This is a genomic window from Amycolatopsis sp. cmx-11-12 (assembly GCF_046269425.1).
In the GTDB taxonomy this organism is placed as follows: Bacteria; Actinomycetota; Actinomycetes; order Mycobacteriales; family Pseudonocardiaceae; genus Amycolatopsis.
Map to the genome: position 1 here is coordinate 1 of NZ_JADNQM010000015.1, position 55,304 is coordinate 55,304.

60 protein-coding genes (1 of these 60 running past the window's edge) are annotated in these 55,304 nt (G+C 68.4%); 30 read left to right on the forward strand and 30 right to left on the reverse strand.

Annotation, left to right across the window (positions count from 1 at the left end; all coding sequences use genetic code 11):
* The coding region (locus tag ACLARN_RS21100; protein ID WP_409493162.1) for an HNH endonuclease signature motif containing protein at window positions 1-377 on the forward strand (377 nt) is incomplete at its 5' end.
* Between the two features lie 273 nt (window positions 378-650).
* Here ACLARN_RS21100 and ACLARN_RS21105 read toward each other — a convergent pair.
* Window positions 651-1,019: a nuclear transport factor 2 family protein gene (locus ACLARN_RS21105; RefSeq protein ID WP_409493163.1), complete on the reverse strand. Its 369-nt coding sequence runs from the start codon at window positions 1,017-1,019 to the stop codon at window positions 651-653.
* Window positions 1,020-1,114: 95 nt separating this feature from the next.
* Here ACLARN_RS21105 and ACLARN_RS21110 point away from each other — a divergent pair, with 95 nt between their 5' ends.
* Window positions 1,115-2,017, forward strand: coding sequence for an RNA polymerase subunit sigma-70 (locus ACLARN_RS21110; protein WP_409493164.1), 903 nt, complete (start codon window positions 1,115-1,117; stop codon window positions 2,015-2,017).
* Here the strand turns inward: ACLARN_RS21110 and ACLARN_RS21115 are convergent.
* The 5 genes from ACLARN_RS21115 to ACLARN_RS21135 are packed head-to-tail and all read right to left on the reverse strand — an operon-like array spanning window position 1,987 to window position 7,331.
* Entirely contained in the window at window positions 1,987-2,955 is a 969-nt protein-coding gene (locus ACLARN_RS21115) for an acyl-CoA dehydrogenase family protein (protein WP_409493165.1), read from the reverse strand. The genes ACLARN_RS21110 and ACLARN_RS21115 overlap by 31 nt on opposite strands.
* Entirely contained in the window at window positions 2,952-3,881 is a 930-nt protein-coding gene (locus ACLARN_RS21120; protein ID WP_409493166.1) for an acyl-CoA dehydrogenase family protein, read from the reverse strand. The genes ACLARN_RS21115 and ACLARN_RS21120 overlap by 4 nt, the downstream gene beginning before the upstream one ends.
* A complete protein-coding gene (locus ACLARN_RS21125; protein WP_409493167.1) occupies window positions 3,878-5,011 on the reverse strand; it encodes an acyl-CoA dehydrogenase family protein in 1,134 nt (377 codons plus the stop codon). The genes ACLARN_RS21120 and ACLARN_RS21125 overlap by 4 nt, the downstream gene beginning before the upstream one ends.
* Window positions 5,011-5,844: an enoyl-CoA hydratase gene (locus ACLARN_RS21130; protein ID WP_034317229.1), complete on the reverse strand. Its 834-nt coding sequence runs from the start codon at window positions 5,842-5,844 to the stop codon at window positions 5,011-5,013. Before ACLARN_RS21130 ends, ACLARN_RS21125 begins: the two co-directional genes overlap by 1 nt.
* Window positions 5,841-7,331, reverse strand: a complete 1,491-nt coding sequence (locus tag ACLARN_RS21135; RefSeq protein ID WP_409493168.1) for a FadD3 family acyl-CoA ligase — start codon at window positions 7,329-7,331, stop codon at window positions 5,841-5,843. Before ACLARN_RS21135 ends, ACLARN_RS21130 begins: the two co-directional genes overlap by 4 nt.
* 71 nt (window positions 7,332-7,402) lie before the next feature.
* Here ACLARN_RS21135 and ACLARN_RS21140 point away from each other — a divergent pair, with 71 nt between their 5' ends.
* The 4 genes from ACLARN_RS21140 to ACLARN_RS21155 are packed head-to-tail and all read left to right on the forward strand — an operon-like array spanning window position 7,403 to window position 11,081.
* Window positions 7,403-8,521, forward strand: a complete 1,119-nt coding sequence (locus ACLARN_RS21140) for an acyl-CoA dehydrogenase family protein (RefSeq protein WP_409493169.1) — start codon at window positions 7,403-7,405, stop codon at window positions 8,519-8,521.
* Window positions 8,518-9,285, forward strand: a complete 768-nt coding sequence (locus ACLARN_RS21145; RefSeq protein WP_409493170.1) for an SDR family oxidoreductase — start codon at window positions 8,518-8,520, stop codon at window positions 9,283-9,285. The genes ACLARN_RS21140 and ACLARN_RS21145 overlap by 4 nt, the downstream gene beginning before the upstream one ends.
* Window positions 9,286-9,292: 7 nt before the next feature.
* Window positions 9,293-9,898: a TetR/AcrR family transcriptional regulator gene (locus ACLARN_RS21150; RefSeq protein WP_409493171.1), complete on the forward strand. Its 606-nt coding sequence runs from the start codon at window positions 9,293-9,295 to the stop codon at window positions 9,896-9,898.
* Between the two features lie 4 nt (window positions 9,899-9,902).
* Complete coding sequence (locus ACLARN_RS21155; protein WP_409493328.1) at window positions 9,903-11,081, forward strand: acetyl-CoA C-acetyltransferase; 1,179 nt, start codon at window positions 9,903-9,905, stop codon at window positions 11,079-11,081.
* Here the strand turns inward: ACLARN_RS21155 and ACLARN_RS21160 are convergent.
* Together ACLARN_RS21160 and ACLARN_RS21165 are read right to left on the reverse strand one after the other, a co-directional pair.
* Entirely contained in the window at window positions 11,065-11,658 is a 594-nt protein-coding gene (locus ACLARN_RS21160) for an MFS transporter (RefSeq protein ID WP_409493172.1), read from the reverse strand. The genes ACLARN_RS21155 and ACLARN_RS21160 overlap by 17 nt on opposite strands.
* Complete coding sequence (locus ACLARN_RS21165; RefSeq protein ID WP_409493173.1) at window positions 11,655-12,218, reverse strand: MFS transporter; 564 nt, start codon at window positions 12,216-12,218, stop codon at window positions 11,655-11,657. Before ACLARN_RS21165 ends, ACLARN_RS21160 begins: the two co-directional genes overlap by 4 nt.
* 68 nt (window positions 12,219-12,286) lie before the next feature.
* Between ACLARN_RS21165 and ACLARN_RS21170 the strand changes: the two genes are divergently transcribed.
* A complete protein-coding gene (locus tag ACLARN_RS21170) occupies window positions 12,287-12,736 on the forward strand; it encodes a winged helix-turn-helix transcriptional regulator (protein WP_409493174.1) in 450 nt (149 codons plus the stop codon).
* A gap of 215 nt (window positions 12,737-12,951) precedes the next feature.
* On the opposite strand, the gene ACLARN_RS21175 is transcribed toward ACLARN_RS21170, so the two are convergent.
* Genes ACLARN_RS21175 through ACLARN_RS21195 form a run of 5 tightly spaced genes read right to left on the reverse strand, consistent with a single transcriptional unit; the run spans window position 12,952 to window position 16,448 of the window.
* A complete protein-coding gene (locus tag ACLARN_RS21175; RefSeq protein WP_409493175.1) occupies window positions 12,952-14,274 on the reverse strand; it encodes an NAD(P)/FAD-dependent oxidoreductase in 1,323 nt (440 codons plus the stop codon).
* Window positions 14,267-14,503 (reverse strand): ferredoxin, encoded by a 237-nt coding sequence (locus ACLARN_RS21180; protein ID WP_005164337.1) that lies wholly within the window; start codon window positions 14,501-14,503, stop codon window positions 14,267-14,269. Before ACLARN_RS21180 ends, ACLARN_RS21175 begins: the two co-directional genes overlap by 8 nt.
* Window positions 14,504-14,535: 32 nt before the next feature.
* Window positions 14,536-15,141, reverse strand: a complete 606-nt coding sequence (locus ACLARN_RS21185; RefSeq protein WP_409493176.1) for a ferric reductase-like transmembrane domain-containing protein — start codon at window positions 15,139-15,141, stop codon at window positions 14,536-14,538.
* Window positions 15,134-15,877, reverse strand: a complete 744-nt coding sequence (locus ACLARN_RS21190) for a DUF4142 domain-containing protein (protein WP_409493177.1) — start codon at window positions 15,875-15,877, stop codon at window positions 15,134-15,136. The genes ACLARN_RS21185 and ACLARN_RS21190 overlap by 8 nt, the downstream gene beginning before the upstream one ends.
* 10 nt (window positions 15,878-15,887) lie before the next feature.
* Complete coding sequence (locus tag ACLARN_RS21195; RefSeq protein WP_409493178.1) at window positions 15,888-16,448, reverse strand: hypothetical protein; 561 nt, start codon at window positions 16,446-16,448, stop codon at window positions 15,888-15,890.
* Window positions 16,449-16,707: 259 nt separating this feature from the next.
* Between ACLARN_RS21195 and ACLARN_RS21200 the strand changes: the two genes are divergently transcribed.
* The 4 genes from ACLARN_RS21200 to ACLARN_RS21215 all read left to right on the forward strand — a co-directional run bounded on the left by ACLARN_RS21200 (window position 16,708) and on the right by ACLARN_RS21215 (window position 20,233).
* Window positions 16,708-17,259 (forward strand): sigma-70 family RNA polymerase sigma factor, encoded by a 552-nt coding sequence (locus ACLARN_RS21200; RefSeq protein WP_039919256.1) that lies wholly within the window; start codon window positions 16,708-16,710, stop codon window positions 17,257-17,259.
* A complete protein-coding gene (locus ACLARN_RS21205; protein WP_409493179.1) occupies window positions 17,256-18,002 on the forward strand; it encodes an anti-sigma factor family protein in 747 nt (248 codons plus the stop codon). The genes ACLARN_RS21200 and ACLARN_RS21205 overlap by 4 nt, the downstream gene beginning before the upstream one ends.
* A 205-nt stretch (window positions 18,003-18,207) precedes the next feature.
* A complete protein-coding gene (locus tag ACLARN_RS21210) occupies window positions 18,208-19,350 on the forward strand; it encodes a DUF1996 domain-containing protein (protein ID WP_409493180.1) in 1,143 nt (380 codons plus the stop codon).
* Window positions 19,351-19,675: 325 nt separating this feature from the next.
* A complete protein-coding gene (locus ACLARN_RS21215; protein ID WP_409493181.1) occupies window positions 19,676-20,233 on the forward strand; it encodes a sugar O-acetyltransferase in 558 nt (185 codons plus the stop codon).
* Window positions 20,234-20,386: 153 nt separating this feature from the next.
* Here the strand turns inward: ACLARN_RS21215 and ACLARN_RS21220 are convergent, their stop codons facing one another.
* Genes ACLARN_RS21220 through ACLARN_RS21240 form a run of 5 tightly spaced genes read right to left on the reverse strand, consistent with a single transcriptional unit; the run spans window position 20,387 to window position 24,584 of the window.
* Window positions 20,387-21,178 carry an alpha/beta fold hydrolase gene (locus ACLARN_RS21220; RefSeq protein WP_409493182.1) on the reverse strand — a complete coding sequence of 264 codons (792 nt, stop codon included), beginning with the start codon at window positions 21,176-21,178 and terminating at the stop codon, window positions 20,387-20,389.
* 31 nt (window positions 21,179-21,209) lie between these two features.
* On the reverse strand, window positions 21,210-22,256 hold the full coding sequence (locus tag ACLARN_RS21225) for an NAD(P)H-dependent flavin oxidoreductase (RefSeq protein ID WP_409493183.1): 1,047 nt from the start codon (window positions 22,254-22,256) through the stop codon (window positions 21,210-21,212).
* Complete coding sequence (locus ACLARN_RS21230; protein WP_409493184.1) at window positions 22,253-22,978, reverse strand: CoA-transferase subunit beta; 726 nt, start codon at window positions 22,976-22,978, stop codon at window positions 22,253-22,255. Before ACLARN_RS21230 ends, ACLARN_RS21225 begins: the two co-directional genes overlap by 4 nt.
* Window positions 22,975-23,835 (reverse strand): CoA transferase subunit A, encoded by an 861-nt coding sequence (locus ACLARN_RS21235; protein WP_409493185.1) that lies wholly within the window; start codon window positions 23,833-23,835, stop codon window positions 22,975-22,977. The genes ACLARN_RS21230 and ACLARN_RS21235 overlap by 4 nt, the downstream gene beginning before the upstream one ends.
* Complete coding sequence (locus ACLARN_RS21240) at window positions 23,835-24,584, reverse strand: enoyl-CoA hydratase family protein (RefSeq protein ID WP_409493186.1); 750 nt, start codon at window positions 24,582-24,584, stop codon at window positions 23,835-23,837. The genes ACLARN_RS21235 and ACLARN_RS21240 overlap by 1 nt, the downstream gene beginning before the upstream one ends.
* 89 nt (window positions 24,585-24,673) lie before the next feature.
* Here ACLARN_RS21240 and ACLARN_RS21245 point away from each other — a divergent pair, with 89 nt between their 5' ends.
* Window positions 24,674-25,471, forward strand: a complete 798-nt coding sequence (locus ACLARN_RS21245) for an SDR family oxidoreductase (protein ID WP_409493187.1) — start codon at window positions 24,674-24,676, stop codon at window positions 25,469-25,471.
* A complete protein-coding gene (locus ACLARN_RS21250; RefSeq protein ID WP_409493188.1) occupies window positions 25,468-26,373 on the forward strand; it encodes an SDR family oxidoreductase in 906 nt (301 codons plus the stop codon). The genes ACLARN_RS21245 and ACLARN_RS21250 overlap by 4 nt, the downstream gene beginning before the upstream one ends.
* On the opposite strand, the gene ACLARN_RS21255 is transcribed toward ACLARN_RS21250, so the two are convergent.
* Window positions 26,370-27,236: a GNAT family N-acetyltransferase gene (locus ACLARN_RS21255; RefSeq protein WP_409493189.1), complete on the reverse strand. Its 867-nt coding sequence runs from the start codon at window positions 27,234-27,236 to the stop codon at window positions 26,370-26,372. The two genes, ACLARN_RS21250 and ACLARN_RS21255, sit on opposite strands and share 4 nt — an antisense overlap.
* 66 nt (window positions 27,237-27,302) lie before the next feature.
* Between ACLARN_RS21255 and ACLARN_RS21260 the strand changes: the two genes are divergently transcribed.
* Both ACLARN_RS21260 and ACLARN_RS21265 read left to right on the forward strand, forming a co-directional pair.
* On the forward strand, window positions 27,303-28,148 hold the full coding sequence (locus ACLARN_RS21260; protein ID WP_409493190.1) for an SCO6745 family protein: 846 nt from the start codon (window positions 27,303-27,305) through the stop codon (window positions 28,146-28,148).
* A 40-nt stretch (window positions 28,149-28,188) separates the two neighbouring features.
* Window positions 28,189-28,674, forward strand: a complete 486-nt coding sequence (locus tag ACLARN_RS21265) for a pyridoxamine 5'-phosphate oxidase family protein (RefSeq protein WP_409493191.1) — start codon at window positions 28,189-28,191, stop codon at window positions 28,672-28,674.
* Here ACLARN_RS21265 and ACLARN_RS21270 read toward each other — a convergent pair.
* Entirely contained in the window at window positions 28,671-29,834 is a 1,164-nt protein-coding gene (locus tag ACLARN_RS21270; protein WP_409493192.1) for a steroid 3-ketoacyl-CoA thiolase, read from the reverse strand. The two genes, ACLARN_RS21265 and ACLARN_RS21270, sit on opposite strands and share 4 nt — an antisense overlap.
* Before the next feature lie 243 nt (window positions 29,835-30,077).
* On the opposite strand from ACLARN_RS21270, the gene ACLARN_RS21275 reads away from it, so the two are divergent.
* Genes ACLARN_RS21275 through ACLARN_RS21285 form a run of 3 tightly spaced genes read left to right on the forward strand, consistent with a single transcriptional unit; the run spans window position 30,078 to window position 33,197 of the window.
* Window positions 30,078-31,304 (forward strand): cytochrome P450, encoded by a 1,227-nt coding sequence (locus ACLARN_RS21275; protein ID WP_409493193.1) that lies wholly within the window; start codon window positions 30,078-30,080, stop codon window positions 31,302-31,304.
* 33 nt (window positions 31,305-31,337) lie between these two features.
* Complete coding sequence (locus tag ACLARN_RS21280; protein WP_409493194.1) at window positions 31,338-32,126, forward strand: transglutaminase-like domain-containing protein; 789 nt, start codon at window positions 31,338-31,340, stop codon at window positions 32,124-32,126.
* A 48-nt stretch (window positions 32,127-32,174) separates the two neighbouring features.
* A complete protein-coding gene (locus ACLARN_RS21285) occupies window positions 32,175-33,197 on the forward strand; it encodes a YhjD/YihY/BrkB family envelope integrity protein (RefSeq protein WP_409493195.1) in 1,023 nt (340 codons plus the stop codon).
* Here the strand turns inward: ACLARN_RS21285 and ACLARN_RS21290 are convergent.
* The 3 genes from ACLARN_RS21290 to ACLARN_RS21300 are packed head-to-tail and all read right to left on the reverse strand — an operon-like array spanning window position 33,194 to window position 36,397.
* Window positions 33,194-34,354 carry a thiolase domain-containing protein gene (locus tag ACLARN_RS21290; RefSeq protein ID WP_409493196.1) on the reverse strand — a complete coding sequence of 387 codons (1,161 nt, stop codon included), beginning with the start codon at window positions 34,352-34,354 and terminating at the stop codon, window positions 33,194-33,196. The genes ACLARN_RS21285 and ACLARN_RS21290 overlap by 4 nt on opposite strands.
* A complete protein-coding gene (locus ACLARN_RS21295; protein WP_409493197.1) occupies window positions 34,351-35,406 on the reverse strand; it encodes a thiolase domain-containing protein in 1,056 nt (351 codons plus the stop codon). Before ACLARN_RS21295 ends, ACLARN_RS21290 begins: the two co-directional genes overlap by 4 nt.
* Before the next feature lie 7 nt (window positions 35,407-35,413).
* Window positions 35,414-36,397: a Zn-ribbon domain-containing OB-fold protein gene (locus ACLARN_RS21300; RefSeq protein WP_409493198.1), complete on the reverse strand. Its 984-nt coding sequence runs from the start codon at window positions 36,395-36,397 to the stop codon at window positions 35,414-35,416.
* Between the two features lie 98 nt (window positions 36,398-36,495).
* On the opposite strand from ACLARN_RS21300, the gene ACLARN_RS21305 reads away from it, so the two are divergent.
* The gene (locus ACLARN_RS21305) at window positions 36,496-38,055 is read left to right on the forward strand and encodes an acyl-CoA synthetase (protein WP_409493199.1); all 1,560 of its coding nucleotides are present in this window, start codon (window positions 36,496-36,498) and stop codon (window positions 38,053-38,055) included.
* A 105-nt stretch (window positions 38,056-38,160) separates the two neighbouring features.
* On the opposite strand, the gene ACLARN_RS21310 is transcribed toward ACLARN_RS21305, so the two are convergent.
* The gene (locus ACLARN_RS21310; RefSeq protein WP_409493329.1) at window positions 38,161-38,949 is read right to left on the reverse strand and encodes a crotonase/enoyl-CoA hydratase family protein; all 789 of its coding nucleotides are present in this window, start codon (window positions 38,947-38,949) and stop codon (window positions 38,161-38,163) included.
* A gap of 58 nt (window positions 38,950-39,007) precedes the next feature.
* On the opposite strand from ACLARN_RS21310, the gene ACLARN_RS21315 reads away from it, so the two are divergent.
* Together ACLARN_RS21315 and ACLARN_RS21320 are read left to right on the forward strand one after the other, a co-directional pair.
* Window positions 39,008-40,621, forward strand: coding sequence for an acyl-CoA synthetase (locus ACLARN_RS21315; protein ID WP_409493200.1), 1,614 nt, complete (start codon window positions 39,008-39,010; stop codon window positions 40,619-40,621).
* 24 nt (window positions 40,622-40,645) lie between these two features.
* Window positions 40,646-41,752 carry an NAD(P)H-dependent flavin oxidoreductase gene (locus ACLARN_RS21320; RefSeq protein ID WP_409493330.1) on the forward strand — a complete coding sequence of 369 codons (1,107 nt, stop codon included), beginning with the start codon at window positions 40,646-40,648 and terminating at the stop codon, window positions 41,750-41,752.
* Between the two features lie 87 nt (window positions 41,753-41,839).
* Here the strand turns inward: ACLARN_RS21320 and ACLARN_RS21325 are convergent, their stop codons facing one another.
* Both ACLARN_RS21325 and ACLARN_RS21330 read right to left on the reverse strand, forming a co-directional pair.
* Window positions 41,840-42,646, reverse strand: a complete 807-nt coding sequence (locus ACLARN_RS21325) for a S1 family peptidase (RefSeq protein WP_409493201.1) — start codon at window positions 42,644-42,646, stop codon at window positions 41,840-41,842.
* A gap of 124 nt (window positions 42,647-42,770) precedes the next feature.
* Window positions 42,771-42,944, reverse strand: coding sequence for a hypothetical protein (locus ACLARN_RS21330; RefSeq protein WP_409493202.1), 174 nt, complete (start codon window positions 42,942-42,944; stop codon window positions 42,771-42,773).
* Window positions 42,945-43,102: 158 nt separating this feature from the next.
* Here ACLARN_RS21330 and ACLARN_RS21335 point away from each other — a divergent pair, with 158 nt between their 5' ends.
* The 9 genes from ACLARN_RS21335 to ACLARN_RS21375 all read left to right on the forward strand — a co-directional run bounded on the left by ACLARN_RS21335 (window position 43,103) and on the right by ACLARN_RS21375 (window position 50,637).
* Window positions 43,103-43,879 (forward strand): GntR family transcriptional regulator, encoded by a 777-nt coding sequence (locus ACLARN_RS21335; RefSeq protein WP_409493203.1) that lies wholly within the window; start codon window positions 43,103-43,105, stop codon window positions 43,877-43,879.
* Window positions 43,880-44,061: 182 nt separating this feature from the next.
* Window positions 44,062-45,174, forward strand: a complete 1,113-nt coding sequence (locus ACLARN_RS21340) for a TIGR03364 family FAD-dependent oxidoreductase (RefSeq protein ID WP_409493204.1) — start codon at window positions 44,062-44,064, stop codon at window positions 45,172-45,174.
* Window positions 45,168-45,842: a phosphonatase-like hydrolase gene (locus ACLARN_RS21345; protein ID WP_409493205.1), complete on the forward strand. Its 675-nt coding sequence runs from the start codon at window positions 45,168-45,170 to the stop codon at window positions 45,840-45,842. Before ACLARN_RS21340 ends, ACLARN_RS21345 begins: the two co-directional genes overlap by 7 nt.
* Window positions 45,843-45,857: 15 nt before the next feature.
* Entirely contained in the window at window positions 45,858-46,877 is a 1,020-nt protein-coding gene (locus tag ACLARN_RS21350; protein WP_409493206.1) for a 2-aminoethylphosphonate ABC transporter substrate-binding protein, read from the forward strand.
* The gene (locus ACLARN_RS21355) at window positions 46,874-47,935 is read left to right on the forward strand and encodes an ABC transporter ATP-binding protein (protein WP_409493207.1); all 1,062 of its coding nucleotides are present in this window, start codon (window positions 46,874-46,876) and stop codon (window positions 47,933-47,935) included. The genes ACLARN_RS21350 and ACLARN_RS21355 overlap by 4 nt, the downstream gene beginning before the upstream one ends.
* Window positions 47,932-48,786 carry a 2-aminoethylphosphonate ABC transporter permease subunit gene (locus ACLARN_RS21360; protein WP_409493208.1) on the forward strand — a complete coding sequence of 285 codons (855 nt, stop codon included), beginning with the start codon at window positions 47,932-47,934 and terminating at the stop codon, window positions 48,784-48,786. The genes ACLARN_RS21355 and ACLARN_RS21360 overlap by 4 nt, the downstream gene beginning before the upstream one ends.
* The gene (locus tag ACLARN_RS21365) at window positions 48,764-49,561 is read left to right on the forward strand and encodes an ABC transporter permease (RefSeq protein ID WP_409493209.1); all 798 of its coding nucleotides are present in this window, start codon (window positions 48,764-48,766) and stop codon (window positions 49,559-49,561) included. The genes ACLARN_RS21360 and ACLARN_RS21365 overlap by 23 nt, the downstream gene beginning before the upstream one ends.
* Window positions 49,562-49,598: 37 nt before the next feature.
* Entirely contained in the window at window positions 49,599-50,078 is a 480-nt protein-coding gene (locus ACLARN_RS21370; RefSeq protein ID WP_409493210.1) for a hypothetical protein, read from the forward strand.
* 163 nt (window positions 50,079-50,241) lie between these two features.
* The gene (locus ACLARN_RS21375; protein ID WP_409493211.1) at window positions 50,242-50,637 is read left to right on the forward strand and encodes a hypothetical protein; all 396 of its coding nucleotides are present in this window, start codon (window positions 50,242-50,244) and stop codon (window positions 50,635-50,637) included.
* Between the two features lie 30 nt (window positions 50,638-50,667).
* Here the strand turns inward: ACLARN_RS21375 and ACLARN_RS21380 are convergent, their stop codons facing one another.
* The 4 genes from ACLARN_RS21380 to dtd all read right to left on the reverse strand — a co-directional run.
* Window positions 50,668-52,008, reverse strand: coding sequence for an alpha/beta hydrolase family protein (locus tag ACLARN_RS21380; RefSeq protein ID WP_409493212.1), 1,341 nt, complete (start codon window positions 52,006-52,008; stop codon window positions 50,668-50,670).
* Between the two features lie 73 nt (window positions 52,009-52,081).
* Window positions 52,082-53,740: a fumarate hydratase gene (locus ACLARN_RS21385; RefSeq protein ID WP_409493213.1), complete on the reverse strand. Its 1,659-nt coding sequence runs from the start codon at window positions 53,738-53,740 to the stop codon at window positions 52,082-52,084.
* 224 nt (window positions 53,741-53,964) lie between these two features.
* Complete coding sequence (locus ACLARN_RS21390; protein WP_409493214.1) at window positions 53,965-55,002, reverse strand: sigma-70 family RNA polymerase sigma factor; 1,038 nt, start codon at window positions 55,000-55,002, stop codon at window positions 53,965-53,967.
* A gap of 247 nt (window positions 55,003-55,249) precedes the next feature.
* A protein-coding gene (gene dtd / locus ACLARN_RS21395; protein WP_409493215.1) for a D-aminoacyl-tRNA deacylase crosses the window boundary here: on the reverse strand, window positions 55,250-55,304 show its 3' end. Its footprint extends 371 nt past the window's final position; 55 of the gene's 426 nt are visible here — the last part of the coding sequence; its start codon lies beyond the right edge, outside the window; the stop codon is at window positions 55,250-55,252.

Sequence of the window (55,304 nt, forward strand, 5' to 3'; positions counted from 1 at the left end):
ACAGCCCAACAAGCATAACTACATGGAGAGCCCGTTGCGGCGAGAGTCGCACGGCGGGTTCGGCGGGCGGCCTCTGGGAAACGCACCCGAGGAAACTCGGGCGGCGCGCCCAGGGCCGACCCATCTGTCATCGTCCGGCGGAGTTCTCCGAGATCGACCACATCACCGGCTGGGCCCGCAACGGCACCACCGACCACCACAACTGCCACGGCTCCTGCAAGATCCACAACCTGCTCAAAGAAGAACCCGGCTGGCACGCCGACCCCACCGGACACGGCGGCATGACCATCACCACCCCAAGCGGACACACCTACAAAACGGCACCCGAACCACTCCACGACCCACGCACGGAGGAGGAGGACAACCCACCCTTCTGACTCGGCAGCACCGAGCACGCCGCAATCGGTCGCCTGCTCGCGGCGAGCGACCACAAGTAGATGACCGAACGCGGTCTGGGGTCGCAGGTGGGCGAGTGTGGATTCGCCGGGTGGATTTCGGGTCATCCAACGCGCCGAAGTCCACGCAGTGAGAGATGCGGCCCCACGCCCGGACACGCCGCCTTTGCCTTACCCCTCAATAAGTCCCACGCGGGCGCCGTGCGTCTGAGGGACATGCCCTCGACCCACCCATGCTCTACGACCCACCGTGCCCTACGACCCCACCGCCGCCTCCCGAGCCGCGTCGAAAGGAGCCCGATCGAACACGATCCGCATCTCCACGATCTTCCCCTCCCGCACGGTCACCAACTCGGCCCCGGGCGCGCTCGCCACCGGCAGGGTCGCGGTGTCGTACATCAGCAACGCCGTCGTCTCGTCCCCGAACGCCGAAAGCAGCGTCGAGCCGGTCAGGATCTGGGTGAAGGGCCCCATGAACCCGCGAAACGCTTCCGCGCCTTCCAGGCGTCCGGACGGCGCGTGACACACGATGCCGTCGGCGACGTAGGTCATCGCCTTCTCGAAGTCCTTGCCGGTCCAGGCCCGGTGGTAGGAGAGCGCGACGTCCAAAGCTGGGCTGGTCATGACGGTTCCTTTCGTCGACGGTCACCAGGTTGGACACCGTCCCTGCCCGAAACGGAACGGTGCGCGGCGAAAAAGGTCGTGACAAGATCGGCCACGTGAGCGAGGAGATCGAGGCCTACCGTCACGAGCTGCACCTGCACTGCTACCGCATCCTCGGCTCCCTCACCGACGCCGAAGACGCCGTCCAGGAGACACTGCTCGCCGCCTGGCGCGGCCTTGACGGGTTCGAGGGCCGTTCGTCGCTTCGCACCTGGCTGTACCGCATCGCCACCAACCGCTGCCTCAACGCCCTGCGCGACGCGGGCCGCCGTCGCCCGCCCGAGCCGGTGCCACCGTTCGACCCGCCGGAGCCCACCCGTCGGGGCGAGATCACCTGGCTACAGGCGTACCCGGACGAACTCATCGAGGACAGCGAGCCTGGGCCCGAAGCGCGCTACAGCACCCGTGAGGCTGTCGAGCTCGCGTTCATCACCGGCCTCCAGCTCCTCCCGCCGAGACAGGCCGCCACCCTGGTCCTGCGGGACGTCCTGTGCTTCCCCGCCGACGAGGTCGCGAGCATGCTCGGCACCACCGAGACCGCGATCAAGGGCATGCTCCAACGCGCCCGCGCCTCGCTCGACAAGCACCGAGCCCACGCGGCACACCGCCCGTCATCGCAGGAGCGCGCGCTGACCAGGCGATTCGCCGACGCGTTCACCGCAGGCGACCTCGACGGCGTCATCCGCCTGCTCACCGACGACGCGTGGCTCGCCATGCCGCCGGCGCCACACGAGTACCACGGCCTCGAAGCGATCGCCGGCTTCCTGCGCGTCACGATGGCCGTGCCGGTCCCGCAGGGCTTCAGCATGACGCCGACCCGGGCCAACAACCAGCCCGCCTTCCACTGCCACCATGGCGACAGTCCGGCCGGGCTGATGGTCCTCACCCTCGACGGCGACCGGATCCGGGCCATCACCCGGTTCCTGGATCAGACGGCGCCGCGCACCCGGCCGAGGTGATCGCCGGGTGAGCCGAAAAGGTGAGCCGCGCCGTGCGCTCGCTTGAAGTAGCGGTGCGCCGGATGTTCCCAGGTGATCGCGATCCCGCCGTGCAGCTGGATCATCTCGCCCGCCACCGTCGCCAGCGCCTCCGAGCAGTGGACCTTCGCCGCCGCGGCCAGCCTGCTCGACTCCGGAGCCGCGTAGGCCGCGGAACGCGCGGTCTCCACCAGGACGAAGAGGTCCGCCATCCGGTGCTTCAACGCCTGGAACCCGCCGATCGGCCTGCCGAACTGGTGCCGCTGCTTGCTGTACTCCACCGTCAGCTCGAACGCGCGTGCCGCGGCCCCGGCTTGCTCGGCGGCGAGCACCGCGCACGCGACGTCTCGCAGCGCACCGAGGTCGACCGGGCCGATCAGCCGGGCGGTCACGCCGTCGAACGTCACGCGAGCCAGCCGCCGGGACTCGTCCATCGCCGGGGTCCGGACGCGAGGGGTATCGGAGACCTCGTACAGCGAGTCCCCGGCGAGCACCAGCAGAATCTCGGCCTCGTCACCGTGCAGGACATAGTGTGCCTCACCCTCCACAGTGGACCCATTCGCACGGCAGGCAGGTACGTCCCATCGGCCATCGGCACCGGTCCAGGCCACCGCGCCGACGGCACCTTCGGCGAGCCGGGGGAGCAGGCGTTCGCAGGCCTCGTCATTGCCGGTGGCCAGCAGAGCGTGCACGGCGAGCACGGCGGAACCGAGGAACGGGACGTCGGCGAGTACTCGGCCCAGTTCCTCGGCGACGACCTGTAGTTCCGCCACCCCGGCACCGAGACCGCCGAACCGTTCGGGGACGGCCAACGCCGCCACGCCGATCTGTTCGCACAGCTCCGGCCACGGATCCGCTTCCCGGTCCAGCAGCTTCCGGACGCTGTCGCGGAGCGCGTCCTGCTCAGCGGTGAACGTCATGACAGCACCCGCTCCCGGTGAAACCGTGGCGTGCCCCAAGCGCCGACCAGGGCACGGACGCGGGTCAGCCGCAGGCCGAGCGCGTGTTCCGCGGTGTAGCCGATCGCGCCGTGAACCTGTAGCCCCGTCCGGGCGGCCAGGTGCGCGGCGTCGCCGCACGCCACCTTGGCCGCGGAGATGTCACGCCGGTCCAGGGTGACGGCCGCGCCGAACAGCAGCGGTTCGGCCAGCGCGAGCCCGGTCGCGACGTCGGCGAGCAGGTGTTTGACCGCCTGGTACCCGCCGATCTCCCGGCCGTACTGCTTGCGTTGCGCGGCATACGCGACGGACGTGTCGAGCAGCCACCGTCCCGCGCCGAGGAGATGCGCGGCCGTGGCGAGACAGCCCAGTTCGAATGCGAGATCCGCGTCGAGTGCCGTGCCGAGATCGTCGCCCGCTACCGGCGGGAACAACCGCCGTGAACCGTCTACAGAGGACAAAAGAGTGCCGGGAGTGAACGCGCGCAGCCTGCCGTTCTCGACCGCGAGACGTGCGTCGGCGACGTCGGAATCCAAGGCGTACGGCACGTGTGGCGCGAACGCTACCGACGCCAGGGTTTCGCCCGAAGCGACCGAGGTCAGCAGTTCGTCGTCCAGCAACGACGGCAGTACGGCCACGGTGTCGGTCCACGGGCCGGGAACGCAGTGGTAACCCAGCCGTTCGAAGCCGACGGCCAGATCGACCGGGGTGGCACCGAGCCCGTCATACCGTTCGGGGACCGCCAGGGCGGTCACTCCCACCTCCGCCAGCCGTCGCCAGATCTTGAGGCCCGGGCCCGGATCGCCCGCCGCCCAGGACCGGTTGGCCGAGTCGGTGTCCAAACCGGACAGAAGATCGTGCAGGCTGCGGGAGAACTGCTCCTGCTCACCGGACAGCGCGAACCTCATCGAGCCCCCTTCGGCAGGCCGAGCAACCGTTCGGCGACGATGGACCGCTGGATCTGGTCGGTGCCGCCGTAGATCGGGCCCGCCAGGGAGAACAGCCAGCCGTCGCTCCACCGGCCGCGCAGTTCGGCGTCCGGGCCGAGGACGTCGAGCGCGGTTTCGTGCAGGGCGACGTCGAGGTGGGACCAGAACAGCTTGTTGACACTCGATTCCGGCCCGAGCTCGGCGCCGTCCGCGAGGCGGGTGACCGTGCCCAAGGTGTACAGCTGGTAGGCCCGCGCGCCGATCCACGCGTCGGCGACCCGGTCGGCCGTATGGGCGGGACGTCCGGCATCGTTCCACAGCGAGACCAACCTGTCGGCCGCGGCGAGGAACCGGCCGGGGCTGCGCAAGGACAGCCCGCGTTCGTTATTCGCCGTCGTCATCGCGACCCGCCAGCCCTCGCCCGGCGCGCCGATCACGTCCTCGTCGGGGACGAAGACGTCGTCGAAGAAGATCTCCGCGAACCCCGGTTCACCGCCCAGTTGGGGGATCGGCCGGACAGTGACCCCCTCGGACCGCAGATTCACCATCAGATAGGTGAGGCCCTTGTGCCGCACCGAATCCCGATCGCTGCGGAAGAGTCCGAAGGCCCGGTCGGCGAACGTCGCCCGTGAACTCCAGGTCTTCTGTCCGCTGACCCGCCAGCCACCGTCGCAGCGGGTCGCGGTGCTCCGGAGCGCGGCGATATCGCTGCCCGCCTCGGGTTCCGACCATGCCTGAGCCCAGACTTCTTCGGAGCGCGCCATCTTCGGCAGGATGCGGCGTTGCTGTTCGTCCGTGCCATGGGAGAACAGTGTGGGCGCGAGCATGAAGATGCCGTTCTGGTTGACCCGCAGGGGCGCGCCTGCCGCGTAGTACTCCTCCTCGAACAGCACCCATTCCAGGAGACTCGCGTCTCGCCCGCCGTATTCGCGTGGCCACGAGACCACCGACCAGCGGGCGTCGGCCAGTTTGGCTTCCCACTCCCGGTGCTGCGCGAACCCCTCGGTGGTGTCGAACGACTTCAGCGGCTCGGCGGGAACATTCGCGGCGAGCCAGGAGCGTGCTTCGTCACGGAAAGCGAGTGTCTGCTCGTCCAGGTCGAGGTTCATCACGAACTCGCGTCCCGCATCGAGCGCGCGTCCTGGCCGCCCAGGGAATCCCCGCCGGACACTTCGGCGTTGTGCGCGTGCGCGAAATGGTGCAGGCCGAACACGGAGTCCATTCCGGACCGCAGCCCCATCAGATCCTCGGCCTGGTTGACGGCCTTCTTGGCGAGTGCGAGGCCCATCCGCGGCATCACCGCGATCTTCTCCGCCAGCGCCATCGTCTCGGTTTCGAGGTCGGCGCGGGGGACGACGCGGTTCAGCATGCCCCACTCCTTGGCCTGCTGCGCGGTGAAGCGTTCACCGGTGAACAACACTTCCTTGGCCGCACGCGGACCGAGGACCCAGGGGTGCGCGAAGTACTCGACACCGGGAATCCCCATGCGCACCACGGGATCGGCGAAGAACGCGTCATCGGAGGCGACGATCATGTCGCACACCCACGCCAGCATGAGCGCGCCCGCGATGCACGCACCCTGCACACTCGCGATGGTCGGCTTCGGGATCTCGCGCCACCGGCGGCACATGCCGAGGTAGACCTCCGACTCGCGGGCGAACCGCTGGTCGCCGCCCTCGGCACCGACATGGTCCCACCACAGGACCGCCTTGCGCTCGAAGGAGACGTCCACGTCGCGTTCCGGGGTCCCGATGTCGTGCCCGGCGGAGAAATGCTTGCCCGCCCCGGCAAGCACGATCACCTTGACCTCGGGATCGTCGACAGCGCGGGTGAACGCGGCGTCGAGCGCGTAGGTCATCGCCGAGTTCTGCGCGTTCCGGTACTCCGGCCGGTTCATCGTGACGACGGCCACCGGCCCGCGTCGCTCGTACTCGACGGTCATCCGTTCTCCTCCCGCAACACGCGTTTCAGCACCTTCCCCGACAGATTGCGCGGAAGTTCCGCCACGAAATCGACAAATCGAGGAATCTTGTAGTTGGCCAATTCGCCCTCGCAGTGCGCGAGGACGTCCTCCGTGGACAGTTCGGAACCAGGGCGCAGGACGACGAACGCCTTGCCGACTTCGCCGAGCCGCTGATCCGGCACGCCGACGACGGCCGACTCCGCGACGCCGTCCAGCCTGCTGAGCACCTGCTCGATCTCGGCCGGGTACACGTTGAACCCACCGCAGACGTACATGTCCTTGATCCGGTCCACGATCTTCAGATAGCCACGCTCGTTCAATACGCCGACATCGCCGGTGTGCAACCAGCCTTCGGCGTCGATGGCCTTCGCGGTGGCGTCCGGATCGTCGAGATAGCCGAGCATGACGTTGGGCCCGCGCAACAGGACTTCGTCGTGCTCGCCGAGTTTCACCTCGAACCCCGCCGTCGCGCGGCCGGAGAAGTTCGCGACCAGCTTCGCGTCATCGCCGGGGCGGGACATCGTCGCCACCACGGCTTCGGTGAGGCCGTAGGCGGTGAGCACGGTCTCGAAGCTCAGTTCGGTTTGCATCCGTTCGACCAGCGCGACCGGCACGGTGGCGGCACCGGTGACCGCGAGCCGCAGACTGGACAGATCGTGGTTCGCGCGCTCGGGCGCGTCGAGCAGCACCTGGTGGATCGTCGGCGCACCGGGCAGGACCGTGACGCGCTCGGTTTCGATGAGCCGCAAGGTTTCCCGGACGTCGAAAGTGCGCTGCGGCAGTATCGTCGCCCCGCGCAGCACGGCGGCGACGATGCCCGCTTTGTAGCCGAAGCTGTGGAAGAACGGGTTGATCACCAGGTAGCGGTCCTGCTCGGTCAGGTCACCGCAGTCCGCCCAGGCCTCGGCGACGCTCAACACCTGCCGGTGGCTGCTCATCGCGCCCTTGCTGCGGCCGGTGGTCCCGGAGGTGAACAGGATGTCGCTGACGCCGTCCGGTTTCGCGGGACTGACGAAATCGCTGTCGAGACGGGTGAGCGCGTCCCATTCCGTGACGCCGTCGACCGGTTCTTCGACGCCTTCGACAGGGATGCGCAATACGGTGGCGGGGCGAGCGGAGCCGAGGTCCGCCAGCCGATCCGTGCCGAGGAACGTGCCGGTGATCGCCAGCGCGGAAGCCCGCGCGCGCTCGAGGACGTCGATGGTCTCGCGAGCGGTGAAGCGGGTGTTGACCGGGATGAGCGTCGCCCCGGCGAGCAGCGCGCCGAGCCCGGCGACAACCCAGTGCCAGGTGTTGGGGGAACAGATCGCGACCCGTTCGTGGCCCTCGAAGAACCGCGCCGCCTGCCGCACCCGCCGCGCCAGTTCGGCATAGGTGAGCCGGACTTCACCGTCGACGAGTGCTTCTCGCCCGGCGAAGCGTTCCGCGGCCCGGTCGAGCGCCGCCGGGATGGTCCCTTCCGACATCGAGCCTCCCTAGCAAGTGCTTGGTAGGGTAGCCTACGCAGCAGGCTCTGGTTTGGCTAGAGGAGGCATGCGTGACCCAGGACGGCTTTCGTGACCGTGCGCGCACCTGGCTGGCGGACAACCTGCCGCCGGAATTGCGCGGTCTGGGCGGTCCCGGCCGGGAGCACGAGGCGTTCGACGAACGTGTCGAATGGGAACGCAGTCTCGCCGCGGCGGGCTGGACCTGCGTCGGCTGGCCGGTCGAGCACGGCGGGCAGGGCGCGACGCTGGAGCAGCAGGTCGTCTTCCACGAGGAGTACGCGCGGGCCGGTGCGCCGGCGAGGGTGAGCCACCTGGCCCAGGAACTCCTGGGCCCCACCTTGATCGCGTTCGGCACGCCGGAGCAGCGAAAGCGGTTCCTGCCACCGATCGTGGCCGTCGAGGAACTGTGGTGCCAGGGCTATTCCGAACCCGGCGCCGGTTCCGACCTCGCCGCGGTGTCGACCACCGCGACCCTCGAAGGCGACGAGTGGGTGCTCAGCGGCCAAAAGGTGTGGACGTCGCTCGCGCACGTGGCCGACTGGTGTTTCGTCCTCGCCCGCACCGAACCCGGCTCGAAGCGCCACAAAGGACTGTCCTATTTGCTCGTCCCGATGCGACAGCCCGGGGTCGAGGTCCGCCCGATCCAGCAGCTCACCGGGACGTCGGAGTTCAACGAGGTCTTCTTCTCCCGTGCCCGCACGGCGAAGGATCTGGTCGTCGGCGAACCCGGTGACGGCTGGCGGGTGGCGATGGGCACGCTCGCCTTCGAGCGCGGCGTCGCGACGCTCGGGCAACAGGTCGGTTTCCGCCGGGAACTCGAGGAACTCACCAGGATCGCGCCGGACGATCCGGTCGTCGCCGAGCGGATCGACCGCGCCTGGGTCGGCCTGGAGGTCATGCGGGCGCACGCGATCCGCACTCTCGGCGACTCCTCGCCCGGTGTGGCCGAAGTGTCCAAACTGGTCTGGGCGAACTGGCATCGGGACCTGGGAGAGCTGGCGATGCTCGTCCGCGGCGCGCGGGGCATGCTCGCGGAAGACGGCCTCGACGCCTGGCAGCGGCTCTTCCTCTTCGCTCGCGCCGACACGATCTACGGTGGCTCCAACGAAATCCAGCGCAACGTCATAGCCGAGCGAGTGCTCGGGCTTCCCCGGGAGGTACGACCGTGATTCCGGTTCCGAAATACCCCGAAGGCGCCAACCTCCTGCGGGACAAGGTGGTCGTGGTGACGGCGGCGGCCGGTACCGGGATCGGTTCCGCGGTGGCGAAACGCGCCAAGGAGGAGGGCGCCCGAATCGTGATCAGCGACTGGCACGAACGGCGCCTCGCGGAAAAGGCCGCCGAACTCGGCGATGTCCACGCGATCCCCTGCGACGTCACGCAAGAAGCACAGGTCCAAGCGCTCATCGACGGTGCGGCCGAGCGCTACGGCCGGATCGACGTGCTCATCAACAACGCGGGCCTCGGCGGCACCAAGTCCATAGTGGACATGTCGGACGACGAGTGGTCTCGGGTCATCGACGTCACTCTCAACGGGACGTTCCGCGCGACGAGGGCCGCGGTGAACCGGTTCATCGCCCAGGGTGACGGCGGGGTGATCGTCAACAACGCTTCGGTGATCGGCTGGCGCGCACAAGCCGGGCAGGCGCACTACGCGGCGGCGAAGGCGGGGGTCATGGCGCTCACCCGCTGCGCGGCCGTCGACGTCGCCGAGCACGGCATCCGCGTCAACGCCGTCGCGCCGAGCCTGGCGATGCATCCGTTCCTGGCCAAGGTGACCAGCGAGGAACTGCTCTCCGAACTCACCGCGCGCGAGGTCTCGGGGAGGGCGGCGGAACCCTGGGAAGTGGCGAATGTGATGGTGTTCCTCGCCAGTGAGTACTCGTCGTACCTCACCGGCGAGGTCGTCTCTGTCAGCTCCCAGCATGCGTGAGGTACCGATGAAGCCCAGTCCAGGTTCCCGCCGAGCCGAACTGCTCGCCCTGGCGGCGAAACTGTTCGCCGAGCGGGGTTACGTCTCCACTACGGTGCGGGACATCGCGGACGCGGCCGGGATCCTTTCGGGCAGCCTCTACCACCATTTCGATTCGAAGGAGTCGATGGCGGACGAGATCCTGACCGGATTCCTCGACGAACTCTTCGGTGCGTACGCCGAGATCGTCGCGGAAGGCAGAGGACCGCGGGAAACCCTCGAAGCCGTTGTCGTGGCGTCGTTCGAATCCATTCACCGGCGGCCCGCCGAGGTGGCGATCTACCAGTCCGAGGCGAAGCATCTGATGCAGTTGCCTCGTTTCGACTACCTCACCGATCGCAATACCGAATTCCGCAAGCTGTGGAACGGGATCCTCACCGACGGCATCGCGGCGGGCGTCTTCCGCGCCGACCTCGACGTCGAACTCACCTACCGGTTCATCCGCGACACCGTCTGGGTCGCGGTGCGCTGGTACAACCCCGACGGCTCGCTGAGCGCGGACGACGTCGCGCAGCAGTACCTCGGGATCCTTTTGGACGGAATCGCAACGGCGAAAAGGAGGCGGCGTGGCTGAATCGATGAGCCCTCGGCGGGAAAACGTGCCTCGGGCTGAAGCTTACGTACTGGACGCGGTCCGGACCCCGGTCGGCAAACGCGGGGGAGCGCTCAGCGGCGTCCACTCCGCCGACCTCGGCGCCCACGTCATCCAGGCCGTCGTCGAACGAGCGGGGGTCGACGCCGATCTAGTCGACGACGTCATCCTCGGCTGCACCGACACGCTCGGGCCGCAGTCCGGGAACATCGCGCGGACGGCGTGGCTCGCGGCGGGATTCGGGCATCACGTGCCGGGCGTGACCATCGACCGGCAGTGCGGTTCGAGCCAGCAGGCCGTGCACTTCGCCGCACAGGCGGTGTTGTCCGGCACGATGGACCTCGTGCTCGCCGGCGGCGTGCAGAACATGAGCGCGATCCCGATCAGCGCGGCGATGCTGGCCGGGCGGGAGTACGGCTTCGATGATCCTTTTTCCGGCTCGAAGGGCTGGCAGGAGCGCTACGGCAGCGTCGAGGTTTCGCAGTTCCGCAGTGCCGACATGATCGCCGAGCACTGGGATCTGACCCGCGAAGCGATGGAGGAGTACGCCTTCCGCAGTCATCAGCGCGCGCTCGCGGCCATCGGCGAGGGGCGGTTCGCCGCCGAGATCGCGCCGTTCGCCGGTGTCGGCCTGGACGAGGGGCCCAGGCGTGACACCACTTTGGCGCGGATGGCCGGGCTGAAGCCGCTGAGCGAGGGATCGCGCATCACCGCGGCCGTGGCCAGCCAGATCTCGGACGGCGCCAGCGCGACGCTCATCGCGTCGGAGAAGTTCGTCGAGGAACACGGTCTCACCCCGCGCGCCAGGATCCATCACCTTTCGGTGCGGGCGGCCGATCCGGTGTGGATGCTGACCGGGCCGATCCCGGCGACCGCGCACGCGCTGCGGAAAACCGGGCTGAGCATCGAAGATATCGACCTGTTCGAGGTCAACGAGGCGTTCGCAAGCGTCGTCCTGGCGTGGATCGAGGAGACGGGCGCCGATCCGGACCGCGTCAACGTCAACGGCGGCGGTATCGCGCTCGGTCATCCCATCGGGGCGACCGGGACGAAACTGTTCGCGACGCTGCTGCACGAACTCGAACGGCGGGGCGGCCGCTACGGATTGCAGACGATGTGTGAAGGCGGCGGGACGGCGAACGTCACGATCATCGAGCGGCTCTGACGCGCTGCGCACCCCATACGGCGAGCGCGAGCGCGCTGAAACCCGCGCCCAGCAGGCAAACCCCGGTCCAGCCCGCGACGGCATAGATGGCCGTGGAGCCGATGGCGCCTATCCCGCTGCCGACCGAGTAGAAGATCATGTACCCGCCGATCAGCCTGCTGCCGGCGTCCGGCCGGAGCGGGTAGATCAGCGTCTGGCTCGTGACGTGCACGGCCTGGACAGCGAGGTCGAGCAGGACGGCGCCCACCACCAAGGCCCACAGTGACGTACGCGTGAAACCCAGCGGCACCCACGAAAGCAGGAGCAGGCCCAGCGCCATCCCGGTCGTCCACTGTGCCCGGCCGCGATCCGCGAGCCGTCCGGCGGGTGCCGCCGCCAGCGCGCCCGCCGCCCCGGCCAGCCCGAACGCGCCGATGACCGTATGCGACAGGCCGTCCTCGCTGAGCGGTAAGGCGACGGAACTCCAGAGGGTGCCGAAAGCGGCGAAGATCAGCAGAGCGAGTGTTCCGCGCATCCGGAAGACCCGTTCCTCGACGAAGAGGGACAACGTGGACCGCAGCAGCCGCCCGTAGCTCATACCCGCTCCGGAGGGGACCGAGCGGGAAGCACGCGGTACAGCACGACCGCGATCAGCACCGTCACCCCGGCGGACACGACGTACACCGCGCGCCAGCCGGCGATGTCGGCCAGCGTGCCGGAAACCGTGCGCGCGAGCAGGATCCCGAGGACGACGCCGGTCGTCACGAGACCGACCACGCGCCCGCGTTCGGCCGGGGCGGCCAGCGACGCCGCGAACGCGACGAGGAGTTGCGTGACCACCGCGAGTACGCCGATCGCCACCATCCCTGCGAGCAGCACGACACCGTTCGCGGCCGTCGCGGCGACCAGTTCGGCGATCGCCAGCAACGCCAGCAGCCCGACGACAAGCCTCCGCCGGTCGAGCAGGTCACCGAGCGGTACCAGGAGGAACAGGCCAAGGCCGTAGCCGAGCTGGGTGAGCGTGACGATGCCGCCCACGGTCGACGCGGCGATCCCGAGATCGGCGCCCATGGTGACGAGCAACGGCTGGGCGAAGTAGATCGTGGCGACGGCCGTCCCGGCGGCCACGGCGAACAGCAGGACGACACCGCGGTGCACAGACCCTCCAAATGGTTTCAACTTGCTACCACTCGGACGGTAGAGCACTGAGGTTGTAAGATGCAACCATGGTGAAGCGGACCACGTTCGACGAAGCTTCTTGCCCGGTGGCGCGGTCGGTCGACACGATCGGCGACTGGTGGTCACTCCTGATCGTGCGCGACGCCTTCGACGGCGTCCGCCGCTTCGGTGAGTTCCAGCGCAGCTTGGGCGTCGCGAAGAACATCCTCTCCGCGAGGCTGCGGGCGCTCGTCGGGCACGGGGTGCTCGACGTCGTCCCGGCTTCGGACGGGAGCTCGTACAGCGAGTACGTCCTGACGGCGAAGGGCCGCGACCTGTTCCCGGTGATCGTCGCGCTGCGGCAATGGGGTGAGGCGCATTTCTTCAGCGCGGGCGAATCGCGGTCGGAGCTGGTGGACCGCGTCGATCAGCGTCCGCTGCCGGCGTTGGAGGTCCATGCCGCGGATGGGCGCGTCGTCGGGCCGGAGGACACCGTGGTGGTGAAAGCCGGTGCGTAGATCGGGGCCCTTCCAGGTGAGTCAAGCCTGGAAGGGCCCCGACCGGATGCGGGGAGCCCGGAGGGCGGTTCCCGACGGAGCCCGAATCACCGTCGGTCCCGGATCCTCCCGGCGTCCCCAAGCGGTGGCGGTGGGTGCGGAGGCCCAGCGACCCACCGCCACCTGAGGGGACCGCGGCCGCCGCGCGCGGCCCCGGTCCCTGTCGCGTACCCGGGTCACCCGGCGGGAACGCGAGCCCAGGGCATCCTTTCCGGCGCGGGAACGGCCTCGGTCGGGGTGTCGGACAGGAAGTCCCGCTCGAACGGGGCCAAGATGTCCTCCCCGATCGGTGTCGCCGCCAACGACGGTTCAGCGGGAGCGGGAAACACCGGCTCGGGCACCGGCAGCCGCCGGTCGAGTTCGGCGGTCCAGTGGATCATCGCCTTCGGCCGGTCCCAGCCCGCCGCGCCGATGAGCCTGCCGTCCCGGACGAAACCGGTGACCCCGTCGGACAGTTCGATCGTGTCCTTGCCCAGCGACGGCATCCCGACCGTCTGCAGCCGCGCGTCGTAGAGCGACGACCAGGCACGGGGGAGCGGCGTGTACGGCCGCGCGTTGCCCCGGCCCAGCATCAGGCTTTCCGCCGCCGCGCGCCCGGATTCGACGCCGTTCATCCAGTGCTCGACCCGTCGCGGGGTCTCGTCGATCCGCAGATTCGGCCATTTCGCGACGTCACCGGCGACCACGACGTCCTCCGCCCCGACGGCGAACAGGGTCGATTCGCACAGGACACCGTCGTCGATGGTCAGTTCCGAGCCGCGGAGCCAGTCCACGGCGGGCACACTGCCGATCGAGAGCACCACGCAACTGGCCACCAGGAACTGGTTGTTGGTCAGATGCAGCCCGACCGTCTCCTTGGTGCTGATCCAGTTCCGCACCTCGGTGTTCATCGCCAGCTTGGCGCGGTGGTGCTGGTGTTCCTTGGTGAGCGCCGACGCGATCCGCTCCCCGAAGCGGTGCAACGGCGCCTTCGCGTGGCCGATGAGCGTGACGTCCCGGCCCATGTACCGCATCGACGCGGCGAACTCGTTCCCGATCAGGCCGCTGCCGATCACCACGACGGCTTTGTTGCTGTTCCCCAAGGCTCGCCGGACGGCGAGGGAATCCTCCACGGTGCGCAGCACCCGGACCCGGGGGTCGTGGCGCGGCGAGCCGGGGAGATGCCGGGGGTAGACGCCGGTCGCGACGATCAGGCCGTCGTACCAAAGGGATTCCCCGCCCGGCAGGTGCACCGTGCGTTCCTTGGTGTCGAGCCAGGTCGCGCGGGTGCCGAGCCGCCAATGGACGTCCAGGTCGAGGTACGGCTCCAGGCTCGCCGCCACCGGTTTCACCCCGCCGGTGATGAGTTCCTTCGACACCATCGGCCGGTGGTACGGCTTCCGCGGCTCGTCGCCGACCAGCACGATCTCGCCGTCGAAACCGAGTTCCCGCAGGCGTTCCGCGGAGCGGAGCCCGGAGACGCCCGCACCGACGATGACGATCCGATCTCCGTCACTCATCGTCGTACGCTCCTTCTCCCTTGACTCTGATGGCTTGTTTCGGGCAGAGCCGGGCGGCGGAAATGGCCTGGTCCAGACCGTCCCGGTCGACCATCCGGCGGATGCGGAGCTTGCCGTCCGGCCCGATCTTGAACGTCGCCGGCGCCTCCATCTCGCAGAAGCCGAAGATCTCGCACCGCTCGTTGTCGACGCTGACGCGGGTGCCGCGCCGGACACTTCCGAAGATCATTTTTCCGTTCCTCCAAAGTCGTTTCGCGCTCGTCAGACGAGTTCCTCGACCAGACCAAGCCGTTCCAGGTACCGGGTCGGCATGAACCGCAGCGCGGTCAGCACCACGACGGGGACCAGCAGGGTGATCCCGCCGAACCACAGGAGGCCGAGGTGCCCGTTGGCCATGGCACCGAAGAACGCGTGCAGCGCCGTGATCGCGACCGCCGGATAGGCGAGCCGGTGGATCCACAGGAAGCGCCGGTAGGAACTGAACCGGCTGATGCCGCCGGTCAGCGCGACGGCGATCATGACCTCGAGCCCGATGACGCCCAGTTCGTGCCGCGCCAGCGTGCCCGGCAGGAGCGGGATCGTGACCTGCGCCAGGGTGAAACCGTCGGGCAGGAACAGGAACGACATCGCGTGCACGACGCCGAACGACAGTGTCAGGATGCCGAGCACCATATGCGAGTTGCGCAGGGCCTTCCGCCCGGTCAGCGACTTGATCCAGCCGGTCGCGGTGAACACGCCCCAGCACAGGGTGAGGCACATGAAGCCGTAAGAGATCCGGGCGGAGGTCTGCGCCATGCCCTTGATGCCGGGGTCCGTGTCCGACTTCTGGGTCAGGACGATCACCACCTCGGACCACTGGTCATACATTGATCTCTCCTGGGGCGCTGGGAACCGGTTCCGGTTCGGCGGCGGTCGCGCGGTCGCGGGTCCGGATGTTCTTGCTGCGCAGGGTCCGGAGGCCGAAGAACAGCCCGCCACCGAGCACCACCGCGAGCAGCAGGCCGAGGCCGAAGTCGCCATAGCCGACGTCCATCGCGGCGTTGGCCGAATTCGACTGCGGCACCGGCGCTTCCGGCAGCAGCGACTGGTCGACGACGCCGGTGCTCTCCAGCAAGGTCATATGCCGCAGCACCGCCTGGTTGGCCGTGGTGGCGTAGTCGCGCACGACGTCGTTGCGGGTACCGGCCCTGACCTGGGCGATGACGGGGAACAGCACCCCGTGCGCGTACCGGAGCCGGTTGGCGAAGACGCGGTCGAACTCGCTGTCGTCTCGGGCGGCTTTCATCTCGCCGAGCCACGCCGACTGCTGGTCCGACGGTTCACTGGGCAGTGCGATCCCGAACCGGTCGGCGATGGCGTGCGTCGCGGTGTCGAGCCTGCCGTGGTCGATCATCAGCGTCCGGCCGACTTCGCGGGTCCGCTGGCTCTTTCCGCGTTCCTGCGCCCACATCCCGGCAGGCATTTCCCACAACCCGGCCAGTTTGACGTTGACGATCAGGTTCTTGTCCGCCGCGGACAGTTCTTGGGCGTGCGCGTCGCCAACGGGGCCGAGCAGCGTCACCGCGGCCGTCGTCAGCAGGACAAGGAACAAGCGGGAGAGCACACCAGGGGGGTCAGATGCCGAGGTCATCGGCCTGCCAGGTGTCCGCGGTGAGCAGCACTTTCGTGCCGTCCGGCTTGACCGGGAACCACGCGTCGTCGACACCCTGTCCGCCGGTGTTGCCGGGCATCGCGTCCTTCGCGTTGCGGTACAGCGGCCAGCCCGCGAGCGTGACCTGGTCCGTGCCGTCGTCCCTGGTCACGGTGCCGACGAGGGCGCGGTCGATCCCCGTCACCACGAGGTCGCCGTCGGCCTTGGCGGGAATCCAGGTCCGCGAGCAGGTTTCGGCGCAATTCGACCTGGGCGGGTCGATCGTGTCCTTGTCGTAGCGGTAAAGCGTGAATCCGTTGGTGTCGGTGACGATCGGTCCGAGGTCGAACAGAATCGCCGCCGTGACACCGGGGGCCGCTTCCGCGGCGGGGTCGGGCATTCCGGGGATTTTCGCCGCGCCGGCGGCGGAGGCCGCGCCCGGAGAGCCGTTCGGTCCCGCGGTACCGGTGGTGCAGGCCGAGGTCAACGCGACCGTGGCCAAGGCGAGGGTCAGAGGTATGACCGAGCGTGACACGGGGTTCACGGAAATCCTCCTGTCGGGGCCAGAGGAGAACGCCATCGCCGCGGGGAGATGGTGTGCAGGCAGGTTCAAGTCCACTGTGGACACTTGTGATCCACAGTGGATTCGGCGGTGCGGGGGACAGCGCCGGGTCGGGGGGTCTTCGGTAGGGGATACGGTCACGAAGCGGAAACGGTTCAAAAAACTTTCACGGGCGCCAGAACCGGGACAGAACGGTTTTGGTACTGGACTTATCGCCCCTGAGCGCACAAAGATGTGCCGCGTGGGACGCCACTCTCGGATACTGCAGCCAATAGTCGATCATGAACCCGTGTCGAACGGGCATGACGACCTCATCAGGGCGTTGTACCAGGAGTTCGGGTCGAGCCTGATGGCGTTCGTGCTGAAACTGACCGGACACGATCGCCAGTGGGCCGAGGACGTGGTCCAGGAGACGCTCATCAAGGCGTGGCGCAACGCCGGCAAACTCGACCGGCAGCCGGAAATGCTGCGTGCCTGGCTCTTCACCGTGGCCAGGCGCATCGTCATCGACGGCTGGCGGAGCCGGAGCGCCCGCCCTCAAGAGGTGGAGGAACTCGAGTCGGATTCGATCGGAGTGCCGGACGAATCGGAGAAGACGCTCGCGGCCATGATCGTTTACGAGGCCCTGCGCAATCTTTCCCCGGAACAACGTGAAGCCGTCCAGCAGACCTACCTGCGTGACCGCACCGTGAACGAGGTCGCGGCGACGCTCGGGGTCCCGCCGGGTACAGTGAAATCGCGGATCCATCACGCTGTGCGCGCGCTGCGCAGGGCGTTGCAGGAGCGGGGGTGAGCGAGGTGTCCGGAGCGCCGCACACGGATATCGCCGCCTACGTTCTCGGCGTCCTCGGCGAGGAGGATCACGCCAGGTTCGAGGCGCACCTGCTGGAGTGCCCCGAATGCCAGGTCGAACTGGTGGAGATGTACCACCTGCCCGACATCCTGGACATGGTCAAGAAGAGCTGGCCGGACCCGCCTGTGAAGGGTCCGGGGCCGCGGGTGCTGCGGATGCTGCTCGCCGACGCCGCCAAGGCGGGCCGCCGGCGCAAGGTCATCCGGCTCGCGGTCGCCGCCGCCGTACTCGTGCTCGTCGTCGGTGGACCGCTCACCGTTCTTTCGCTCACTGACCGTGAACCGGTCATCACGCAGGCCGCGCCCACCGTCGTCACGTCGGTGGTGCCGTCGTCGCCGTCCAGGGGGCCCGGCCCGGACGGCGGCGCCGCCCCGTTCGGCTGGTCCGAAGCGGGCAACGCGGTCGCCGCCGAGGTCACGGTCCAGGAGAAGGAGTGGGGCAGCGCGGTCGAACTCGAACTGCGCGGCCTCATCGGCCCGATGACCTGCCAGCTTTTCGCCTACTCCCACGGTGGAGAGGCCTACGTCGTCAACAACTGGAGCGTGCCGTCCAAGGGCTACGGCGTCCCCGGTTCCCCGGATCCCCTCGTCATCACCGGTTCGACGGCGTTGCAGAAGGCCGACATCGAACGCTTCGAGGTTCACAAGCAGGACGGCACCGTACTGGCCATCGTGCGCCGGTAGTTCTATAACGGAAATATAACGGCGGGGTCGCGTTTTGAACCGGCTTCCGACTGGAACCGTATCTCTCATTAGCCGGATCTCCCTCGGCGGGCGAACAGAGGGTTCGCCGCGAATTCGGTCATCACGAATTCGGCAAATGCGTCGCTCATGCCTGGGTACGACTGGTTGTTCCGGGTGCCCGGAAACGAATGAGGTGAGCAAGTCAATGGCACGAAATCAAGGGCGCCATCGGATCGCCCGCAGGACCAAGATCGCGACCGCGTTGCTGGGCCTGTCGATCGCGGTCGGTGGACTGGTGGTGTCCACCACGACCGGCGACTCCGACAAGGCTTCCGCGGACGAGGTGGACAAGTCGCAGTTCGTGGACATCACCAAGGTGCGGCCGAACGTCGACAAGCCGGAGCCGGGTGAGAACGCGTCCACGGGCTCGTTCACCGTCGACTGCGGCAAGAACGAGAACGGGCACTTCAACCCCGACAACTTCATCGCGCAGCCGGGTATCCGCAACGGTGCCCAGCATCTGCACGATTACGTCGGAAACCTTTCCACGAACGCGGATTCGAACAACAACAGCCTGTTGGGCGCCGGTACCACCTGTGACAACGGTGACGAGTCGACGTACTTCTGGCCAGTGGTGCGGATCGACACCGAGGAGGAGGGTGAAGAGCAGCAGAACAACCAGAACCGGAATCGTGACGGTGACCGGAACCAGCGGCAGAACCAGGACAACGACCAGAACAACGGCGACAACCAGAACGACGAGCAGGACCAGGCTCAACTGGACGAGCCGAACGCGGACAACGAACTCGCCGGCAACGACGGCGAGATCCAGCGGCCCGCGGTCGTCGACATCACCTTCAAGGGCAACGCCCAGGAGAAGGTGAAGGAGATGCCGAAGTTCCTCCGTATCCTTTACGGTGACGCGAAGGTCACCACGAACGGGCCCGCCAACGCGCGGGAAAGCTGGACCTGTACCGGTTTCGAGAACAGGGTGATCAAGCGGTACCCGATCTGCCCCGGGGGCAGTGACGTCAAGCGGGTGCACACCTTCCCGAGCTGTCTCGACGGCAACAACATCGACAGCGAGAACCATCGGGACCACATCAAGTATCCCAACGAGAACGGCGAGTGCGCCAACGGGCTGACGGCCGTTCCCGAACTGACCATCTCGCTGACCTACAAGATCCCCCGGGACGTCCAGGTCAACGGTCAGTACAAAGTGGACTCCTTCCCGGAGGAAGACCACAATCCTTTCTCCGACCACGATGATTTCGCGAACGTGATGTCGAATCAGATCATGAATCGACTCGTTGATTGCGTCAACGAGGGACGTAAATGTCGCGAATGAGTGGACAAGAGTGGCTGATCGGGTTTATCGTTTGACTCGGAACAGTGATTCCCCGAAAACAGATTCCCCGAAAACAACCGGGTCGTAGTCGTCCTCGGCTCACTCCGATGGCCGAGGCGGTTTAACGGAAAGCGAGAACCGGCGAACAGGAGGAAAATACTCCGGCCCGGCGGGTCCCCCCTACACCTCACCCACCCGCCGGGCCGGCCCTACTCGGAAAGCGATCGACACAACTGAAGAACGCTCCGCAAGCGTTTACCCGCCCTGCCGGCGGCTTCCCGAGAGGGCGGCTCACCGGCAGGGCTCTTTTCGGTAGGTTGGCGGCATGGGTGAGCAGAAGGACCGCATGCTGCGCGGCGAGCTGTACCGGGACAACGACCCCGAACTGGTCGCGGACCGCAAACGCGCACAGGGTCTCGTCGACCGGTTCAACGTCACGGGCGCCGAGGAGACTGGTGAGCGGGACACGATTCTTCGTGAACTGCTGGGAAAACTCGGCGAGGGTTCCTGGGTCATGCCGCGGTTCCAGTGCGACTACGGCTATCTGATCGAGATCGGCGCCAACAGTTTCCTCAACTACGACGCCATCCTGCTCGACTGCGCCCCGATCAAGATCGGCTCGGACTGCTCGATCGGCCCGCGCTGCCAGCTGCTCACCGCGCTGCATCCGATGGAGGACCACGAACTGCGGCGGCAGCGCTGGGAATCGGCCGCGCCGATCACCATCGGGAACAACGTCTGGTTCGGCGGCGGCGTCATCGTGTGTGCCGGGGTGACCATCGGGGACGACGTCGTGGTGGGCGCGGGCAGTGTCGTCACGCGGGACCTGCCGTCGAAGGTGTTCGCCGCGGGCAATCCGGCCCGCGTCATCCGGGAGCTTTGAGACCTATCCGGTCACCGGAGTGATCCGCGTGCGCCGGATGTGCTCGAAGGCCTGAAGTACATGAAGGCCCCCTTCCTTGCGCCTATGTACAGGAAGGGGGCCTTCATGTACTGGGGAAGGTGTGGACCGCGGGTCCCGACCGGACCGCGGTCCTCACGACTCGAGGAGGTCCCGCAGCGCTTCGGTGAACTGGACCGGATTCCGTTGCGGCGCCAGATGCGCCCCCGGCATCTCGGTGAACGGCAGGCCCAGTTCCAGCGCGACGATCTTCGCGGGGTGGTAGTGGTAGTGCCCCCGGCTGCCGACGCCGGCGACCGGGAAGATCTCGGCCCTCGCCTTCCGCAGCGCCCGCAGATCGGGAAGGTAGTCGAGGATTTCGGCCAGCTCGCGGCCGAACAGCCGCTTCCAGTCCTCCTCGTTCGGCAGCCGGATCGCGCGCAGTTCGGGCAGCGCGGCACCGGCGATCCCGTCGGTGAACCGTTTGAACGCCCCCATCAGGTCGCCCGCCTGCGCGAGCCGGACCTGCGCGTTGGCCTCGTCGAGCCAGCCGAGCGCGTCCGGGAGCAGCTGGACGGCGGGTGGTTCGTGGGCGACCAGCACACTCGCCGCGTCCGGGTGGCGGGCGACGAGGTCGAGGCCGATCAGGGCGCCCGCGCTGGTCCCGAACACCCTCGCGGGCCCGCCGCCGACGTGCTGCAGGACGGCGTAGGCGTCGTCGGCCTGCTTCGGCACGCTGACCGGGCCGGTGCTGGTGTCGGTGCTGCGGAAGTGACCGCGCCGGTCGTAGGTGACGACGGTGTGGTCGTCGGCGAGCAGCTTCGTCATCGCCCGGAAGGTGTCGGCCGAACCCAGCCCGCCGGCGATCAGGAGCAGAAGCGGCCCTTCGCCGGTGCTGCGGACGTACAGCTCACCGTCCTCGACCGGACAACGACTCTCCGAGATCATGGCCGAAGTCAAGCACAGCGCGTCCGCCCGCTCATCCGGAGGCCAGCCGCCGCAGGATGCCGGTGGCGTCGGCCACGATCGTCTCGATCAGCTCGCCGACTCCCGGCAGGTCGTCCAGCAGGCCGACGACCTGCCCGGACGCCAGCACCCCGGCGCTCCGATCGCCCTCGACGAGTCCGGCGCGCAGCAACATCGGCGTGTTGGCGGCCATCAGGACCTGGGACCACGTCCGGTCACCGCCGCGTTTCATCCGCACTCCTTCGGTGGCCAGCGAGCGCCACGACAGCCCGGTCAGCTTCCGGAACTTCGCGGCGTTGCGGGCGGCCCTGGCGAGCCCGCTCACCGGACCGGCGGACTCGAGCGCGTCGACCAGCTCCGTCCGGAGGACACGGTGCGGCATCCCGTCCACCTTGCGGGTGACGACGGTGCCGTTGAGGTCACGGGCTAGGTAGGCCTGCTTGATCTCGTCGGGAACGGTGCTTTCCCTCGTCAGGAGGAACCGGGTGCCCATGGCGACTCCAGCCGCCCCGTACGCGAGTGCCGCGGCCAGCCCTCGGCCGTCGAAGAAGCCGCCCGCCGCGACCACCGGGATGTCGACGGCGTCCAGCACCGAGGGCAGCAACAGCGTCGTCGCGACGCCACCGGTGTGCCCGCCACCCTCGCCGCCTTGCACGATGACGGCGTCGGCGCCCCAGCCCGCGACCTTCTCCGCGTGCCTGGCCGCGCCGACCGACGGGACGACGAGGACGCCGTTGTCCTTCAGTCGCGCGATCATGTCCTTCTTCGGCGCGAGCGCGAAGGAAGCGACCCGGACTTCCTCGCTGATGAGCAACTCGACCCGGCGCGTGGCGTCTTCTGCGTCCGCGCGGAGGTTGACGCCGAACGGTCGCGACGTGCGGCTCTTGACCTCCTTGATCGCGGCCGCCAGTTCGTCGTAGCTCATCGTCGCGGACGCGAGGATACCGAGACCGCCCGCTTCCGCGGTCGCGGACACCAGCCGCGGCCCGGCGACCCAGCCCATCCCGGTCTGCACCACCGGGTGCTGGATCCCGGTCAGTTCGGTCAGCGCGGTCTTCACGACGGGACTTCCTTGTCCCGCTTGGCTTTCGGATCAAGGCTGGTCCGGATCAGCAGCAGTTCGGGCTCGGTCGGCAGCCGGGACTCCGTGACGTCGCCGGTGATCAGCGGAAACGACGTCGCCTCGACGACCTCGTCCACGGAAACCCCCGGATGCACGGAAACCAGTCGCGGCGCGTGATCTTCGCCGCCGAAATCGAGGACGCCGAGATTCGTGACGACGCGGTGGACATCGTGGTAGCGCAGCCCGGCCTCGCGCGCCCTGGCGTAACCGACGCCGGACACCACATCGACCTGGTCGACGAAGACCCGCTTGCTGTGCCGCGGAACCCAGTAGCTCGTGCGGTGGTTGGCCGTGTTGCCCGGCCCGCCGCGCACGCCGAGGAGTTGCTTCTTCGGCTGGGAATGCTCGCCGATCGTCGAGATGTTCTGGTTGCCCTCGCCGTCGATCTGGTTGGCGCCCATCACCACATGACGTTTTCCGCGCGGTACCACGGTGTCGAGGACTTTGCGGAACGGTTGCCAGCCTTCGACGACGGCTTCGGACGTCATCAGGTACGCCTCGCCGTCGGACAGCAGGATGTCCGGCTCGAAGGTCAGCCTGGCGAGCCGGGCACCCAGCGACGGGATGAAACCCATGGGGCTCACCACGATTTCGCCGTCGCCGCGGAACAATTCGGCGCAGGCCACGACGGCGATCTCGGCGCGCGTTGCGTCACTCATGCGGACTCCCCGAACTCGGCGACGGCCTTTTGGTACTGCGCTTCGTCTCCGGACAGGAACCGGTCCACGAATCCGGGCCATGCGTCGAGATCCTTGGCGGACTCGGCGTAGTGGCGCTGGAAGCGTTCGTCGCGTTCGTAGTCCGGGGCGGCGGTGGTGAAATGCGCGCCGTTCGGTGTTTCGGCGACCCCGGTGACGAGCATCCGGCTCAGCAGCAGGCTTTGTACCGGCCCCGCGTCGGCGAGTTCGGCCGTCTCCACGATCTTTTCCGTGGACACATAACACTTGTCGGCGGCGAGCGCGAACAGTTCGTCGAAGTACGGATCCGGCCCGAGGTACTGCGCGTTGCCCCGGGCGTCGGCGCGGTTGAGGTGGACGAAGGCGACGTCGAGTTCGAGCGCGGGCACGGCCAGCAGCTCTTCGGCGTCGTCGTAAGGGGAGCGGACGGTGCGCAACGACGGGTTCAGGTCCATGACGCCCGAACCGAGGCCCGCACGGGTCGGCAGGAACGGAAGGCGTTGCGCGGCAGCGGAAAGGCCGGTACCGAAAACACCTTCGTCGTACTCGGTGACGGTGATCGTCCCGGCTTCCCGCGCCCGGGAGAACCACGGGTCGTAGGGGATCGTGTCCAGCGTGACGAAGCCGAAGACGAGGTGCTTGAGCTTGCCGGCCGAGGCCAGCAGCCCGACGTCCGGGCCGCCGTAGGAGACCACGGTGAGATCCTTGACCGGCGACCGCAGGATCGCGCGCACCAGCGCCATCGGCTTGCGCCGGGAGCCCCAGCCGCCGATCCCGATCGTCATGCCGTCCTCGAGTTCGCCGACGATCTCGTCCGGCGTCATCCGCTTGTCGGCCATCACTTCCCCTTACCGTCCAAGAACTCCTGACGCGCGCCGTCGGAGACGCCTGCCAGGTTGAGTTCGAAGGTGAATCCCTGCTCGAAGCGATAGCTGCGATGCACGGGCTGGACGTCGATGCCGTTGATGGCCTGTTTCGCCGCGCGGATCACGCGGGTGTCCTTCGCCGCGATCTGCCGTGCCAAGCCGAGAGCGGTCTCGTCGAGTTCTTCCCGCGAGACCACGGCGTAGACCGAACCGTGGTGGTGCAGCTGGGCCGCGGTGATCGTCGAAGCCGTGTAGTACAACGCCCGCATCAGATGCTGGGGGACCAGCCGCGCGAGATGCGTCGCCGCGCCCAGCGCGCCGCGATCGACCTCGGGGAGCCCGAAGGTCGCGTCCTCGCTGGCGACCACGACGTCCGCGTTGCCGACCAGGCCGACCCCGCCGCCGAGACAGAAACCCTGCACCGCGGCGATCACCGGGACCGCGCAGTCGTACACGGCGGAGAACGCCGCCGCGCAGCCCTCGTTCGCGCCGATCAGCGCGCCGTATCCCGGATCGCGCTGGATCTCCTTGATGTCGACGCCCGCGTTGAACCCGCGGCCCTCCGCGCGCAGCACCACGACGTGGGTCGAGGGATCGCGCCCGGCGTCGGTGACCGCGGAGGCGAGGGCGAACCAGCCCTTCACGTTCAGCGCGTTCACCGGGGGCGCGTCGACCGTGACCACGGCGATGCCGGGCTCCGGCGAGTGGGTGGAAACGCTCATCGTGCACCCTTCTGCTACCAAACCTAGCACTTGCTTGGTACGTTAGCAGGACGTCCGGCCCGGGTACAGCGATGTGAAGGAGGCCCGGCATGGCACTGGAGCTCCGGCTCGACGGCGCCGTGGTGCTGGTGACCGGCGGGGTACGTGGCGTCGGCGCCGGTGTCACCAGGACATTTCTGCGCGCCGGTGCCGAAGTCGTCACCTGCGCCCGCACCGAACCCGAGCGGCCGGTCTGCTTCGAGGACAGATCGTCGACGTTCATCTCCTGCGACGTCCGCGACGCGGGAGAGGTCGACGCGCTCTTCGAGGAGATCCTCCGCCGCCACGGCAGGCTCGACGTCGTGGTCAACAACGCGGGCGGCGCGCCGTACGCGGAGGTGGCCGACGCGTCGCCGCGGTTCCACGAGAAGATCGTCGCGCTGAACCTGCTGGCGCCGTTGACCGTCGCCCGCGCCGCGAACGCGATCATGCAGCGTCAGGAAAGCGGCGGCGTCGTCGTGAACATCAGCAGTGTCAGCGCGACGAGACCGTCGCCGGGAACGGCGTCCTACGGTGCGGCGAAAGCGGGTTTGGACAATCTGACCGCGACGCTGGCCGTGGAGTGGGCGCCCAAGGTGCGGGTCAACGCGCTCGACGTCGGCATGGTCAAGACGGAGCACACTCACCTGCATTACGGCGACGAGGCCGGAATCGCCGCCGTGGGCGCGACAGTCCCGTTAGGACGGTTGGCCGAACCGGACGAAATCGGTTCCTGCGCGGTGTTCCTGGCGTCTCCGCTGGCCTCATACGTCAGCGGTGCCTGCCTGACCGTGCACGGCGGGGGAGAGGTTCCTGCCTTCCTCGCCGCATCCAATTCCGTGGCAAAAGAACGAAAGGAGCCGGTGTGAGCGGGATCGCCGACGGCCGGATCGTGGTGGTGACCGGAGCCGGTCGTGGTATCGGACGGGCGCACGCGCTCGCGTTCGCCGCCGAGGGCGCGCGGGTGGTGGTGAACGACCTCGGCGCCGGGATCGACGGTAGCGGCGGTTCGGCGGGGCCAGCACAGGACGTCGTCGACGAGATCGAGGCGCTCGGCGGCAAGGCGGTCGCGAACACCGACGACATCGCGTCCTGGGACGGTGCCGCGGCGCTGGTGCGGACCGCCGTCGAAACCTTCGGCGGGCTGGACGTCCTGGTCAACAACGCGGGATTCCTGCGCGACCGGATGCTGGTCAACCTCGGCGAGGACGAATGGGACGCCGTCATCCGCGTCCACCTCAAGGGGCATTTCGCGCCGACGCGGCACGCCGCCGAGTACTGGCGAACGGAGGCGAAAGCCGGCCGGACGCGGGCCGCGCGGGTGATCAACACCAGTTCCGGCGCCGGGCTGCTCGGCAGTGTCGGGCAGGGCAACTACGCGGCGGCGAAGTCCGGGATCCTGGGCCTCACCCTGGTCGCGGCCACCGAGTTCGCGCGGTACGGCGTCACCGTGAACGCGATCGCCCCGGCCGCCAGGACCCGGATGACCGAAGAGGCGTTCGCCGCCGACATGGCCGCGCCGGAGGACGGTTTCGACGCCATGGCACCGGAAAACGTGTCACCGCTGGTGGTGTGGCTCGGCAGTGAGGAGTCGTCCGGGGTGACCGGGCGGGTGTTCGAGGTCGACGGCGGACGTGTCTCGATCGCGCAAGGCTGGCGGCACGGCACGGTGCGGGACAAGGGATCCCGGTGGGCACCGGCCGAACTCGGCCCCGTCGTCGCCGAGTTGCTGGCCGATGCTCCTGTCCCTGAACCTGTGTACGGCGCTTAGGCGTCCCGGGTCAGGTCCCGGACCTCGGGAAGTCGCCGGAATCCACCCGATTCATAAGTGGCGACGGCGGCGGCATTGGAACTCGGCGTGCCCACGACCGCGCTCGACGAGCCGAGCTCCTGGAGCGCGGCCACCGCGGCGACGGTGATCGCCCGGCCGTAGCCGTGTCCGCGATGGTCCCGGTGCACGCCCATCGGTTCGAGTACCCCGGGCTTCCCCGGACCGGCCGACCACACCGTCGCCGTCGCCACGGCGTTGTCGTGGCCGTCGTAAGCGACGAGACACCGGGCGTCGGCGTACGGCACGCCCGAAGCCATCGCCTGCCAGCGCTCTTCCGAGAACTTCGACCCGTCGAACGCCCCTCGCTGGACCTCGGCCCGCACCGTCGCCTGCTCGGGCCCGACCACCTCGATCCGCAGGTCCGGGGCCTTCACCGGCTCGGTGAGGTCGCGGTGCAGCGGTGTCCACGGCTCGTCGGTGCGCCAGCCTCGTGCGGGCAGCAAGTCTTGGATCAGCGCGTCCTTCGGTGCCTCGATGGCCACCTTCCCCGGCGGCAGCACTCCTCGCTCCGGCTCGATCACGTCCTCGACCAGTCGCCTCGCCAGTTCCTCGTCCTGCCGAGCGTCCGGAGCGGTCGTCATGCGCAGCAGATCGGCTCCGTCCTGCAGCCCGACGGCGAGAATCCGGCCGTCCCGGCGCCAGATCCGGACCGCCGCGGCCGTCGCTTCCGCGCCGAACTGCCAGAACCAGCCCAGGTCGCCGGGATGCAGCTGCCACGGCGAGCCTTCACGTTGCCACTCCCGGAGCGCGTCCACGGCCTCGATCAGGCCGTCGACTCCCGGCTTCTCCACGATGATCGCCATACCCGTGATCACACACCACCACTCGTGCCGTTCGCATCCGGTTTTCGGTGCGGCCAAGATGGAGGCGTGATGTCACTTCAGCGCCGTCTCTGGGAAGCGGTCGAGCCGCTGCACGCCGTCGTCTACTTCGCGCCGGAAACGGCGGCCGCGGCCAAGGCGGTCGGACTGCCGAGTTGGTGGATGGGCTATTTCGCCGGTCGGGTCGCGCCGCTCGGGCCACTGCTGGAACCGCCGGTGACCGCGATGCTCTTCGGGTTCGCGCCACGCATGGTCGCGCGATCCCTGCCGGACGCGTGGAAATACGCCGAACCGGCGGTCGTGCTGCGGAGCCGGATGGACGCCGTCGAGGCCGCGCTGGGCCGGATCCTGCCCGCCGACGCGCCATTCGAAGAGCTGGCCGACCTGCTCGAACAGGCCGTCACCGGCTGCGACTTCGCGGCCAGGCCGCTCGCCGCCGCGTGGTCTTCGGTCGACCGTCCCGCGAGTGCGGCCGGCCGGGTCTGGCTGGCGGCGACGGTGTTGCGTGAGCATCGCGGGGACGGTCACGTGCTCTCCGCGGTCGCCGCCGGGCTGCGCGGCCTCGACACCACGCTGACGCATATCGGCACCGGCGCGGTCACTCGTGAGGTCGTCCAGATCAACCGCGGCTGGTCCGATGACGACTGGGACGAGAGTGTCGGGCGGTTGACCGGCAGGGGCATCCTCGACGGCGAGCTGAAGCTCACCGAGGCGGGAATCGCGCTGCGCCAACGGATCGAGGACGAGACCGACCGCCTCGCCACCGGTCCTCTCGAAGCACTCGGTACCGGCGGCGCCGCCGAGGTCGAGCGGATCGCCGTCCCGTTGAGCCGCCGGATCTTCGACGCCGGCGCGATCCCGCTGCCGAACCCGATGGGGGCCCCGCGGCCCTGATCGCTCGAAACTGTCGGACCCCGGTGGGACGCTGTTCCGTATGGCGACGTGGCAGCGGTTCAGTGAAGAGGCACCCGCGCTGGCGGAGAAGATCAAAGAGCGGTTCACCGCGGAGAAGTCGCATGTGCTGGCGACGGTCCGCCGGGACGGCTCGCCCAGGGTCAGTGGCAGTGAGGTCGATTTCCGTGAACAGGACCTGTTGATCGGTTCGATGATCAACGCGGTGAAGGCGAAAGACCTGCGACGTGACGGCAGGTTCGCGATCCACGCCGCCTCGGCGATCGACGAGGGCGGCGCGGACGCGAAGGTCGCGGGCAAGGCCGTCGAGATCACCGATCCGGCGGAGGTCGCCCGCCTGCAAGGCAACGACGAACCGGCCCATGTGTTCCGCCTCGACCTGTCCGAGGTGGTGCTGACCTGGGTCGAAGGCAATTCCCTGATGGTCGAGATCTGGAAGGAGGGCCAAGGGAGCAAACGGCTCGCGAGGCCGGACAACGGTCCGGTGGTCGAGGTCGCGCTGGGTTAGATCCGCTCGATGATGGTGCCGGTGGAAAGCGCGCCACCGGCGCACATCGTCACGAGAGCGGTACCGCCGTCGAGGCGTTCCAGTTCGTGCAGTGCCGTGGTCAGCAATCGCGCGCCGGTGCTGCCGACGGGATGTCCGAGCGCGATCGCGCCACCGTTCACGTTGACCTTGTCCTCGTCGGGCTGGTGCACCCGTTGCCACGACAACACAACTGAAGCGAAGGCCTCGTTGATTTCGAAGAGGTCGAGGTCGCCGATCGCCATGCCCGCTTTGGCCAGGACCCGTTCGGTCGCTTGCACGGGCCCGTCGAGGTGGTAGTACGGCTCCGCGCCGACCAGTGCCTGCGAGACGATCCGTGCCCGTGGCCTGAGGCCCAGTGCCTTGGCCCGGTCGGAGTCCATCAGGAGCAGCGCGGCCGCGCCGTCGGAGATCTGCGACGACGTCCCCGCCGTGTGCACGCCGCCTTCGAGGACGGGCTTGAGTTTGGCGAGGCCTTCGACGGTCGTCTCGCGCAGGCCCTGATCGCGGGTCACCAGCCGCGTCTCGCCGGTCGGTGTGCCGTCTTCGCCGAGCACGGGTGCCTTCACCGCGACGACCTCGCGGTCGAAGTGTCCGGCCGCCCACGCGGCGGCGGCCTTGGCCTGCGACGCGGTCCCGAACCGGTCGACGTCCTGGCGGGTGATCCCGCGGCGTTCCGCGATCCGCTCGGCCGCGCCGTACTGGTTCGGCATGTCGATCGACCATGACTCCGGTCGTGGCGTGCCGATGCCTTCGCCGCGGTTCGCGCCCAGCGGTACCCGGCTCATCGCCTCGACGCCGCACGAGACGCCGACGTCGATCGCCCCGGCCGCGATGAGCCCGGCGATCAGGTGGGTGGCCTGCTGCGCCGAGCCGCATTGGGCGTCGATGGTGGTCGCGCCGGTGGTCTCGGGGAGTCCGGCGTGCAGCCACGCCGTCCGCGTGACGTTGCCCGCCTGCTCGCCGGCCTGGGTCACGGCACCGCCGATCGCCTGCTCGACCAGCGCGGGATCCAGTCCCGCGCGTTCGAGCAGGGCGCGCTGCGCCGCGCCGAGGATTTCGGCGGCGTGCAGCCCGGCCAAGTGGCCCCTGCGCTTGCCGATTGGGGTGCGGACCGCCTCGACGATCACCGGACTACCCACGTTCGCCTCCTGGGGAAACACTGTTCACTACCGGAAAAGTAGAACACGTTCTTGATTTGAGCAAGTCGCTCCAGGGTTGACTGGATTTTGATCACTGGTCGCCGTTCCTGCTTCTCGCTGGGGTGTCATGATCCCCTCGGGTCGAGTTAACGGGTTTCACTAAAACTCTTCACTTGGTAAACGCCGTATGCTTCAATCGGCTCTAGAACGTGTTTCATTGGCGAACCGCGTAGGAGGTAGCCCGTGGCCGCTCCGCTGATCCCCGCCGGTTTCGATTTCACCGATCCGGATCTGTACGCCACCAGACTGCCTCTGGAGGAGTTCGCCGAACTCCGCCGTACGGCACCGGTCTGGTGGAACCCGCAGCCGCACAACACCGCGGGCTTCCGCGATGACGGCTACTGGGTCGTCAGCCGGCTCGAGGACGTCAAGGCGGTGTCGAGGGACAGCGAGCTGTTCTCCTCGCGCGAGAAGACCGCGATCATCCGTTTCGACGAGAGCATGACCGACGACAGCCTCGAAGCGAACCGTCTGGTCCTGCTCAACATGGACGCCCCACAGCACACCAAGCTGCGGCGCATCGTGTCGAAGGGCTTCACACCGAGGTCGATCGCGAAACTCGAGGACACCCTGCGCGACCGCGCGGAGAAGATCGTCAGCGAGGCCAAGAAAAAGGGCTCCGGTGACTTCGTCGTCGACGTCGCGTGCGAACTTCCCTTGCAGGCCATCGCCGAACTGATCGGCATCCCGCAAGAAGACCGGATGAAGCTCTTCGACTGGTCCAACCAGATGGTCTCCTACGACGATCCCGAGTACGAGGTAGAGCCGCTCGCCGCGTCGGCCGAGATCGTCGGCTACGCCTGGAACATGGCCGAGGAACGCCGCAAATGCCCGATGGACGACATCGTCACGAAGCTGATTCAGGCGGACGTCGACGGTGAATCGTTGGCTTCGGACGAGTTCGGCTTCTTCGTCATCCTGCTGGCCGTCGCGGGCAACGAGACGACGCGCAACGCGATCACCCATGGCATGAAGGCGTTCCTCGACCACCCCGATCAGTGGGAGCTCTACAAGAAGGAACGGCCGAAGACCGCGCCGGACGAGATCGTCCGCTGGGCCACCCCGGTGGTCGCCTTCCAGCGCACCGCGACCCGCGACACCGAACTCGGCGGGCAGCTGATCCGCAAGGGCGACCGGGTCGGGATGTTCTACAGCTCCGCGAACTTCGACCCGGACCACTTCGACCAGCCGGAGAAGTTCGACATCCTCCGCGAGGACAACCCGCACGTCGGCTTCGGCGGCACGGGCTCGCACTACTGCATCGGCGCCAACCTCGCGCGACTGGAGATCGACCTGATCTTCAACGCCATCGCCGACGTCATGCCGGACATCAGCGAGGTCTCCGAGCCGGACCGGCTGCGGTCGAGCTGGCTCAACGGGATCAAGCACTACCAGGTGCGCTACGGCTGATCCCTCGCGAACGCCGTAAGGCACCATGGGGCCATGGGTCCCCACGTGCAGGTCGACGTCGAAATGTCCTTCCGGGTCACGAAACCCGGCCCCGCCGCGTTCGTGGTCGCGCTCGCCGGCGGGGCGGACCACGAGGAGTTCGCCTATCCCGCGCCGCCGCGCCAGGTCGCGTTCGAACACGGGACCCGGGCGCAGATCCTCGACCTGCCGCTCGGCGAACACGTCGTGCGGTACCGGGCCGGGCGCACCCTGGGACAGGCCGAGGCGGAGCCGGTCACCATGGACGACCTCGTCCGCTACACTCGGCCGAGCCGGTACTGCCCCTCGGACCGGATGGGCGGGCTCGCGCTGGCGCGGTTCGGTGACCTGCCCGGCGCGCGCACCCAGGTCGAGGCGATCGTCCGGCACGTGGGCGAGCACCTGTCCTATGTGGTCGGTTCCGGTTCGCCGACCGACGACGCCGTCGACACCTATCTCGCGGGCGAAGGGGTGTGCCGCGACTTCGCGCACGTCTGCATCTCGCTGTGCCGCGTGATCGACATCCCCGCCCGGTTCACCGCGGTCTACGCGCCAGGACTGTCCCCAATGGACTTCCACGCGGTGTTCGAAGCCGCGATCGACGGCCGCTGGTACGTGTTCGACGCCACCGGTCTCGCGCCGAGGCAGAGCATGAGCCGGATCGCGACCGGCCGGGACGCCACCGACACCGCGTTCCTCTCGACGCTCGGCTGTGAGCTGGACTTTCTCGGCAACACGGTGCTGGCTACGGCGGGCCCGTCGCTGCCGGAGGACGACGGCACGGAGCTGATCGCGCTCGCTTGATCGCGTGTTGTGCGCGAAGCGTGACTTCGCTGAGGTAGACATTGGCGTGTGAGGGAGAAGCAAGCACCGACGAAATGGAAGCGGCTGCGTGCCCGCTACCGCTGGCTGGACCATTTGGCGCGGGCGGTGAACCGCTATGTCGAATACGGCGGTTACCACTACGTCGCGTCGATCACCTACTTCAGCCTGTTCTCGCTGGTGCCCATCCTCATGGTCGCGGTGTCGGTGGCCGGCTTCGTGCTGGCGAGCCAGCCGCAGCTGATCGAGTCGATGCTGAACGCGATCACCGGCACGCTGCCGGGCGGCCTCGGTGAACAGGCGGGGGATCTGCTCACCCGCTTCGTGGACCAGCGCACCAGCGTCGGGCTCATCGGTCTGGTGATCGGGTTGTACTCCGGCTGGAACTGGATGAACTCGCTGCGGGACGCGCTCACCGCGCTGTGGGGCCAGAACCGGTCGGATCTCCCGCTGCTGCGCACGATCGCCGCCGATCTGCTGGCGCTGCTCGGGCTCGCGAGCGCGCTGCTGGTCTCCTTCGCGATCACCATTTCCGGGTCCGCGCTCGGCCGGTACCTGCTGGGGCTGGCCGGCGTGGACGACACCGCCTGGGGGCACAACGTGCTGTCGGCGATCTCGATTCCCTTGGCGCTGCTGGCCAACTGGCTCGTGTTCCTCTGGGTGCTCACCCGGCTGCCGCGGAAACCGGTCGGCGTCCGCAGCGCGATGCGCGGCGCGGTCGCGCTGGCACTGGGCTTCGAACTGCTGAAGCAGGCCGGTGGGATCTACCTGCGGTTGATCGGCGATTCGCCGACCGGGGTCGCGTTCGGCTCGATCATCGGCCTGATCTTCTTCATCTCACTGGTGGCCAGGATGCTGGTGTTCGTCACCGCGTGGACGGCGACCGCGCGGGACGCGCCGCCGGACCCGGTCCGGCCGCCGCCTCCCGTGGTGGTCCGGCCCGTGGTGGCGCAGCCCGACCGACACGGTCTCAAGCCGATGCTCGTGGGTGCGGTGACCGGAGTGGTCGCCACCCTCGCCGCGCAACGCCTCCGCCCGCGCCGCCGGAGCTAGCTCGGCTTGGCCGAGCCCACCACCCACATCGAGAAGAACTGCGAACCGCCGCCGTACGCGTGCCCGAGCGCGACCCTCGCACCGTCGACCTGGTAGTCCCCGGCCCGGCCCATCACCTGTTTGGCCGCTTCGGAGAACCGGAGCATCCCGGACGCGCCGATCGGGTTGGACGACAGCACGCCGCCGGACGGGTTGATCGGCAGCCGTCCGCCAAGCGCGGTCTCACCCGCCTCGGTGAGCTTCCAGCCCTGGCCTTCTTCGGTGAATCCCAGGTTCTCCAGCCACATCGGCTCGAACCACGAGAACGGCACGTAGATCTCCGCGGTGTCCACTTCGGACAGTGGGTCGGTGATGCCCGCGTCGCGCCACAACGCGGCGGCGGCGTCCCGACCGGCCTGCGGGTTGACCTGGTCGCGGCCGGCGAACGTCGTCGGTTCGGTGCGCATCGCGGTCGCGTGGATCCACGCCGCACCACCGGGAACGGCGTCGCCCGCGGCCTCGTCACCGATCACCATCGCGCACGCGCCGTCCGACGACGGGCAGGTCTCGTCGTAACGGATCGGATCCCACAGCATCTGCGACGCCTGCACCGACTCCACGGTGATGTCGGCCTGTCGCAAGTGCGCGAAGGGATTCAGGGCGCCGTTGCGCCGGTCCTTGGCCGCCACGATCGCGCCGATGTGGTCGGGCGCGCCGGACCGCCGGATGTACGAGCGCACGTGCGGCGCGAAATAGCCGCCCGCACCGGCGCCCACCGGCATCTGGAACGGCGGCAGGATCGACAGGCCCCACATCGCGTTCGACTCGGACTGCTTCTCGAAGGCCACGGTGAGAACCCGCTTGTGCACACCGGCCTGCACCAGCGACGCCGCCACGAGTGCCGTCGATCCGCCGACAGAACCCGCGGTGTGCACGCGCAGCAAGGGTTTCCCGGTCGCGCCGAGCGCGTCGGCGAGGAACAGTTCGGGCATCATGACACCCTCGAACAGGTCCGGCGCCTTGCCGAGGACGACGGCGTCGATGTCGTCCCAGCCGGTTTGCGCGTCGAGCATCGCCCGGTCGATGGCCTCCCGGAGCAATCCGGGCATGGACACGTCGGTGCGCTTGGCCTTGTGGTGGGTCTGGCCGGTTCCCAGTACGGCCGCGAGGTGCTTCATGAGAGGACCTCCAAGGTCGCGACCAGGTTCTGCTGGAGGACGGGGCCGCTGGTCGCGTGGGCGAGGGTCTTGCGCGCGCTGCCGTCGAGGATGTGGCTCGCCGCCTCGCCGATGCGTGCCAGTCCCGCGGAGAACATCGGGTTGCCGGTCAGCACACCGCCCGAGGGGTTGATCCGCACCCGCTCGTCCAGTCCCAGCGCGTCGCGCAGGATCAGTTCCTGGTGGGTGAACGGCGCGTGCAGTTCGGCGAGTTCGACGCCGTCGAGGTCGAGCGCCCGCCCGGCGGCCACTGTGGACGGTGACCGGGTGAGATCCCGCACGCCGAGCGCGGGGGAGTCGACCCGGTGCTGGATCCCGGTGAGCACCGCGGGGCTGTCGACGAGGTCGGCCGCCCGCTCGGCCGAGGCGAGCACGAGGACGGCGGCGCCGTCGGTGATCGGGGCGATGTCGTGGGCACGCAAGGGATCCGCGAAGTACGGGGCGTCGAGGAGTTCGGCGACCTCGACCGTTCCGGAGACCTGTGCGGCGGGATTCGACGCGGCGTCGGCACGACTGCGCGCGGCGACTTCGGTGAGGTCCTTTTCGGACCACAGTCCCGCTTCGAGCCCCAACCTCGCCTGGATCCCGGCGACGCTCACCGAGTCCGGCCACAGCGGCGCGACGACGTACGGGTCCATTTGCAGCGCCAGCACCCGCCGCAACTGCCCGGCCGACGACTTGCCGAAGCCGTAGACGAGCGCCGTTTCGACCTCGCCCATCCGGATCTTGAGCCATGCCTCGTACAACGCCCAGGCGGCGTCCATCTCGACGTGCGACTCGTGGATAGGAGGGAAGGCCCCGATGGCGTCGACGGCCGCGATGAACGAGAACGCCCGGCCGGCGAGGTAGTCCGAGGAACCCGAGCACCAGAACTCGATGTCCTCTTTGGACAGACCGGTCTTCGCGAAGACCTCGGAGAAGATCGGCACCAGCATTTCCACGCCATTGGTGGTGCCGGGGGTACTGCGGACGTTGGGGGCCTGCGCGAAGCCCACTACTGCTACATCTGGCACGGCGTCCTCACAGATGGTGGGCGAAGGATTCGTACGGCGCGTCGGGCTCGCCGGTCGGTTCGAAATGGCCGATGTTCTCCAGCGACGTCCACCATTCGTCTCGCGGTTTCCAGGCGGCGCGCACGCGCATGCCCATCCGGACGTCGGCGGCGTCGCAGCCGAGGACCAGATGCAGGAACGCGATGTCCGCGCCGTCGAGCAGGATGTACGCCGCCACGTACGGCGGTTTGATCTTCTGCCCGAGGAACGGCACGTTCACGATGCAGAACGTGGTGACGATGCCGGTGTCGGGCAGTTCCACCTCGTCGGTGGTCGGGACGCCGTCGGTCGGGCAGGCGCCGCGCGGCGGGATGTAGACCTTGTCGCAGGACGGGCAGCGCTGGCCGATCAGCTTCCCCTCGGCGAGGCCGCGCAGGTACCGGCTCTCCTCCGGTGACGCGGAATGCTCGTAGCGCAGGTGGATCGGCGTGATCACCACGCTGACGGGCGCGCCCTCCTCGCGTTTCGCGATCGGGGGAGGTGCCTCGGTGAGTTCGGTGTCGGGCCCGTCGGCGGGGACGAAGTACGCGATGTCCCGGATGTGACCGACCGTCTCGTCCGCCCAGCGGATCCGCACGCGCTGTCCAGTGTGGACATTCGACGGCGTGCCCGCGTCGACGGCGTGCAGGATCGAGGTGTCGGCGCCGTCGAGCCTGATCAGTGCCCAGGCGAACGGCCGGGACAGCGGCTGGCCGTCGAGCGGTTCGGCGATCCAGGCCCAGGACACGATCTCGCCCTCGGCGGCGACCGGCACGAACTCGGACAGCGCCTCGGCGGTCACGGGGTCGTATTCCAGCGGCGGCACGTGGACACGGCCGTCGCTGCCGCGGACGCCTTCGACTCGGCGCTCGCGCAGGGCGTTGACGAACCGGCCGAGCACGGGGCCGACCGAGCGGGTGTAGTCGAAGCCCACGTTGAGCGGGGCCGACAGCGGAAGTTCGGGTGCGCTCACATCCTGAGTGAAACATGTTCTCGAAATTCCGGCAAGATCGGCCTTCTCGGCCTTGCTGGCGGTTGCCCTTGAGTGGAACGCGTTCTAGATTTGCGCGTATGTCGACTGCTACGGGGACACTTGGGGTCTGGAACATCGCCGCTCAGGAGCCGGAGCGGGTCGCGCTCGTCGATCCGGACGGCCGCTCGATCGGCTATGGCGATCTGGCCGCGAAAGCGAACGCGTACGCCCGGGGTTTGCAGGCCCTCGGGCTGGAAGCAGGGGACGTGGTCGTCGTCCTCCAGCCCAACGGCGACGAACTCGTGGCGGCCTACTTCGCCGCCATTCAGTCCGGGTTGTACATCGTGGTGGTCAACTGGCACCTGGTCGGGCCCGAGGTCGCCTACATCCTCGCCGACAGCGGCGCCAAGGCGTTCCTCGCGCACGAGCGGTTCGCCGACGTCGCGATCGCCGCCGCCGACGAGGCGGGGATCCCGGAACGCGGGCGGTTCGCCGTCGGTGACGTCCCGGGCTTCCGGCGGATCGAGGAGCTTGGCTCGGGCGAGGGCGACGGACGTCCGGAGAGGCGTACGGCCGGCTCGCCGATGCTCTACACCTCCGGGACGACGGGACGGCCCAAGGGCGTCCGGCGGCCGCTGAGTGGCGCGGATCCCGACGACGTCCCCGGCGCCTCGACGTGGTTCTTCGGGATCTTCGGGCTGACACCGCACGACGAGCACGTCCACCTGTGCGGGTCGCCGCTCTATCACACGGCGGTGCTCAACTTCGTCGCGATCTCCCTGCAACTGGGGCATACCGCGGTGCTGATGGACCGCTGGGACGCCGAGGACATGCTGCGGCTGATCGACCGGCATCGCGTCACGCACAGCCACATGGTCCCGACGCAGTTCCGGCGCCTGCTCGGGCTGCCGGACGACGTCCGCGCGGCCTACGACCTGAGTTCGCTGCGCGTGATGATCCACGGCGCCGCGCCGTGCCCGCTGGAAGTCAAACGGCGGATGCTCGACTGGTGGGGCCCGGTCGTCACCGAGTACTACGCGGCCACCGAGGGCGGCGGCACGGCGATCTCGGGCGAGGAGTGGCTGAAGAAACCGGGTTCGGTGGGGCTGCCGTGGCCGGGTTCGACGATCAAGATCCTCGACGACGAGGGCGCCGAACTGCCCGCCGGCGAGACCGGCACGGTGTACATGAAGATGGGCGACTCGAAGTTCGAGTACCACAAGGACCGGGTCAAGACGGACAAAGCGCGGGTCGGGGACCTGTTCACCCTCGGCGACGTCGGGCATCTCGACGAGGACGGCTACCTTTTCCTGCACGACCGCAAGGCGGATCTGATCATCTCGGGCGGGGTCAACATCTACCCGGCGGAGATCGAGGGCGAACTGGTGATGCACCCGAAGATCGCCGACGTCGCGGTGTTCGGCGTCCCGCACGAGGACTGGGGCGAGGCGATCAAGGCCGTCGTCCAGCCCGCCGACGGTGTAGAACCCTCCGAGGACCTGACCGCGGAGATCCTCGAGTACGCCGCCGCCCGCCTGGCGAAGTTCAAACTCCCGCGTTCAGTCGACTACTTGCCCGAACTCCCGCGCGACCCCAACGGGAAGCTCTACAAGCGCAAGCTCCGCGACCCCTACTGGGCCGGTCACTGCGCCCCGTAACCCGTACCTCGCGTGATCAGACGGCGATCACGCGTGATCACGCGGAGAACACCGAGTTCTCCGCCTGATCACGCGTGTTGTCCGCCTGATCACGCGTGTTGCGGGTTAGCGGCCTCGGAAGACGGGCTTGCGCTTCTCGGCGAAGGCGCGGGGGCCTTCCTTCGCGTCTTCGCTGGCGAAGACCTCGATGCCGTACTGGGCGTCGAGCTTGAAGGCCGCCTCCTCGTGCATGCCCTCGGTGTCGCGCATGGTCTTGAGGATCGCGCGGACGGCTAGGGGTCCGTTCGCGGCGATCAGGCTCGCCAGCTCCAGCGCCTTGTCCAGGGCCTTGCCGTCCGGGACGACGTGCCCGATGAGGCCGATCTCCAGCGCTTCGGCCGCCTTGATGTGCCGTCCGGTCAGCAGTAGGTCGGCCGCGACGGTGTACGGGATCTGGCGGGGGAGCCGCACGGCCGAGCCGCCCATCGGGAACAGGCTCCACCGTGCCTCGGACACGCCGAACTTCGCGCTCTCGCCCGCGACGCGGATGTCCGTGCCCTGCAGGATCTCCGTCCCGCCCGCGATCGCCGGACCTTCGACGGCCGCGATCAACGGTTTCGTCAGTCGTCGCCCCTTGAGCAGGCCCTCGATGCGGCTGGGGTCGAAGGTGCCCTTCTCGAACGAGTCGCTGGGCGAGTTCTTCGACATCGACTTCAGGTCGGCGCCCGCGCAGAACGCGCCACCCGCGCCGGTGAGCACGCAGCACCGGACGTCGTCGTCCTCGTCGACCCGGTTCCACGCCTCGACCATGATTCCGAGCATCTCGCCGCTGAGCGCGTTGCGGGCCTCCGGCCGGTTCATCGTGACCACGAGGGTGTGTTCGATCTTTTCCACCAGCGCGTGCGGTTCGCCCACCGAAACCTCCCAAAGAGCGGCCATTGCCCAGAACGATAACATGTTCTACTTTGGGGAAGTGGCACTCAACATCGCGGATCTACTCGAGCACGCCGTCGACGCCGTGCCGGAGCGCATCGCGGTCGTCTGCGGCGATCGGCGGGTCACCTTCGCCGAACTGGAAGAGCGCGCCAACCGGCTGGCGCATCACCTCGCTGCACACGGCGTGGGACCTGGATCCCATATCGGTGTCTATTCCCGGAACTCGATCGAGGCACTGGAATCGATGGTCGCCGCGTACAAGTTGCGCGCGATCGCCGTCAACGTCAACTACCGCTACGTCCACGGCGAACTGCGGTATCTGTTCGACAACGCCGACCTCGTGGCGCTGGTCCACGAGCGCGGCTATTCGGACAAGGTCGCCGCCGTCCTGCCGGAGGTGCCGAAACTGAAACACGTTGTCGTTGTCGACGACGGAAGCGACGGCGACTACTCGTCCTACGGCGGCGTGGACTACGAAGCCGCGCTCGCCGAAGGCTCACCCGAGCGCGACTTCGCCGAGCGCAGCGCCGACGACCTCTACATCCTCTACACCGGCGGGACCACCGGGTATCCCAAGGGTGTCCTGTGGCGTCACGAGGACATCTGGCGCGCGCTCGGCGGCGGCATCAACTTCGTCACCGGCGAGTACGTCCCGGACGAATGGACGCTCGCCGAACAGGGTAAATCGGGCAGCCTGGTCCGGCTTCCGGCCGCGCCGCTGATCCACGGCGCCGCGCAGTGGGCCGCGTTCGGCGCGCTGTTCACCGGCAGCCCGGTCGTGTTCGTGCCGCGGTTCGACGCGCACGAGGTCTGGAAAGCCGTGCAGGAGAACAAGGTCCAGGTGCTCACCATCGTCGGTGACGCGATGGCGCGGCCGTTGATCGACGCTTTCCGCGAGGGCGACTACGACGCGTCATCGCTCGTCGCGGTGTCGAGCCACGCGGCCCTGTTCTCCCAGTCGGTGAAGCAGGAATTCCTCGCGATGGTGCCGCACGTGGTGATCACCGACGCGATCGGATCCTCCGAAAGCGGGTTCACCGGCATCGGCATGGTCAGCAAGGACAGCGACCATTCCGCCGGTCCGCGGGTCAACTTCGGCAAGGACGCCATCCTGGTGGACGACGACGGCGCGCTCGTCGACCCGAAACCGGGAGCGATCGGGCTGATCGCGCGGCGCGGGCACGTCCCTCTCGGGTACTACAAGGATCCCGCGAAGACGGAGAAGATCTTCGTCGAGGTCGACGGCAAGCGTTACGTCGTTCCGGGTGATTACGCGCGCTACGAAGAAGACCTCACGGTGACCCTGCTCGGCCGGGGATCGCAGTGCGTGAACACCGGCGGCGAGAAGGTCTACCCGGAAGAAGTCGAGGGTGCGCTGAAGTCGCATCCGGACGTCTTCGACGCGCTCGTCATCGGCATCCCCGACGACCGGCTCGGCCAGCGGGTGGCCGCGGTGATCCAGCCGAGGACCGGCAAGGAGCTGGACTTCGCCGCGCTCGAAGCGCATGTGCGGACCGAGATCGCCGGGTACAAGGTGCCGCGCACGCTCTGGCTCGCCGAGGAGATCGGCCGGTCGCCCAGCGGGAAACCGGACTACCCGTGGGCGCAGCGCTACGCCTCCGAGCACGAGCCCATCAGCCAACCGGCGTAAAGGAGTTTCATGCGGACGTCGCGGATCTGGACACCACTGTGCGACCGGCTCGGGATCGACCTGCCGATCGTCGGGTTCACCCCGTCCGAACACGTCGCCGCGGCGATCAGCCGGGCGGGTGGGCTCGGCGTGCTGGGCTGCGTGCGGTTCAACGACGCCGCCGAACTCGACTCCGTCCTGTCCTGGATGGACGAGAACACCGGCGGCAAACCGTACGGGGTGGACATCGTGATGCCCGCCAAGATCCCGGCCGAAGGGACGTCGGTCGATCTCGCGAAACTCATCCCGCGGGAGCATCGCGACTTCGTGGAGCGGACGCTGCGTGACCTCGCGGTGCCGCCCCTGCCCGACGACACCGACGAACGCGCCGGGGTGCTGGGCTGGCTGCATTCGGTCGCCAGGGCGCATGTCGATGTCGCGCTGAAACACCCCATCCGGCTGATCGCCAACGCCCTGGGGTCACCGCCGGTGGATGTCATCGAACAGTGTCACGCGAAGGGCGTGCCGGTCGCGGCACTGGCGGGTAAGGCCGAGCACGCCGTCCGCCATGTCGACAACGGCGTCGATATCGTTGTGGCGCAAGGCTACGAGGCGGGCGGGCACACCGGCGAGATCGCGTCGATGGTCCTGCTGCCCGAGGTGGCCGACGCCGTCGGCGACCGCGTCCCGGTGCTCGCCGCGGGCGGGATCGGCTCGGGACGGCAGGTCGCGGCGGCACTCGCGCTGGGCGCTTCCGGCGTGTGGATGGGCTCTTTCTGGCTCGCCACCGAGGAATACCTCCAGACCATGGGGGATTCCGAGGCGATGCAACGCGCGCTGGTCGCGGCGGGTTCGTCCGACACCGTCCGGACGCGGATCTACACCGGGAAGCCGGCGCGGCTGCTCAAGACCCGGTGGACGGAGGCGTGGGCGTCACCGGACGCGCCCGAACCGCTGCCGATGCCGTTGCAGAACCTGCTGGTTTCCCACGCGCACAACAGGATTCACCACGCGTCGGATCCGAGTGTCGTCTCGATGCCGGTCGGGCAGATCGTCGGGCGGATGGACCGGGTGCGCCCGGTCGCCGAGGTGATCGCGGAACTGGTGTCGGGGTACGACGAAGCACTGTCACGTTTGGACAAGACTCGCTGAGGTGCCCCCGAACGCTATGAACGGCCCGTTACTTGCGAAATTTGCAAGTAACGGGCCGTTCATGGCATGCCGTGCCGTGCGATGAAGCTACAGACCGGCGGCCGCGTTCTTGATCGCGGTCGCGAAGGTGCTCACCTCGGTGTAGACGCCGGGAGCGTGCGCACGGGCGCAACCCTCGCCCCAGCTGGTGATGCCGACCTGGGTCCAGGCGCCGGCGCTGTCGCGACGGAACATCGGGCCGCCCGAGTCACCCTGGCAGGTGTCGACGCCGCCGGAGTTGACGTTGCCCGCGCAGATCTCGGCGCTGGCGATCAGGTCGGCGTAGCTGCCGCCCTGTGCCTTGCAGGTCGAGTCGGAGACGAACGGCACGTTGGCCTTGAGCAGGTAACGCTGCTGCGCTCCGCCCTCGGTCGCGGCACCCCAGCCCGCCACGGTGAACGTGCCGCTGTTGTTGGCCGCCGAGGTGTTGATCGGCAGCGTCGGGATCCCGGTGACCGGGCTGGCGAGCTTGATCAGGGCCCAGTCACCACCGGTGGAGGTGGGGTAGGTCGGCGACCGGTGCACGTAGGTCGACTTGACCTTCTTGGCCGCGGTGCTCTGCAGGTCCACGACACCGAGAGTGGCGGTGATGCTCGTGTTCGCCCCGGTCCGCGACACGCAGTGCGCGGCGGTCAGCACGATCTGCGAGGTGTAGAGCGCACCGCCGCAGCCCATCGAAAGCCTTACCATCCAAGGGAATTCACCCTGGGCGGCTCGGGTTCCACCGACCACGTCGGTGGACGGCGGCTGAGCGGCCGCGGCAGGGGGAGCCGTGGCGAGAGCCGCCAGGGTTCCGGCCGCCGCGACGGCGATCAGGGTCTTTTTGAGCAGGCTGAACCGACGCTTGATGTCCAAGGGTTCATTCCTTCCGGCTGTCCACAGTGGAGGCAGGGAGACTGACTGCGGCCAACTGACTACAGCAGGTGGACGGACGTCGGGACAACCAACTTTCTTCGGATCTTTGGGCCGATGATGGTGATTAACGGACGTTCGCGCCGAACCGCCGACGAATGGCGTAGCCCAGAGCGCCTACCGCCACTACTCCGGAACCGGTGAGCACCGAAACCGCCGGAAGGCTGAACGTGAGCACGGCACAGCCGAGCAGGGCGACGACGACACGGCCCGATGCGTCGCCGCGAACAGGCTCCGCCACGGCTGCCCGAGTCCCGGGGCGGCGCAGGCGACGAAGACGGCGTCGCGGGTGCCGCTCCGCCGAAGGAGTGTGCCCGTTTCGTCCACGAGTGTGAGCGTGGCATGAACACTTCGTTCGGGTCAGTACAGGGCAGGTGAATTCGGCCTAGGATCTCCACAGTGAAAACACGTTCGCCGAGAGCCCATCCGACCGCCGACGGTCCGGTCCGTGACGGTATTCCCGAACACGGCCGCGTTCCGCGTTATTACGCGGTGAAAGTCGAACTGCTCGATGTGATATCAGAATTGGGTGAAGGTGCGGTACTTCCCACGGAAAGGGAACTATCCGAAAGATTCGAGGTCTCCCGCGCGACGGTCCGCCAGGCCGTCGGTGAACTCGTGCTCGAAGGGCGTCTCAGCAGGCGGCAGGGGAGCGGCACGTACGTCGCGGGCCCCAAGCTCGTCCAGCCGCTCGCCTTGGTGAGTTACACCGAAGGACTCAGGAGGCAGGGCATTCGGCCGGGCCGGAATCTGATCTCACTGGAACGGCGTGAGGCGGGTCCGTCGCTGGCTTCGGAACTGGAAATCGATCCCGACGACGACGTCATCCACATCGAACGGGTGCTGCTCGCCGACGACGAGCGGGTCGGGCTGGAATCGACCTATCTCACCGCCGAGCGATTCCCGACGCTGATGGATGTGTTCGATCCCACACAGTCGCTCTACGCGTGTTTGCGGGAAAGGCTCGGCGTGGTCTTCGACGGCGCCGAGGAGCGAGTCGAGACCGTGCTCGCCACGCCCCGGGAGGCTCTGCTGATCGGGACGAACCCGGCGCTGCCGATGCTGCTGATGCACCGGACGTCCTGGGGTTCCGACGGGGTGCCCTTCGAACGCGTCCGGTCGCTGTTCCGGGGCGACAGACTCTCCTTCGAGACCAGGCTCGGCCGCGTGGAGTAGCCCGCCCGCGCAATTGGTCCTCTAGTCGCGGTGTTTGCACTTTCAACGACCGCAAGCAGAGGACTACTTGCGGTGAAATGTAACGCAAAGATAACAGGTCTGGTCCAAACTTCGGAGGTACTTCACCTGGGGTTAGGGCCGCCGTCACGGAGCGTTGGTGCGCGCAGGCGAGCGTCTGCGGTGTGCGAATCCTCATCATCGGCGGCGGAGTGCTCGGCACTCAGCACGCCTGGCAGGCCGTCGAACGCGGCCACGACGTCGTCCAGATCGAACGCGAACCCGAGGCCCGGGGCGCGTCCGTGCGTAACTTCGGGCTGGTCTGGGTCGGCGGCCGCGCCACCGGCCCCGAGCTGGAGACGGCGGCCAGGGCGCGGGTGCTGTGGGAGCGCATCGGCGAACGGGTGCCCGGGATCGGCTTCCGGCCGAACGGCTCCCTCACCGTCGTCCGCACGGAGGCCGAACTCGCCGTCGCCCGTGCCGCCGCGGCGAGCACGGAGGATCGCGGCTTCAAGCTGCTCGACGCCGCCCGGACCCGCGAGCTGAACCCGGCCCTGCGCGGCGACTTCCTCGGCGCGCTCTGGTGTGATCGCGACGCCGCCGTCGAACCGCGCGTCGCCCAGCCCGCCCTGCGCGCCGAACTGGCGAAGTCCGGCCGCTACACCTGGGTGCCCGGTCGCGAGATCCGCGACCTGACCACCCGTGGCGTCGTCGACGACACCGGCGAGACGCACGAAGGCGACGTCGTCGTCCTGTGCACCGGCGCCTGGACCGGTGGCCTGGTCAAGGAGCTCGCCGGGCAGACCCCGGTCCGCCGGGTGCGGCTGCAGATGGCCCAGACCGAGCCGTTGGGTGAAAACCTCACCACCACCGTCGCCGACGCCGACAGCTTCCGCTACTACCCGGCGTACCGCGGCGAAGCGCTCGACGGCCTCAACGCCGGGCAGCCGCAGGGCGAGATCGCCGCGGCCAACGCCATGCAGTTGCTCATGGTCCAGCGCCTCGACGGCTCGCTGACCATCGGCGACACCCACGAGTACGACGAGCCGTTCTCCTTCGACACCACCGAAGACCCGTACGACCACCTGGCCGAGGTCACCGGAGCCCTGCTCGGACGGCCGCTCCCGCGTATCGCCCGCCGCTGGGCCGGGGTCTACGCCCAGACCACCGACACCTCCAGGATCGTCCACCGCGCCCGCGTCGCGGACAACGCCTGGCTCGTCACCGGACCGGGTGGCCGGGGCATGACCTGCTCGCCCGCCATCGCCGAAGACACCGCCAAGGAGCTTTCATGGTGAACACCGAACTCGTCGTCCTGGACATGGCCGGGACCACCGTCGCCGACGACGGCCTGGTGATCCGCGCCTTCACCGCCGCGATCGCCGCCGCCGGTGTGTCCGAAGAGGACAGTCGCTACGCGGGCATGCTCGACTACGTCGTCGAGACCATGGGACAGTCCAAGATCGTCGTCTTCCGCGCCCTGCTCGACGGGAACGAGGACCTCGCGCAGCGCGCGAACACCGAATTCCAGGCCGCCTACGGGAAACTCGTCGCCGACGGACACTGCGAGGCGATCCCCGGCGCCGAGGACACGATCCAGGAACTGCGTGCCCAAGGGGTGAAGGTCGCGCTCACCACCGGTTTCGCCGCGAGCACGCAGAACGCGATCCTGGACGCGCTGGGCTGGCACGGCCTCGCCGACGCCGTGCTGGCGCCAGGCGAAGGAGTCCGCGGGCGCCCGTTCCCCGACCTCGTCCTCGCCGCCGCGCTGCGGCTCGAAATCAGTGACGTCCGCCGGATCGCCGTCGCGGGCGACACCCCGTCGGACGTCCAGACCGGCCTCTCCGCCGGAGCCTCGATCGTCGCCGGCGTGCTCACCGGATCGGCGAAGGAGCCGGAACTGGCAGCCGCCGGCGCCACCCACGTCCTCGAATCCGTCCGCGACCTCCCCGCCCTGCTGTCCTAAAAGGAGCTTGAAGACATGAAGAAACTCGCGGCCGCCGCCCTCGCCGGGCTGCTCACGATCACCCTGGCCGCCTGTGGCGGTACCGCCGGAGGCGCGTCCGGCGACCAGACCGTCACGATGTACACAGTGGACGGTCTCGAAGACTGGTACGCCCAGCGCATCGAGGAGTTCAAGGCCAAGACCGGCATCACCGTCCAGGCGGTGACCGCCGGATCGGGCGAGGTCGCCTCGCGGGTGGAGAAGGAGAAGGCCAACACCCAGGCCGACATCCTGGTCACCCTCCCGCCGTTCATCCAGCGGGCCGCGTCGCAGGGCCTGCTCGCCACCACGGCGCCGTCCGGGGTCGACCAGGTCCCCGCCGGGCAGAAGGACGGCCAGGGCCGCTACTTCGCCATCATGAACAACTACCTCAGCTTCATCCGCAACCCGCAGGCCTCGCCCAAGACCTGGGACGATCTCCTGGCCCCGTCGCTCAAGGGCAAACTCCAGTACTCGACCCCCGGCGAGGCGGGCGACGGCACCGCGGTCCTGCTGCAACTCCAGCACGTCCTCGGCGAACAGGGCGCGCTCGAATACCTCGCGAAGCTCGAAGCCAACAACGTCGGCCCGTCTTCCTCCACCGGCAAGCTTCAGCCGAAGGTGGCCAAGGCCGAGATCCTGGTGGCCAACGGTGACGTCCAGATGAACCTCGCCTCGATCGAAAAGAGCGGCGGCTTCGAGATCTTCTTCCCCGCCGACGCACAGGGCAAGCGGTCCACGTTCGCGCTCCCGTACTACGCCGGTCTCGTGAACAACGCGCCGCACGCGGAGAACGCCAAGAAGTTCCTGGACTTCCTGCTCTCGCCCGAGGTGCAGGGCAAGGCCGTGGACGCCTTCGGCGCACCGTCGCGGACCGACGTCACTCCGTCGGGCCCGCGCGCGGACAAGGTGAAGGCGGTGCTCGACGGCGTCGACATCTGGCAGCCGGACTGGGACGCCGTCCTCGCGAAGCTCGACGCCGACCTCGCCGCGTACAAGAAGGCCGTGGGCCGATGACCCCGGCGGTCGAGTTCCGCGGCGTGTCCGTCCGCTTCGGACAGACGACCGCCCTCTCGCCACTGGACCTCACGGTGGCGAGAGGGGAGACCCTGGCCATGCTCGGGCCGTCCGGCTCCGGAAAGTCGACGGCTTTGAAGGCGCTCGCGGGTTTCGTCGTGCCGAGCACGGGCCGGGTCCTGCTCGACGGCGAGGACGTCACCGACCTGCCGCCGCACCGGCGTGGCCTCGGTGTCGTCGTCCAGAGCTACGCGTTGTTCCCGCACATGCGTGTCGAGGCCAACGTCGCTTTCGGGCTCAAGGCACGGAAAACGCCTCGTGCCGAGACGGCGAGCCGGGTCACCGAGGCGCTCGAACTGGTCGGCATGGGCAAGTACGCCCGCCGCTACCCGCGTGAGCTTTCGGGTGGGCAGCAGCAGCGGGTCGCGCTCGCACGGGCACTGGCCATCCGCCCGCGCGTGCTGCTGCTGGACGAACCACTGTCCGCTTTGGACGCCGCCCTGCGCGAGGACATGATCGCGGAACTGCTGCGGCTGCGGGCCGAACTGCCCGACACCACGCTGATCTACGTCACCCACGACCAGGGCGAGGCACTGGCGCTGGCCGACCGGATCGCCGTCATGCGCGACTCGAAGCTGGTCGAACTCGGGCCGAGCCGGGAGCTGTACCAGCGTCCGTCGACGGAGTTCACCGCCAGTTTCCTCGGCGCGTCCAACCTCATCCCGGTGGAACTGATCCAGCTCGACGGCACCCGCGTCCGGCTCGGTGATCGCGAACTGGCGGCCGACCCGTCCGGCGTCATCCGGGCGGGGCAGCCCGTCGCGCTCGGCGTCCGGCCGCACCGGGTCGGGATCACCGCGGCGGACGCCCCCGGGGCGCTGCCCGCGGTGCTGCGCGGTGTCCAGTGGCGTGGCACGGGCTTCCGGCTCGACCTCGAACTCGCGCACGACGGGGGCGAGGTCCGCGCCGAGGTTCCGGACGTCGAGGGACTGCCGAGTGTGGGGGAGCGGGTCGGAGTGTCCATTCCGGACGGTTGTCCGCTGGTGGGCATCGGATGACCGGCATCGCGCTGACCGCCACGGCGGCACCGGCGCGGCGGCAGGAGAAACGGCCGGGCCACGGCTGGTTCCTGCTGCCGCCGGTGCTCGTGCTGCTCGGCTTCTTCGGCTACCCGTTGGTGCTGGTCGTCCTCCAGTCACTGGAATCGAAGACCGGCGAATTCGGGCTTTCGGTCTGGCTCGACGTCCTGGGTTCGGCGGAATTCCGGGACGCCGCCTGGAAGACGATCGCACTCGCACTGGGCGCGACCGCGGGTTGTGTCGTGCTCGGGACGTTCCTCGCGCTGGTGATCGCGTTCGTGCCGTTCCCCGGCGCGCGGACGCTCTCGCGGCTGGTGGACACCGTGCTCGCGTTCCCGTCGTTCCTGATCGCGCTCGCGTTCACCTTCATCTACGGCAGCGCGGGAATCCTCGGCGCGGGCGGGTTCCTGTACTCGCCGTTCGGGATCCTCTTGGCGGAGATCACCTTCTACACGCCGTTCGTGATGCGGCCGGCGCTCGCCGCGTTCGGCCAGGTGTCGTCGGCGCAGATGGAGGTCGCGGCCAGCCTCGGCGCGAAACCCGGCCGCGTGCTGCGGCAGGTGATCCTGCCGGAAGCCCTGCCGTCATTGGCTTCCGGCGCGTGCCTGACCATGCTGCTGGCGATGAACGAGTTCGGCATCGTGCTGTTCCTCGGCGCCAAGGACGTCACGACCCTGCCGATGCTGGTGTACGGCAAGGGGATCGTCACGTTCGACTTCCCGCAGGCGTGTGTCATCGCGGTGGTCAACGTCGTGTTCTCCCTCGCCCTGTACGGAACCTACCGGCGACTGACGAACGGAGGCCGTCGTGCTGCTGTGGACAAGGCGTAGCCGGATACTGCTGTGGGCGGTGTTCGCGGTGCTGTTCGTCGCGATCGTGCTGGCGCCGCTGCTGATGATCGTGCTGGCGTCGGTCGCCGGGAACTGGACCGGCTTGCTGCCGGGGGCACTCACCGGCTCGCATTTCGCGCAGGCGCTGTCCGGGGAGACGTTCGCGAGTCTCTCGGTGAGCATCCAGACCGGCGTCATCGCTTCGCTGGTATCGGTTTTGCTGGGGACGTGGGCCGCGCTCGCGGCGCAGTCCGCGCCGCCCAAGCTCCGGAAGGCCGTCGACACCCTGTTCCACCTGCCGATCGCGGTGCCGTCGGTGGTGCTGGGACTGGCGTTGCTGGTCGCGTTCAGCCGTCCGCCGCTGGCCTTCAACGGCACGCGCTGGATCGTCCTGCTGGGGCACGTGATGATCCTGCTGCCGTTCTCCTACAGCACGGTCTCCGCCGCGATAGCGCGGATGGACCCGCTGCTGGCGCAGGCGGCGGCGAGCCTCGGCGCGGGGCCGGTCCGTGTGCTGCTGCGGGTGCGGCTGCCGGTGCTGCTCCCGTCGATCTCGGCGTCGGCGAGTCTCGCGCTGGCGATGTCGATGGGTGAACTGGGCGCGACGATGATGCTGTACCCACCGGACTGGCGCACGCTGCCCGCCAGCATTTTCGCGCTCACGGACCGGGGACAGGTGTTCCTGGCGTCGGCGAGCACGGTGCTGCTGCTGGCCGTCACCCTCGCCGGGGTGGTGATCCTCGGACTCGCCCGCGGTCGTGCGGCACAGCGTTGAATGCAACCCTTCGTGGTCCCGTTTCCGTCCTGGAACCATGAAGAACGCAGCGAAGACGCTGGGCGCGGGGCTCGTGCTCGCCGCGACGGCGGCCTGCGGCGCGGGCGGCCCCGGAGCACCGGCGAACACGAGCACCCCTCCGGTCGTCACCACACCGTCGGATCTGCCCACCTCACTCCCGGCGAGCCCGCCGGTCGCGAAACCACCGATCTCGCGGCCGACCGTCGGCCCGCCACCCTCGGACAAGATGCTGCCGCCGTCGCAGGTCGACGCCAAGGTGTCCGCGCAGGTCAGCGCCGAAGAAGGCGCGCTCGTGAAGGTGCACATCGAGCTGAGCGGCTGCGATGAGGCGACAGCGAACCTGGCCGAGCAGAACGCGCGGCGGGTCGTGATCAAGGTGAAGATCGATCACGGCGAGCCGGGGCGGATGTGCCCGCAAGTCATCCGCTACGCCGTCCTGCCGGTGAAGCTCGCCGAGCCGATCGGGCCGCGCGCCGTGGTTCTGGAAGCGGGTTGAGATCATGTGCAACCCCACAGCGGCCCCGTTCCGTCCTAGCCGCATGAGGTACTTAACGAATGTAATCGGCCTTGGCCTGATCGTCGTTGCGGTATCCGCCTGCGGGGCGCAGAACCAGGCGGCGGAACCCGCGGCCGGACCCGGGAGCGGCACCCTGAGTACCGTGCCGGCGCCGTCGACCGCTCCGCCGTCGTCTGCCCCGACGTCCGCACCGAGCCAGCCCGGGGTGCCCAACGCGCCACGCCAGGAGGTCCCGGAAGGCAGCACCAAGCTGCCGGACAAACAGCTCGACGCGGCGGCCCTCCCCGCGGACTACCCGCGTGAGGTGTACACGAGCAACGGCGGGACGATCCTGAACATCCGTGGCCAGGAAGGCGGCTGCGGGCACGCGACCGCGGAGGCCGCGCAGCAGGACGGCACCCGGGTCACCGTCAACCTGACCGAACTGAAGGGCCAGACCGGCCAGATGTGCACGATGGACATCCGGCACCCGGTGATCTCGGTGTCGCTGGCGGCGCCGCTGGGTGAACGGACCGTCGTGTTGAAGCAGATGCGGTAACGCGCACTCGCACGACCCGGAGCATGCCGGTCAAGGGATGAGATCGGCGGCGGGATAGCGCGGGGACGGGCGGTCGAAGAGACCGGTGGGGCGGTGCCGCAGGTGGAGGTCGAAGAAAGCACGAAGATAGGCGCGGCTGGTACCGACGGCCTCACCGGGAGAAAGTGTGCCGATCTGCCCCCAGAGGTACTGCTCGGGCGTCGTGTCGGGTGGGAGCTTCGCGACGCCGGAGGCGACGATCTGCGGGAGCAGAGACTCGTAGTCGGCGAAGGAGATGTGTTTGGCTTTCTGCAGTTGCAGGTCTCGTTTCCAGGCGCGCTGGTGGGCCCAGAATGACGCGATCGAGGGGTCTGCCGGTTCTCGGTGTGTGAGGTTGAAGCCCGAACTGCTGAACAACAGCACTGGGCGGTCCAGCCCGTCGGTGGCGACCGGCGGGAGCACCGGACCTGAGACGCCCATGCCGTAACCGAGGTGGCTGTCGACGACGACACCGGCCTTGATGCGGTTGTCGTAGTACATGGCCTCGGCGGTCGTGGCGCCACCGCCGGAGTGGCCGAACATGCCGACCCTGGTCAGATCCAGTGCGTCGGCGAGACCGGCGGGCAGGCGTCGCTCCCCGGCGTCGGGGTTCCGTCCGCTTGCCAGGACGTGGAGTCGATCGAGGACGGTCCGGGTGTCGGCGACCCTGGCGGCGATGGTCGTGCGGTTGAATTCGACCACCTCCGCCTCACTGGCGGGGAGCTTGACCTGCCTCTTTTCGACCCTGCCGCCGGGATGGGTGGCGGAGGGCGGGAAGTCGACGTCGCTCTCGTAGGTGTGGTCGATCGTCACCACCACGGATCCATGGCTGGCCAGGTCCTCGACGAGGGTGGTGTTGAGGGCACGTGGCGCGAAGTGTCCCGGCGAGAACAGCACCACCGGGCGACGGCCTCCGCGTAGCTCCACCGGTGCTCCTGTCCGGCCGTGGGCGCGGACGGTGGAGAAGTCCACGCTGCCTTTCGGAAGGACCGGAGAGCCGGTGCCCCACGTGGCTACGTCGGTCGCCAGGCCGTCCGCAGCGCCTTTGAGTAGGTACGGTGCGATCGGGTAGCGGTCGGCGTCTCGGGCCGGGTACCAGACGCTCACCATCAGCTCACGGTATGGCCGCGTCGGTATCCATGGGTCCGAACGGGATTTGTCGACCAGATGCATCGACACGGTGCCGACCGGATGCGGGCCGGTCGGGGCGGGCAACGTCAGCCGCGATCCGGCTGACGGTTCTGCACGCGCCGCGGCCGGCGCGAGCAGAACCGTCAACACCGTGGCCAGTGCGGCGATACCCGCACGACTTAAGGGTCCTCTTGCTCCTTCGGATTGCTCAGATCTGGACATGACCCGATGATCCCGCCCGGAGCCGCGGCGGCACCTCACGCGCGGGTAGCACTCGCTTCCCCCACGCGAGGGGTCAGCGGAAGCTGATCTGCAGCACCGGTTCCGAGGTGGCCTCGAAGAAGTCGTTGCCCTTGTCGTCGATGACGATGAACGCGGGGAAGTCCTCGACCTCGATCTTCCAGACCGCCTCCATCCCCAGTTCGGCGTACTCGAGGACGTCGACCTTCTTGATGCAGTCCTGCGCGAGCCGCGCGGCCGGGCCGCCGATCGAGCCGAGGTAGAACCCGCCGTGCTCGTTGCACGCCGAGGTCACCTTCTTGGACCGGTTGCCCTTCGCCAGCATCACCAGCGAGCCGCCCGCGGCCTGGAACTGCTCGACGTAGGAGTCCATGCGGCCCGCGGTGGTCGGCCCGAAGGAGCCCGACGCGTAGCCTTCCGGCGTCTTCGCAGGGCCCGCGTAGTACACGGGGTGGTCGCGAAGGTACTGGGGCATCTCTTCGCCCGCGTCGAGCCGCTCGGCGATCTTCGCGTGCGCGATGTCGCGGGCGACGACGAGCGGACCGGTCAGCGACAGGCGTGTCTTCACCGGCAGCTGCGAGAGCTGGGCGCGGATCTCGGCCATCGGGCGGTTGAGGTCGACGGTCACCACCTCGTCGGACAGGTCGTCCTCGGTGACGTCCGGCAGGAACCGTGCCGGGTCGCGCTCCAGCTGCTCCAGGAAGACGCCGTCCGCGGTGATCTTCGCCTTGGCCTGACGGTCGGCGGAACACGAGACAGCGATGCCGACCGGGCAGGACGCGCCGTGACGCGGCAGCCGGATCACGCGGACGTCGTGGCAGAAGTACTTGCCGCCGAACTGCGCGCCGATGCCGAACTGACGCGTCATCTCCAGCACCTGCTGCTCGAGGTCGACGTCGCGGAAACCGTGGCCCAGCTCGGAACCCTCGGTCGGCAGGTCGTCGAGGTAGCGGGCCGAAGCCAGCTTCGCGACCTTCAGGTTGAACTCCGCCGACGTGCCGCCGACGACGATCGCGAGGTGGTACGGCGGGCAGGCGGCGGTGCCGAGGCTGCGCAGTTTCTCGTCGAGGAACTTCGCGAGGCGCTTCGGGTTCAGGACCGCTTTGGTTTCCTGATAGAGGAACGTCTTGTTCGCGCTGCCGCCACCCTTGGCCATGAACAGGAATTCATAGCTCGGGTCGCCTTGGCCATCTTTGTGATAGAGCTCGATCTGCGCGGGCAAGTTGGTGCCCGTATTGCGCTCATCCCAGAAATTCACCGGCGCCATCTGTGAATAGCGCAGATTCAACTCCTGATAGGCGTCGAAAATGCCGCGCGACAACGCGCGTTCGTCGTCGGCGCCGGTGAGGACGCCTTCGCCGCGTTTGCCGATCACGATCGCGGTGCCGGTGTCCTGGCACATCGGGAGGACGCCGCCCGCGGAGATCGCCGCGTTGCGCAGCAGGTCCATCGCGACGAACCGGTCGTTGCCGCTCGCCTCCGGGTCGTCGACGATCGCGCGCAGCTGTGCCAGGTGTGACGAGCGCAACAGGTGCTGGATGTCGGTGATCGCGGTCTTGGCGAGCTTGGTCAGTGCCTCGGGCTCGACCTTGAGGAACTTGCGGCCCGCGGCTTCGACGACCTCGACACCTTCGGTGCCGATCAGCCGGTACTCGGTGCGGGTGTCCTTGGCGAGCGGAAGGACTTCAGTGTGCTGGAACGTGGTGGGCGCCACTGCGCGGGCTCCTTTGCCGGCATCGGGAACCCGCCCACGGTACGGCAAAGAAATTCGGGAGGCCGGGCCCACCCCGACGGACCCGACCTCCCGGGGAAAGCGATCCGGGCGCGAACACCCGACCGCGAAGACCTATTACCTGCTCGACGGTCTCGTGACGCAGGTCATAAGTCAACGCTGCCGAACGGGTGTTGCTTTTTCCGCGCCGAAAGGCCCAGTGAGGACTACGAAGCGTAGGCGCGCAGGCGATCGGCCCGCTCACCCTGACGCAGCTTCGACATGACCTCACGCTCGATCTGGCGAACGCGTTCACGGGAAAGCCCGAAGAACTTGCCGATCTGGTCGAGCGTCCGCGGCTGGCCATCGTCGAGGCCGTAGCGGAGACGGATCACCTGGGACTCCCGGTCGTCCAGCGTCGCGAGCACGCGGCGAAGGTCGTCCTGGAGCAGACCGGAGATCACGGCGCTCTCGGCGTCGGTCGCCTCGGAATCCTCGATGAAGTCACCGAGCGGGGCGTCCTCCTCGGTGCCGACCGGCATGTCGAGGCTCACCGGGTCACGCGAGTGGTCGAGCAGATCGGAGATCTTGTGCGCCGGAATGCCCGATTCCGCGGCCAGTTCGTCGTGCGTCGCGTCGCGCCCGAGCTGCTGGTGCAGGTCGCGCTTGATGCGGGCCAGCTTGTTCACCTGTTCCACCAAGTGGACCGGCAGCCGGATGGTGCGTCCCTGGTCGGCCATCCCCCTGGTGATGGCCTGGCGGATCCACCAGGTGGCGTAGGTCGAGAACTTGAACCCCTTGGAGTAGTCGAACTTCTCCACCGCGCGGATCAGGCCCAGGTTCCCCTCCTGGATCAGATCGAGCAGCGGCATCCCCCGGCCGGTGTACCGCTTCGCGAGCGAGACCACGAGGCGGAGGTTGGCCTCCAGCAGGTGGTTCTTCGCGACGTGGCCGTCACGTACGAGAGCGGACATCTCGGAGCGCCGCTTCGGCGTGAGGCTCTCGGCCGTGTCCAGCATGTGCTGGGCGAACACTCCGGCTTCGATGCGCTTCGCCAGCTCGACCTCGTCGGCGGCGGACAGCAGTGCCGTCTTGCCGATTCCGTTGAGGTACACACGGACGAGGTCCGCGGCCGGGCTCTGGGCGTCGAGGTCTGCTGCTGCGTCGGTGAACGCCCCCGCGATCACCGGCTCCTCGGTGGACTGCGCCGGGATACGGCGCTCGCGAATCCCGCGCGCTTCGCGTTCGAGAGTCTGGACTGACATTCTGCCTCCCCGGTCACGGGCTGAACGTGCTGCGATATGTCCGCCGGATCCGCCTCGGCGTAGCAAGCCCTGTGGAAAACCCGCTACTCCTCGTCGGCCCAGCTTGGCTGGACACTTTGCTCAACGCCGGGAGGTTCGAAAACGTTCCCGGCAGCTATACAGGAGACGGGCGGCTGACCTGGGGCGTTGCTCGACCAACCCTGAGCTTTTCCTGAGAATGCCCGTGCGGGGGAGAAACAAACGTGGTCTAGACCTCTATGAGAAGAGTGAAAGGACCGTCGTTCACGCTCCGGACCGCCATC

Bases quoted from the DNA above. Each gene is read 5' to 3' on its own strand.
- ACLARN_RS21350 (WP_409493206.1), top strand. From the start codon at position 45,858: ATGAAGAAACTCGCGGCCGCCGCCCTCGCCGGGCTGCTCACGATCACC.
- ACLARN_RS21360 (WP_409493208.1), top strand. From the start codon at position 47,932: ATGACCGGCATCGCGCTGACCGCCACGGCGGCACCGGCGCGGCGGCAG.
- ACLARN_RS21160 (WP_409493172.1), bottom strand. From the start codon at position 11,658: ATGAGCTACGGGCGGCTGCTGCGGTCCACGTTGTCCCTCTTCGTCGAG.
- ACLARN_RS21245 (WP_409493187.1), top strand. From the start codon at position 24,674: ATGGCACTGGAGCTCCGGCTCGACGGCGCCGTGGTGCTGGTGACCGGC.
- ACLARN_RS21185 (WP_409493176.1), bottom strand. From the start codon at position 15,141: ATGTATGACCAGTGGTCCGAGGTGGTGATCGTCCTGACCCAGAAGTCG.
- ACLARN_RS21305 (WP_409493199.1), top strand. From the start codon at position 36,496: ATGTCGACTGCTACGGGGACACTTGGGGTCTGGAACATCGCCGCTCAG.
- ACLARN_RS21170 (WP_409493174.1), top strand. From the start codon at position 12,287: ATGGTGAAGCGGACCACGTTCGACGAAGCTTCTTGCCCGGTGGCGCGG.
- ACLARN_RS21355 (WP_409493207.1), top strand. From the start codon at position 46,874: ATGACCCCGGCGGTCGAGTTCCGCGGCGTGTCCGTCCGCTTCGGACAG.
- ACLARN_RS21155 (WP_409493328.1), top strand. From the start codon at position 9,903: ATGAGCCCTCGGCGGGAAAACGTGCCTCGGGCTGAAGCTTACGTACTG.
- ACLARN_RS21370 (WP_409493210.1), top strand. From the start codon at position 49,599: ATGAAGAACGCAGCGAAGACGCTGGGCGCGGGGCTCGTGCTCGCCGCG.
- ACLARN_RS21120 (WP_409493166.1), bottom strand. From the start codon at position 3,881: ATGAGGTTCGCGCTGTCCGGTGAGCAGGAGCAGTTCTCCCGCAGCCTG.
- ACLARN_RS21345 (WP_409493205.1), top strand. From the start codon at position 45,168: ATGGTGAACACCGAACTCGTCGTCCTGGACATGGCCGGGACCACCGTC.
- ACLARN_RS21230 (WP_409493184.1), bottom strand. From the start codon at position 22,978: ATGAGTGACGCAACGCGCGCCGAGATCGCCGTCGTGGCCTGCGCCGAA.
- ACLARN_RS21135 (WP_409493168.1), bottom strand. From the start codon at position 7,331: ATGTCGGAAGGGACCATCCCGGCGGCGCTCGACCGGGCCGCGGAACGC.
- ACLARN_RS21380 (WP_409493212.1), bottom strand. From the start codon at position 52,008: ATGTCCAGATCTGAGCAATCCGAAGGAGCAAGAGGACCCTTAAGTCGT.
- ACLARN_RS21280 (WP_409493194.1), top strand. From the start codon at position 31,338: ATGGGTCCCCACGTGCAGGTCGACGTCGAAATGTCCTTCCGGGTCACG.
- ACLARN_RS21150 (WP_409493171.1), top strand. From the start codon at position 9,293: ATGAAGCCCAGTCCAGGTTCCCGCCGAGCCGAACTGCTCGCCCTGGCG.
- ACLARN_RS21115 (WP_409493165.1), bottom strand. From the start codon at position 2,955: ATGACGTTCACCGCTGAGCAGGACGCGCTCCGCGACAGCGTCCGGAAG.
- ACLARN_RS21210 (WP_409493180.1), top strand. From the start codon at position 18,208: ATGGCACGAAATCAAGGGCGCCATCGGATCGCCCGCAGGACCAAGATC.
- ACLARN_RS21180 (WP_005164337.1), bottom strand. From the start codon at position 14,503: ATGATCTTCGGAAGTGTCCGGCGCGGCACCCGCGTCAGCGTCGACAAC.
- ACLARN_RS21265 (WP_409493191.1), top strand. From the start codon at position 28,189: ATGGCGACGTGGCAGCGGTTCAGTGAAGAGGCACCCGCGCTGGCGGAG.
- ACLARN_RS21130 (WP_034317229.1), bottom strand. From the start codon at position 5,844: ATGACCGTCGAGTACGAGCGACGCGGGCCGGTGGCCGTCGTCACGATG.
- ACLARN_RS21220 (WP_409493182.1), bottom strand. From the start codon at position 21,178: ATGATCTCGGAGAGTCGTTGTCCGGTCGAGGACGGTGAGCTGTACGTC.
- ACLARN_RS21235 (WP_409493185.1), bottom strand. From the start codon at position 23,835: ATGGCCGACAAGCGGATGACGCCGGACGAGATCGTCGGCGAACTCGAG.
- ACLARN_RS21125 (WP_409493167.1), bottom strand. From the start codon at position 5,011: ATGAACCTCGACCTGGACGAGCAGACACTCGCTTTCCGTGACGAAGCA.
- ACLARN_RS21175 (WP_409493175.1), bottom strand. From the start codon at position 14,274: ATGAGTGACGGAGATCGGATCGTCATCGTCGGTGCGGGCGTCTCCGGG.
- ACLARN_RS21240 (WP_409493186.1), bottom strand. From the start codon at position 24,584: ATGAGCGTTTCCACCCACTCGCCGGAGCCCGGCATCGCCGTGGTCACG.
- ACLARN_RS21105 (WP_409493163.1), bottom strand. From the start codon at position 1,019: ATGACCAGCCCAGCTTTGGACGTCGCGCTCTCCTACCACCGGGCCTGG.
- ACLARN_RS21290 (WP_409493196.1), bottom strand. From the start codon at position 34,354: ATGAAGCACCTCGCGGCCGTACTGGGAACCGGCCAGACCCACCACAAG.
- ACLARN_RS21390 (WP_409493214.1), bottom strand. From the start codon at position 55,002: ATGTCAGTCCAGACTCTCGAACGCGAAGCGCGCGGGATTCGCGAGCGC.
- ACLARN_RS21255 (WP_409493189.1), bottom strand. From the start codon at position 27,236: ATGGCGATCATCGTGGAGAAGCCGGGAGTCGACGGCCTGATCGAGGCC.
- ACLARN_RS21215 (WP_409493181.1), top strand. From the start codon at position 19,676: ATGGGTGAGCAGAAGGACCGCATGCTGCGCGGCGAGCTGTACCGGGAC.